Origin of the sequence: Tumidithrix elongata BACA0141 (assembly GCF_036349135.1) — a bacterium.
GTDB classification, from domain to species: domain Bacteria; phylum Cyanobacteriota; class Cyanobacteriia; order Pseudanabaenales; family Pseudanabaenaceae; genus Tumidithrix; species Tumidithrix elongata.
Window position 1 is genome coordinate 1 of sequence record NZ_JAZBJZ010000005.1, and the last position, 57,671, is coordinate 57,671.

Below are 57,671 nucleotides of genomic sequence, written 5' to 3' on the forward strand. Positions count from 1 at the left end.
ACTTGGCTGCTGTTGATGTTGCTCCTGTGGCTCTAACTGCTCCTGCGATCAACGGCTAATTTCACCGACTGAATTCTAAATAGATTCTAAGTAATAAAAAAGTCCCTCTGTTAAGAGGGACTTTTTTATTTGACATTAACAAGAATCCTTGTAAAATCTAGGCAAAACGCTGACCTAGTTCTACAGGATTATGCACAGTGATCCGTTTTTTGGAAATCGAGATTAGCTTTTGCTTGCGTAAATCTCCCAATAGTCTCGTCACCGTAACACGGGTAGAACCGATCGCCTCAGCAATGGCTTGGTGAGATAGTTTCAGATCGATGGTTACCCCCTCAGACGAGGGAAGACCAAAGTCCCGACAGAGAATTAATAAAAAGCTGACAAGCCTCGAACCCATATCTCGGTGTGCCAAGGTCTCAATCATCATCTCAGTCTGTAAAATTCGCGATGATAATCCCCGCAATAAAACCATCGGCAGTTCGGGATCTTCTTTTAAAGCTTTTTCTACCTGCTCAATGGGGACAGATAGTAACTCCACAGGTGTAAAAGCAACAGCATGATAAAAGCGATCGGAACGATTACCTGTGATCAGCGATAACACTCCAAATACACTGTTCTCCCTGAGTAAGGCTACCGTAATTTCTTCGCCTGCCTCGTAAACTCGCGACAATTTAACGGCTCCCTTTACCAAAAAGTAAAATCGTTCCGCAGGATCGCCGGGAAAAAAAATAGTTTTGCCACGCTCAAAGGTTTCCGTCATCGGCGGAAACATGCCACCGTTCATTTCACGGAAAACATCAACGAGAGGACGGTCTTGAATCAATCCCACGCATACCTCCCCATAGAAAATGCCATTAGGCTAGATAGTTTTGAAATTAAACCATAGGGTAAGTTGCTGCGATATATTCCAAGATAACTTGAAGGTTTCAGAATATGAATTCTCAGCTTATGGAAAACCTTGGGTAACTCTATGGATACCTGCAATAAGGGAAGCAAAATTTTGGGTAGCATTACGTAATATTGATATAGTTGCTGATTAATTTCAGCTTTCATACGAATCAGAACCTAGTTTTATATACTGAGGCTTTGAATTTATCGATCTTTATAATGTGAAGCTTTGCTATCAGAATAATGCATGCATTATCAAGCATCTTCACACTTAAACTTACTACATAATTGTAGTTTGTATCAGGTTGTACATTTTATCTAAAATTTTTTGGGAATGCAAAATCTTCAAAAATATAAGATATGCCTTCTGCGATCGCAAAAATATCAGAGATTTGCCTATTCTAAGTTGTAGATAAATTTTTTGCGACGGAAACGAGTAGCTCCCCTACAATAAAGAAGCAGATAAAATAATCAAGATAAGCATTGACATGCATAAACTAAAGCTAAGGGCTAGTCTTTAGTTTGATTACCCTAAAGCCGTGGCAAAAAACATGGTTTGTAAAGGAACGATCCGCATGCTAAAAACGCTGACATTGGCAAGCTCAAAATCATACTCAAAACCATAATTATCGATAATCTTAGAGGTACCCGTGGAGTCACTTCCTGTTCCATCACATATTCACTATGAGCTGCTGCTTCAGTTATTGGAACGTCAGACGCTTAGTGCAATTCACAACGCGAGCAAGCAGCCACACCTAGCTACCACACTTAAAACTTCTAGAGAGCATATTCAATCGGCGATCATCATGTTGCGAAAGGCAATGGTTTTGCAAAAACAGTTTGAGGATGTTTGTGAATATAACGGTATTCCGATCTCCTATCGCTGGTCGCTCAACGAGCCAGAAATTATGACTGAGATCGTCATTTCTCCTGATAAAGAAAGTGCCTAGTTAAAAAGCTGTTGTTAGCTAAGTTATGATTAAGTTTAGGGAGCAAAGGTTTAAACCTTATAGGACAGCGTAATTTTCACTGGACGGGGCTAATCATCAACAATGCAGATGCGGGAAAGAGTTTTAGGAGCCTACCGCTTCGTCATGATTACCTTTGCTATTGATAAAATAAAATACTAAAGAGTTTTTGGTATGGAAAATTTCCCTTCAAAGTTTGTTCGGGCTGTCCGCCGAGTGGCATAGATGGGTTTTTAGGCAATAAGGGCTAGTTAGAGTTCCGCAAAATTGCAATACGAAACAGCATGAAGCACTTCAGTAAACCTTTTTGTCAAGCTATATGATGCAAAAACTACGATTCACTAAACTTAAGCGATCGCCTGTTATCTCAGACACTTCAACTCCTGACAAGCTAGTCACAGACTCACAAGCATCTAACAAGGATGCGGCAGCTAAGCATTGGTCGCAATTTATCCCTTCACTGTGGTTTCTAGCTGAGATTGGGGGACTGATTTTTGTTTTGATAGCTGGTATGAATATTTTGACTTTACCTAGCACAAAAAGTAATCACGCTTCAATTTGTCAGTCAAAATTGACAGGACAATGGCAGACAAATTTGGGGGCTCTTTCCTTTGAAGAGAAGGGTAATTCGGATCTTGTGGGACAGTATGAGTTTTACAATCTAAACAGGGGCAAAGTCAAAGGACAAATATCAGGCAAGCTTGATAATGCAACTTTTAACTTTGATTGGCAGGAAAATGCGGAGAAAGACCAGTCACAACAGCATGGGAAAGGGGCTTTTACCTTCAGTGAAAACTGTCAAGAATTTACTGGCAGCTATGGTACAGGCAGTATTACCAACACGATCAACTGGCAGGGTAAAATCGTACCAGCAGCTTCTAAACCAGCCTCAAATGCCCAACCTACTTCAGGCTCATAGTTTAATTCCAACCGATCAGCTCTAGATCAATACTTAACGCACTAACCCACTTTAGGCATAAGGAAAACACAATAAACTAATCAAAAAGTCCATTCAGAACTAGCTTAAGCGAGGTCTTTGTGATTATGATGCTGTTATTCATTTTCAACCCGTCTGTATTTCATAAGCTTGAAAAGGGCTATATTTGGTTAACCTAAATTTGCTTAATTTCATTTGCCGAATGCAACTCGATTAATTTAGAAAACTCAGCAAAATGGATTACTACAACGGACATGAAGATTTTCTAGATCGGATTGAGAAATTAAATGCGATCGGAATAGCGCTTTCTTCGCAAAGAAACGCCCCTGCTTTACTGGAGATGATTTTGCAGGGTGCAAAGAGCATTTTAAATGCCGACGGTGGAACACTTTACCTTGCTTCAGAAGATAAACAGCATCTTATCTTTGAGATTATTATCAATGACTCTTTAGAGATCATGATGGGTGGCACGACAGGGGTTTCTATTCCTTTCGATCCACTTCCACTCTACGATCGAGAGGGGAAACCCAACAATAATATGGTAGCTGCCTATGCCGCGATCAACCATAAGACCATTAATATCCCAGATGCTTACGTAGCTGAGGGATTTGATTTTTCAGGCACTCGCGCTTTCGATCGCAAGACGGGTTACCGTTCGCAATCTTTTATCACTGTCCCCATGCAAAACCATGAAAGCGAGCTAATCGGGGTTTTGCAGTTAATTAATGCCAAGGATCCGCGTACGGGTGCAATTATTCCATTTTCAGAGCAGTCGCGAAGTTTAGCCGAATCACTTGCCTCTCAGGCCGCGATCGCCCTCAGTAATAACCGCCTGATTCAAGAATTTCGCCAATTGTTTGAGTCATTTATCGAATTGATGGCAGAGGCGATCGACGTTAAATCGCCCTATAACGGTAAGCATTGTCGCCGCGTGCCAGACTTAACTATGATGATTGCAGAGGCAGTCTGCAAAGCTAACTATGGCATCTTTAAAGATTTCTCCATGACCGAAGAGGAACTCTATGAATTAAAGATCGCAGGGTTGCTGCATGACTGTGGCAAGGTGACAACACCTGTCCATGTCATCGACAAAGCCACAAAACTACAAACAATTTTTGACCGCATCCATTTGATCGATACGAGATTTGAAGTGCTCAAACGGGATGCTGAGATCGAATTTCTCAATCAGAAGCTGGCGGCTCTAGAAAGTGGAAACCCGCAGAACGTTCCTAGCTTAGAAGCAAAGTTTCAGCAAAAAATTCAACAATTAAATAGCGATCGCACCTTCTTGCAAAAATGCAACATTGGTGGGGAATTTATGAGAGACGATCTGAAAGAGCGCGTATTGCAGATCGCCAAGTATGAATGGGTTGACACAGAGGGTAAACTTTCCCCTTTCTTAAACGAAAATGAAGTTTATAACTTGAATATCTCTAGGGGGACACTCACCCCAGAAGAACGTCAGATTATCAACGATCATATTGTCGTTACAATCAATATGCTGACAAAACTGCCCTATCCCAAAAATTTACGTCGCGTACCTGAATATGCAGGCGGTCACCACGAACGCATGGATGGCAAAGGCTATCCTAAAGGGCTAACACGCGAGCAAATGTCAGTCCCAGCACGTATGATGGGAATCGCAGATATCTTCGAGGCTTTAAGTTCAGACGATCGCCCCTATAAAGATGCGAAAACATTAACAGAATGCTTGCAAATTTTAGGCAAAATGAAGCAAGAGAACCATATCGACCCCGATCTATTTGATTTATTTGTCAATGAAAAGGTGTATCTGCGCTATGCCGAAAAATATTTGCATGAATACCAAATCGATCAGGTCGATCTTACAAAAATTCCAGGTTACACCCCCCCTGCTGTTTAAAGAGTTGCTATGCGATCGCGACAAGATCCATACTGCCAAACCATTATTTCAATAATTTGTAAATCATGTTTGCCCAATTTCGCACCCAATATCCCCAGGGCAGCATCAAGACCAAGATGTTACCAAAAGTTGATGGACTCCACGTCTTTCGCGCCACAATTCTCCATGGTGAAATTACCCTAGGTACTGCTACAGCAGCGGATACAGATATCGAAGTTGCCGAAGATCGGGCAATAAAACGAGCATTGATGATTGCAGGGATTACCTTTGATGGCAATTATGGTATGAAAGCAACTCTAATCGGTCAATCGACAAACATCAATGCCTTACCTAGTTCATCTATAAATTCTGAATTTGTTAGCTTTGCAGGTAACCAACAGGCTGTAAATACGCTTGCAACTAATCACGCCAATAGTAGCCCTCAGCCCAACTATCCATCTGAGTTTCAAAGTTACCAAAATAACCATCAAGACACGACCTATCCCGATAATGACAGCTACCCATCTAGCTATCAACCCAACTACCCAAACAGCGAACCGACCTACGAAGAACCCAAACCAACAAAAACAGCAGCTATCCCAGAATTTACGGCTGAGCCCGTCGATCTATCAGATGCGATCTCCAAAATCGATGTGGAAATGGAGCGATTGAGTTGGACAAAAAATCAAGGACGAGATTATTTGCTACAGACGTTTAATAAACGTTCTAGACAGCAGTTGACTGCCGCTGAAATGATGCAATTTTTGAGTCATCTCAAGTCTTTACCGACATTACCCCAACACTAATCGTGGGGAATTATTTTTACCCCAAAATTCGATCGCAGAAAAAATCTTTAAAAAGGTACGTGGAGTGTTATGATGAAATCCGTGAAATTTTGGGTCGATGCCCGAGTGGTTAATGGGGGCGGACTGTAAATCCGCTGGCTACGCCTACGCTGGTTCAAATCCAGCTCGGCCCATCTAAAATAAAGTAAAATAATCCTGCTTTGTATAGTGAGAATAGTTAAGGCAGTTTAGGTCTTATTCGAGGCCCACCTTGAATTATGGCTTTAATGTCCCACTACGGACGGATATGCCCCAAATTTACTGTCTACCTGACGATCAAATTGTTGAAGCAACCAAGGGAGACTCTGTTTTATACGCCGTCCTAGCCTTTGGGGTTCCCCATATCTTTGCCTGTGGGGGGAATGCGCGTTGCTCGACCTGTCGCATTCGAATTTTAGAGGGGCTAGAAAACTGCAACCCTAGAAACGCGCTTGAGGAAGAATTAGCAGACAAATTAGGTTTTCCTACCGATGTTCGTCTAGCATGCCAAACAAAAGTCGTTGGGGATATTAAGGTACATCGCCTTGTCCTAGATAGCGAAGATATTGATACGGTTGAAAATCAACTGTCAGTGGGCTCCATTGGTGAAGAAAAGCAAATTGCTGTTCTCTTTGCCGATATTAGAGGCTTTACAAAATTTGCCGAAGCGACCCTACCCTATGATGTGATTTATGTCTTAAATAGCTACTTTAGTCGTATGAATAAAGTAATTCTTCGACATGGTGGCGTGATCAACAGTTATATGGGTGATGGATTAATGGCTTTGTTTGTGTCTGGAGAGCCAGAACTAGCTGCTGAAATGGCAGTTAGAGCAGGACTGGAAATGCTAGAAGCAATGGCATCCCTTAACACGCATATTGATGTCTTAGCCTCTCACCCCTTAAAAATCGGCATTGGGATTAATTTTGGTTGGGTTGTTTTGGGTGAGGTTGGAGCATCCAGTAATAAAGTGATGACGGCGATAGGGGATACTGTAAATCTCGCTAGCCGCATCGAATCAGCAAACAAAAAAGCTGGTACTGAGTTGCTTGTATCTGAATCTGTCTACAATTTGGTGAAAGAGAACGCGATCGCCTGCAGTTCTCATCAAGTAGAAATTGCGGGCAAAAGTGGCAAATATACGCTTTATGAAATTTCTGGAATTACTGGCGAGAGATCTTTTCAGCGACCTAGAAAGCGTACAACCTTATTCTCCAAGATTTTAAATTGGTTTTATAGACTGGGGCGATCGCTCCAAAAGGCTTTTAGAAGACTCTAGCGCGACAACTGCTTAGGTTGGCCATCGCTGAACTTTTTACAAACCCTCTACTTTACTGCGATACTCATCGGCTGACATAGCATCCCCTAAGACACTGGGGTCTGCGAGCTTTACCTTTAAAAGCCACGCTTCTCCATAGGGATCGGCAGCAATTTTCTCAGGTTCATCGACTAAGCCAAAATTTGCTTCAAGCACCTCACCACTAACAGGGGCATAGAGATCTTCAACGGCTTTGACTGATTCGACCGTACCAAAGGGCTCTCCCTTGGTTACGGTTGTTCCGATTTCTGGTAGATCGATAAATACAACATCGCCCAATTGATCGATCGCAAAGGCAGTAACCCCAACTGTGGCAACATCTCCCACCAGTCGGATGTATTCATGGGAGTCTGTGTATTTTAGGTCATTCGGATATTCCAGCATGGTTTACTTGTCCTTTACTTCTTCTTTAAGCGGCAATTCAAGCTTTCGATCTAGCGTATTAGGATCGCTGACATTTTCCAATTCCATATCTAGTTCAGGGGTTCGTTTAGAAAAGCCCCAGATAAATATAGCTGCGATACAGGTTAGCATTAGCCATTCAGGGGGTACATAGCTATCAGCAACGACCTTTAATAACAATCTGATACCAACCAACATCACAATTAGGTATCCCGCTGCCTCAAGGTTGATAAACTCTCCCAGCCATTTGATAAACAGTCCTGCCAAAAAGCGGAGTGCAATAATTCCAGCAACGCCTCCCAGCAAAACCAACCAGGTTTCTTGGGCTACTGCTACTGCGGCGGTCACGCTATCTAGCGAAAAGGCTAAGTCTGTAAAAGACACAAGCAAAACCACCTGCCATAGCTTATCCGCCATGCGAACGGGGTGCTGGGCATCATGCTCTTGGGCATTTGATAGGAAAAATTTACCTGAAAGCCATAGTAAATAGACTGCCCCAGCTAGTTCAAATTGCCAGTACTTGATCACCCAAGTTGCGGTCAAGATCAACACAATTCTAAATACAAATGCCCCAATTAGCCCATACCGTAATGCCCATGCCTCTTGTTTAGGATCGGGAAGGCTGCGAACGAGGGCTGCAAGAGCGATCGCATTATCGGCTGATAAAATTGCCTCTAGTAAAATCAGCACCCCAATAATAGGGATCACTTCGATACGAAGGGATGACGGATTAAAATCGATAAACTGATCGAGCATTCAAAACCAATCAAAAAACTATTTCACGTCCTAATATTATGCGCGATTACTTAACAAATCTCGTGAGGTTTCGATTTGTCAAGGTTGCGATCGCCGAGAAATTTAGATTTAGGACTAGCTAACTCATAAAAGTAAGATATAATTAAGTGCTTATGTCTATGCTGAAAGATTTGCCTACTCAAATTTTTCGATTTATAAAGCTGGATATGAGCCCTGCTGTGATTGCCTTTAAGCTGAGATGCTGATTAGAGCTTAAGAAATCGTAATTCGCTGCTGCTGTTACATTTCCAGGAGGAAAACCAATCTACGGAGAAAAACACTAGGACACACATTAGTATGGTCAATATGGTCAATCGGACAAAAACTGCTACTTCTACTGCTACCAATGCAAATGTCGGATTTACACACGAAGATTTTGCTGCATTACTAGACAAATACGATTATCACTTTAATCCAGGTGATATTGTCGCTGGTACTGTATTTAGTATCGAGCCACGGGGCGCTTTGATAGACATTGGGGCAAAGACGGCAGCCTACATCCCAATTCAGGAGATGTCAATTAACCGAGTTGACCAGCCAGAAGAGGTTTTACAAAATAACGACACGCGCGAGTTTTTTATCCTTGCCGATGAAAATGAAGAGGGTCAACTCACGCTGTCAATTCGCCGCATCGAATATATGCGTGCTTGGGAACGCGTACGCCAACTCCAGCAGGAAGATGCTACCGTTCGCTCTTTGATTTTTGCTACCAATAGAGGTGGCGCACTGGTCAGAATTGAAGGTCTGCGTGGATTTATCCCTGGTTCGCACATCAGTACCAGGAAGCCCAAGGAAGAATTGGTCGGAGAGGAACTGCCTCTGAAATTCTTAGAGGTGGATGAAGATCGCAACCGTCTTGTTTTGAGTCATCGTCGTGCTCTGGTCGAGCGTAAGATGAACAAGCTTGAGGTTGGAGAAGTTGTGATTGGGGTCGTACGCGGTATCAAACCTTACGGTGCATTTATTGACATCGGTGGTGTTAGCGGTCTGCTTCACATCTCTGAGATCTCTCACGATCACATTGATACGCCTCATAACGTGTTTAATGTAAATGATGAAGTCAAGGTCATGATTATTGACCTAGATGCCGAGCGCGGAAGAATCTCATTATCTACCAAGCAACTTGAGTCTGAGCCTGGTGATATGGTGAAGGATCCTCAAATTGTCTATGCGGGTGCCGAAGAAATGGCAGCGAAGTATCGCGAACAGATGAATACACCGCCTGCTAGCATGACAATCCCAATTCCTGATGCGATTGCTGAACCTGTTGAAGTCTAAAGGATCAGTTCGTTTAATCAGATAAAATTTTAGGCAAGGAACGAAGAAGTTCCTTGCCTTCTTTATTTAATATGCTGCTTGGTATGGGACTCAAACCCAAGACTAGCTAATTTAGAAGATCCCCTTAATCAAGTTCTGAATAGCTAGGTAAAGTGGTGTCAATCGCTAGTCCATTCCGAAGCACGATGCGATCACTTTGGGGACGCGAAAACAATTCGTTAAAACTACGTGCCTTGAAGAGAATCAGATCCGCTGAAGCCCCAACTTTGATTTGTCCTGCATCTTTTAGCTTCATAAAACCTGCGGGGGTTTGCGTAACTGTTCTCGACCAATTTCCATAGGGGCGATCGAGGTGACAGATCTGCGTACTCATCGCGAAGATCTGCATGACATCGTGATCGCCAAAGCCGTAAAAGGGATCGCGGCAGTTATCACTGGCGATCGCCACAGGCACACCAGCCTCTCTTAATTCATGGAGTAAGGTCACACCTCGCCATCTAGGCGTGCGCTTAGAAGTTCGGTCTTGCAGATAGAGGTTACACATGGGCAAACTGATAATGCCAATGTCAGCCTGTTTGACAAGATCGATCGTCTTCATGGCAACCTCAGTATCCTGTACCGCTAGACTACAACAATGACCGCAGACAATCTGCCCAGTAAAGTTATTTCTAATTGCGGCTTCAGCAACATGTAAAAGCGTATTCGACTCAGGATCGTCCGTCTCATCCACATGAAAATCTAAATCTAAGCCTCGATCCTTTGCTAAGCGAAACAAGCGATCGAGTTGTGGCTCTAAATCGGGATTGACATAGGCGACACCGCCGAGAATTCCGCCCAGTTCTGCGATCCGATCGGCGACTTGTTCTCCATAGTCTCCCATAAAGAGATCGAGGGAAATCAGAGATACCACCTGTAGATATAAGCGATCGCGCCAAGTATCCCTTAGTTCTTGAAAGGCTTTAAAACTAGCTGCCATCTGTGGTTCGGGACAATCGATATGGGTTCGGATTGCTTTTGTGCCATGGGCATAGCTGCATTTCAAGCCAAATTCCATACGACGATAGACATCTTCATAGGTCCAATACATATCCCGATCGTGCGCGACGGTTCGCAATGCACTTTCAAACGTACCATCGGGGTTAGGCGCACGATCCCAGATATGTCCTTTGTCGAGATGGGTATGGACATCGATAAAGCATGGAAGTGCAATACCATGATGCCAATCGACCTGTAACACTTCCTCTAAAGGGATTTGAGGAGTTGATTGAGAAGTCGATGGAGAATTTAAAATCGTAGCAATTTTTCCATTCCTAACTTCTATGTTCAGCAATGCCAAACCATCTAGATTAGGTTCTATGGCAATCGACTCAGAGATCGAACCAGAGATCAGGCAGGCGGGAACGCGAACATTGTAAAGCCAGTAGCGATCGGGCAAATGTGGAAACATAAATGTAGTAGTAATCTAAAATTTTTTGCCCTTCGTTTAAGTGGGAAGTTTTCCATCTTTAAGAACGTTGATCACAGCCATATGACGCTTCAAATCCAGTTGGACTTGCTGATACAGCTCGCGACTATCACCCTTCAGCCCAATTAGACCATATAAATGAATTTCACCTACCCGACCTTTGAGTTGGTGGTTGCCAAAATCTTCCACTTCCACTTTATCTTTGACAATCTCATACAGCGCTTCTGTAATCAGGATATCTGTACCTAAGTCTTTGGTCATTCCTTCGACACGACTCGCTACGTTGACGGTGTCACCAATGACAGCATATTCCAACCGACTAGGAGAACCAATGTTCCCAACCATAACTTCACCGTAGTTGATGCCAATTCCATTAGAGAAGGGAATCTTACCTTCCTGTTGCCAAGCCAAACGCAGTTCGGATAGTACTTTCCGCATATTTAGGGCAGCATAAATCGCATTCATGGCATCAATCTCTTCGCCACGCGAGACAGGTGAGCCAAATTCTGCCATCACGGCATCTCCAATAAACTTGTCAATAGTGCCTTGATATTCTGTAATCGCATCAACCATGCCGCCTAGATAGACATTCAATTGCGGTACGAGTTTTGGGGCAGGGACGCGGCTAGAGAGGGTAGTAAAGCCTCGAATATCTGAGAATAGAACGGCTGCCTTGATCGTCTTTCCTTCTAAAAAATCGCGGAAGTTTTCGGCATTACTGACGATTTCTTCTACAATTGTTGGTGCGACGTAGCGTTCAAAGGCTTTACGGAGCAAGCGTTTATCTTTTTGCGCCTTAAGGTTCTCTATATAGATCTCGATGCCACCAGTTACCAACAAAGACAATCCACTCAAGCCCAAAGCAATTACAGGAACTGCCGTTGGCAAAATCAGGTTAGCGTAGGTAAAGCAGTAATAGCTTGCTCCCAACCAAGCCCCAGCTACGATCAGCACGATCCCAAATTGTAGAAATGGGCGTTTAATGCGACTGAGGGCTAACCCCAAGATTCCCACCAAGCCAAATATCAGTAATCCCTGACCTTTAGGATCGGGAATTAAATCGGCAAGGCTGCGATCGTTCATCAAGGCTGCGATCGCATTGGCATGGATCTCTACCCCAGGCATTGAGCCAAAGGCTGTATTTTGAATATCTTGCATTGAGGGCGCTGTTGCCCCAATCAAAACGATCTTGTCTTTAAAAAATTTACCTTCACCGATTAACTGGTTTTTCCAGTTTTCAGGATCGACCACATAATAAATAGGGGCTTGTTGACGAGCATTGAGCCATGTATTGCCCGTGCCATAGAAATATATCGAGTTGCCTTTGGGTTTGGCATATTCGATTTTTGCAGCCTTTAAAATTGCGTCGGCAAAAGTTGGGATTACCCTTAGACCCGAACTCGGATCTATTTGCGTGCCAAAATTGTGAACGTTTCCCGTGACATCCCGCGTAAAGGTAACTAACCCTAAAGATGTAGGCTTAAGTTTAAAGATGGCATCGGGGGCAGACAATTGTATCGAAGTTGCCTCAGCAGTTTGAGAAAGTTTGTACTGTGCTGCTAACACGACGCGATCGCCATATTTATCCAGAGTTTTTTGTAATTCGGCATCCACTGCTGGACCATGAACGCTTGGTGTCACAAAGAACACATCAACCCCTACAGCCTTTGCCCCAGCATCCAGTACTTTTGCAATGACTTGAGCGTAGATCGTACGTTTCAAAGGTACAGTTCTGAAAGGGTCTAAATAGGGGCGTTTTTTAGGATCGTAAAATTCACCCTGCCGTAACGAATCCTCATCGATCGCCAAAATCACAATATTATCTGGCGGCGCGACATTTCCGCGCAGGTTAAAAAAGGCAGTTTGGGTTTGCCGTTCTAAGTACCTTACTTGAGACTGATTGGTACCTGTAGCGATCGCACCTGCCAGGGCAAAAGCCCCCACTAGGAAGTAGCCGAAATAACTGGGTTTGAGAATCTGTTTGAGATCGAGCTTCATATGGGTGGCTTTCTAAGATAGCTTTTGTTGCAAATGCTTCAACAAATAAGACCATTGTATTCATGATTCTTAAATATCGGAAACATTGGAACATTAGCCAAAATGCTGAGTCCTAGTCTTAGGGTAACTGCGTTCAATCATGCCCATCAAGTTATTCAAGTACTTGTAGGTGATTTAAGCAGTTAACAAGATTTAACGTACTTCTAAACCCCAAAGTTTTAATAATTGAGCCAATAGAGAACTTATGCAGAGATCTAAAGCCATGTTAATAAGAATATCCCAATCGCTCAAAGGATTCATCCGCTGGAAACGCTTACCCCTGTTTGTATTGGGAATATGCTTTGTCTTGTTGTGTAATGTTTATCGATTCCCAGCCACAGCGCAGTCAACGGATTTAGATGTAACTGAAGCCACGGTTTCAGAAATCGCGCAGGGAAATCAAGTTTTCATTCAAAATAGACAGGCAAATCTTGGCGAAATCGCCAAAACCTCACAACAAGTCCGTACAGGTGAGTCCATTGCCCAACTTCGGTTTAACAACTGGGCAATTGCTCGACTCGGCAAAAACACTGCTTTGACCATAGGTCAGTGCGGTGCATACGTGCAGCAAGGGGATGTCTTACTCAACGGACCAGTCTCAGCTTGTACAGCTCATGTCACGGCAGCGGTGAGCGGAACAACCTATATCATGGAGGTAGACAGTAAAGGTGGCGAAAATGTTGAGGTTCTAGAAGGAGAGGTCGAGGTTACCAGTAACTGGAACGGACAGACAAATAAAGTAATCGTTAAATCTGGAGAGGGGTTTGAGTCGTCCGCAAGCAATCCTCTGGGTACAGTTCAACCATTTAACCGTCAAGAATTTGACGAGTTTCTTACAGGAGATCTTCTGAACAATTATCGTTCGAGTCTACCAAGTTCTAGCGTCGATCGCATTGAGACTACCTACAAAAGACGATTTCCAAACACGAAGTTCCCGTTAAAACGTACCGATCTCAAGCCCCATCGCGGACACTTTAGTTTAGCAATTTTACAAAACCAACCGACTCTATCTCAGGCGATCGCCAGAGTTTCTTTACTGGCAAAGCGCTCGAATGGCTTTTTACCCGAACACTTTGTGGGTGATTTTCTTTATCCGATTAATGGTAGTGCTCAATTTATCCGTGGGTTGAACCCTAGCGATCGTGTCGTTGTTAGACTATTCGATCCCAAAACCTCTCAATTCATTGGCTATAGCGAATTTGAACTACTCGATGACAATGCGGCGGTTAATCTTGTGTTACCCAATCGAGCCCAAGATTTTGGTACGGTTCGCACAGTTATGGGTATTGATGCCGATCGCAATGGCGCGATCGATACCTTTGAGCCAGTTTTTGACTATTTCACAAGAGTTAACTATCCCGACAGCAACGATTTCAGTAAAGCTGAAGTCTATTTCTTAGATAACCCTGACAATATTGATTTCCGCTCTTACAACCCTAAGGGTCTGCCCTATCCCGTTCGTAAGCCTGCTTATACGCGATCGTTTGTGGCAGGAGACTATAAGAGACTAAATCGTTCTTGGTCAGTATTCCCTAACGATCTAGAGGAACTTCTCTTGGCGAACCCTTATCAGAAAGTGCAGCCCGTTGCAATCAACTTAGATGGAAGCTCTTTCTATGATGTCCCTGTAGAGATTCTCAAATATCGGAGACGCTCATAATCGAACTTGATATCCACGTAATTTGACGAAAAATTAAGCCTATAAGAATACAGATATTTTTGATATCTCCATATACTCAAAGATATCTGTATTTCCTCTGTAGGAATTTAAACCTGCTTGTTATGGCAAAGAATTTCTAAAGTGTAGAATTCATCTCGCATAGCTCCGAAACTTAGAGATTAAAACGAGCGTTGACCATGATGCCCGACCTTTTATAGCACTGGTTCCCTTTTTAGGTAATGGCTTCCTTGTCCGACTCTAAGAGTTCTAACAAGCCTACCGTACCGACAAAAAAAGTGTAAATCGCACATTTCAAAGGACTCTTTTGCTTTGAAGTTGCGAAAAAAGCTGCGATGAGTCCTTCTAGAGTATGCGCCGCGATCGCAAATCTTCCAATCCAAATTATGGGGATGAGAGAACTTGGCAATTCACTATGAGTGAAGCTCGCACAAATATTCCATAGTTCCAATCCAATTGCACTTGAGATTAGAATGATAGATATCTTTTTAATAAGATTCGTGATTATAGACTTCATGAGCTTGTGATGTGTGGCGACAACAATAAAAAACATCGATATATTTAACTTTTAAGCAGAATAAAAAATAATTTTACTCACTAAATTATTATGTAGCTATGAAGTCCTTATGTATGAGTTGAAACTATGCCCAAGTTCCTAGCGACAAAGTTTTTTGCATTAGTCTTTACTTCGATTTCAAATTATTTTAAAGAAATTTCCAAAGGGATAGGATTAAAAAATTTACAACCCTTGCGAGCAGTTTCTATAAATGTCTCAAGCATTCTGATAGTAATGGTTAGCGCTGTTTTTACTAGTAGTTCCTTTGCGATCGCTGCGCCAGCCAATAGCAACCTGATCAATCTTGTCAATCAACCTGCGATCGAAGTTAAAGTGAGTTTGAGCAATACTGCAAACGAATTAAAATTTGAGCCCGATCGCATTCCTTTTGAAGTAGGTAAGCGTTATAAACTTTTATTGAGTAACCCTAGCGCCATGAAGCACTATTTTACTAGCAAAGATTTTGCAGATGCAATCTGGACACAAAAAGTCGAAGCAGGTCATGTAGAAATCAAGGGTAATATTCGCGAACTGGAACTTCGTCCGCAAGCAACAGCGGAATGGTTTTTTGTGCCCATTAAACAGGGCAGTTACATCTTGCGCTGTACGATTGCAGGACATAGCGAAGCAGGAATGAAAGGAACAATACTAATTCAATAAGTGCCAAAATTCTTTGAGCGAATGCAATCAAACTTCTAAAGACGGAGAAGCATTTTTCTGCGCCTTTAGAAGCAGTACATAAACAAAATCAGAATGAGGAACTTCCAGATTTGCATTCTGGAAAGACCATGGAAAGACTAACTATTGCAAGTATCAGCCTAAGGGAAAAATCGAGGGAGCATCTCAATTAGGCAATAAGTAGAAATACTTAGCAAAGCAGAGTGGGATAATCGATCAAAGTTAAGCCCTATAAAACAATGAGACCAGAAGACAAAGAAAGACTAGAAGCCTGTACAAGAGAGATCGCTGAAATCTTGTATCGGAATGCGGAAACCAAAGATGCAGAGCAGTTGAAAACGCTAGAAGGGATAGAAATAGCAGTAAGAGAGCAGATGTTGGAAAATGTAAGTCCAAACGTAGGAATTTTTTTATCGAAAAAAGTACAGGGACAAAGGCAGGAAAAGAAAGACAAATAAAAAGCTGCATCGGCAAACTAAGGATCAAAAGCCATCAAGCCAAACGGTTGCAAGTAAAAGCAAGAAGCAGATTAAGTCCGCAACTAGAAAAATGCTGCCTATTGGTAAGTGCTAGTGAATCTTACGCAAGAACAGCCGTAAATGTTGAAGAATTGACAGGAATCCATATTAGTCATAGCAGTCAACAGAGGTTAGTCCAGAAACAAGAATTTCCAGAGATAACAATGACTGAAAGTGTGGAAGAAATAAGTCTAGATGGAGGTAAAGTAAGATTGCGAACCGAGAAAGGGAAAAAAAGTGAGTGGAAAGACTACAAAACCGTAAACGCCCAAGGAACAGTATCTGCCTATTTCCTGAATAATCAAGGTTTAGTTGAGTGGTTACAAAAACAACCATTAGCGCAAATATTTTCTTGTCTCGGCGATGGACATGACGGTATTTGGAACTTATTTAAAGCAATAGCACCATCAGAGCAAAGGTTTGAAATACTAGACTGGTATCACTTGAAAGAACATCTTTACAATGTTGGCGGTTCTTTACGTCGTCTAACCAAGGTTGAAGATATGCTCTGGCAAGGTTCTGTTGATGAGGCGATCGCCTTATTTGAAGGTTGTAAATTCAAACGAGCTATCAATTTTCTCGATTACCTACGCAATCATCGTCATCACATTCCTGAGTATGGTTATTTACAGGAACAGGGGATTACAATAGGCTCAGGCTCGGTTGAATCAACGATTAAACAGATTGGTCGTCGGGTCAAGATTTCTGGTGCTCAATGGAATCGGCACAATGTTGCTCAAGTCTTGAAGCATCGTTGTGCTTACCTCAACGGTTATTTCTATCCCCCTAAGTATATTTACTCAGTGCCTAATTGAGATGCTCCCAAAATCGATGATGTTCTGTCTCATCAATAAACATTTGCTGGCTCTTTTGCTTCAGTAGGGACTGGAAGAGCAACATTGTTTAAAGACTGAGTATCATGCTTGCTGCCAGAAAGGATTTGAGTTGCAAACCAACTCCATACCCTCATAAAATCTCTTGCAGAGGAAATCAAACGTTTTTTCCCAAATTTACTTTGCCCTGAATATCGAGGATACCAAGGAGTAGCGACTTCGGTGACGTTATATCCAAAGCCAGATAACACAGCCAACATATACCTGTGCGTAACAATATCCATCGGCAATGTGGCAACCAAATTTCTAGGGACGAGTTTAATCCAGTTCATGTCATGGATCTTTAGACCAAAGATAAGTTGACATGTTGTGTTTGCTACCTTGGAAGCGAGCTTTTTCCCATCTCCACGATTTTGACGCCATCCAGCAACTGCGTGAGCCCCACTAACACAAGACTCTAATAACAAAGGAAAGTCCACTTCAGGATTAGATTCCATATCCGCTTGCCCCCAAAGGATCCAATCAGTATGAACGTTCGCGATCGCGGTTTTCCATACTCCCGTTACCCCACGTTTTGCAGGATGGGTAATCACGCTTAGATAGTGATATTTATCTTGTAAGTGATCTAAAATCTTTGGACTTTCATCTGTACTTCCATCATCAACCAAAAGTACAGGCAATGTAAACCCGAGTCGCTCAAATGCTTTTTCTATAGATTGGAAGAGTTTCTCAAGATTGCCTTCTTCATTCAAAGCTGGGATAACTATAGTGACAGAACGGCTTTCTAGAGGAGCGTGTTGAGGTAAATGAACCTGAGACAAATGAGATTTTGACATAGATAAACCCTTAAAAGACTGCGATAGTGGAAAGAGAGAATTTGCAGCGCGTCATCTAAAAATCAAGAGTAATGTGAATCTTGTTTCCTTGAAGGAAGTTATACAGATACATGTTTCATTTTTTTAGGACTGCATCAACTTTTGCCAGAGGCTTGATTAATAGATCGTTATTAGATGTATTAGGGTGTGTGATCCAAAATACATCTACTCTCTGTAGTATGATTACAACCCCTAATAAATGGCAAGATCCACAAGTTATACATTAGTTACTTATCTTACGCTAAAAGTTATATAAAAGTTATGTGATTTATAAGATTTGCACAAAAATCACCCATAAGTAGTACAAAAGTTACAAATAGTTAAGGAGCAGTCCTACTTATCGCTTGGCAAATCTTGCTTGTTAATAATCTCAAAAAAGCTTTAAGCGCATTGTTTATAGAGAACTAATCTACTCGTTTATCTAGACTCAGATATGGTTTGTGTGTGTAGATAAGAATGCCAAGGCAGTAGTTCCCAAAATAGTTTTTGAAATGCTATCGTTCGTAGTTATCTAGCGTGGCTAAACTAACTTGTTAGGTTAATCTTCCCTTGACCTATGAAAGCTTAGTTTTTATTTCAAAAATTTTAAGAAGTAATATTCCTGATGACTATTGATCTTCACGGCAAACGCATTCTTGTGATCACTTCTGTTTACCCAACGACTCCTGATGGAAATCATGGTGCGTTTATTCGTGAAACGGTCTTGCAACTCGGCTCTCTCGGAATCCAATTTACTATTTTCGCCCCTGCTTACGAGGGCTCTCAGTCTCACAATCTAGACGATATTCAGGTTTATCGGTTTCGCTACTTCTTTAAACGTTTTGAAAACTTAGTTCGGGATGGTGCACCCACAAAATTACAAAAGCAGCCCCTCTATCTGCTGGTTGCGTTGTTTTATATACTTTTTGGAGCATGGCAGTTGTTTTGGTTGTGCCGAAAGGAAAAACCCGATCTTTTACATGTTAATTGGCCTTTTCCCCACGGTGTAATAGCTTATCCTGCAAGTAAACTACTTGGCATCCCTATGTTTTTTAGCTTTCACGGGGCTGAGCTTCTGTTGGCTAAAAAATTTAGCTTTGTCGAATCGATTTTACGATGGCAAACACCTAAAGCTAAGGGAGTAACAGCAAATTCTTCATTTACGCAATCGTTGATTCAAAAGATATATGATGGAAACGTTACAGTAATTCCCTACGGTTTAACAATTGAGCCTAAGGTTCCATCCCCACCCCAACCTGGAGAAGTAAATAGACTTTTGTTTGTGGGTAGATTAGATGAACGCAAAGGTCTACGCTACCTGCTTGAAGCTTTACCGTTAGTTCTGAGTAAGTATCCAGTACGTTTACGTATTGTTGGCAAAGGTATTTTGGAAGATGAAATCAAGGAGCAATGTCGAGAACTAAAGTTAGACGAAGTCGTTGATTTCTTGGGGTTTGTGACCAAAGAAGAACTCGCGAATGAATATGCGTCTTGCCATATTTTTGTGTTGCCAGCTATTGTGGATAGTAAAGGAGACACTGAAGGTTTAGGAATTGTGATGATCGAAGCCTTAGCTCATGAGAAACCAGTGATTGCAAGTGCTGTTGGAGGTATTGTTGATGTTATCCAATCAGGCGTAACAGGTATACTAGTCTCGGAAAAAGATCCTCAAGCACTTTCTCAAGCAATTATTGAGTTACTCGCCGATCCCGTTCGAGCTAGAGAAATGGGAGAGAGAGGCTTAAAGGATATTCAAGTGCGTTTTGGTTGGTCTCGTCTTGTTTTACTATGGCAAGAATCATTTGCGAAAGCCTTGTCAAAACCCTTGTTAGATGGTTAAACTCCCTAGTTTCTGTAATTAATATGGCAATTCCCCGTCCACTTTCTCGATTCATATTAATTCTCCTAGTTGTTGTTCCACTAGGGGTTATTGGTATTTTAACAGTAACTGTTTTGCTCCCAGCGCTAAAAAACCCTGAATCTCGTAGCTATTCCTCAGATATTGGCTACCCTGCTGCTCAACGTAAAGCAGGCAAGCCGATTAAAGTCGAGACCGTAGCCGTTAGTCAACAATCTATAGAAGAAGCAGTTGCTGCACCAGGAGAGTCAGTTGCATTGCAGGAGGTCGATTTACAGCCACTTGTTCCTGGAGCTGTAGCAAAAGTATACGTCCAGGAAGGCGATCGCGTTACTAAAGGCCAACGACTTGTCGAGCTGAACAAAGAACTTTTTGAAAATGCAGTAGAGGTTGCCCGTAATAATGTTGCCATCTCTGAAGTCGGACTTCAAAGCTTAGAGCAAACGACAAAAGAGCAGTTGGCTTCTTTGGAGGTAAATGTCGATAGCCTTAGAGATCGGGTAGCCGTTTTTGACGATAAACTCAACCGCTCAGAAACATTAGTCAAAGAAGGTGCACTCTCAAGATTTCAGTTAGCAGATACCAAAGACTCATACCTGTTCCGTAAGCGTGACTTATACACCGCAGAGAGAGAACTTGTTCGCACCCGAAACGATCTTGCTCGTCAAGCAGAAAGCCTTGAATTTACTCTAAAAAACAACCAACTTGCTTTACAAAATGCACTTATAAATTTAGAACGTACTGTAATTTATGCACCAAATGACGGACTTGTCAGCCAAATCAATATTCACAGTGGAGAAGTTGCCAACCTCAACACAAAGTTGATGACTTTAACACAAAATATTGTATTTAAGGCATATATTGACCAAGCTCGTTTGAATACAGTTAAAGTTGGCGATCGAGCGACCGTAAGACTCGTTGCTTTCCCTGGCAAGACGTTTACGGCAACTGTGATTCGATTAAATCCCACCGTTGAAACGAATCCTACTGCTCCCGGTAGGGTTGGCGTTAATCGCCAATATACCTACTCCGTTTGGGTCAGAGTCGAAGGATTACAGATGCCACCAGGATTACAAGGTTTCGTCCAATTCGATCAAGGTAGAAAAAGTATGGCGATTCCTGAAAGCGCAGTGACTCACCTGTCTGCGGGAGAAGGTATGGTTATGGTTGCAGAAGGAGGTTTAGCCGTTGTTAAAAAAGTTAAGCTAGGGAGAACTTTCGACAGTCAGCGTGAAGTTCTAAGCGGATTAGCCTTGGGCGATCGCGTTATACTCTCTCCCAGAGCTTTAAATCCTGGTGATAAGGTAGAAGGCTGACAATTTATCTACCTACAGACAGCTACACAGCTGAATTTTTGTTTACATTTAAGTGATTTTAAAGAAGAATGGGTAATAGCTGAGTTTAAAGTCATTAATTTCGCATTCAAGGTTAAGGTGAAGAAATGTTGAAAGTCGTCAGAATGGATGTATGTCAAGAGCCCGATATGTTAGCTCACAAGTTTCAAAATGCAACACCGTTTCCTCATATCGTCATTGATAATTTTTTGCATGAAGACTTAGCGGAGAGATTACTTTCAGACTTTCCTGACATCTCACTCATGCATAAATCTCATCATTACTTATTCACACAAAAGTATGAGCTATCGTTTTGGGCAAAAGCGTCAGATTTATTCTCCCAATTGCATCAAGACTTGCTCTCTGAAGAGTTTCGGCTATTTATTAGCCAAGTCGCAGGTAAAAATGTATTTATGGATTTTGACTTTTGTGGCGAACTTCACCAAGGTCGTGATGGCAGTTATTTAGATATGCATGTGGACTTCAACTTACATCCCAAAAAGGACAATTGGGTACATGAGTTAACGCTTTTGATTTATCTCAATAAAAACTGGCAAGATCAGTATGGTGGTCAATTACTTTTACAGCATCAGGATCAATCAAAAGTGTATGAAATTGCTCCCATATTTAATCGTTGTACAATTATTTGTTCTGATGAAACAACATTTCATGGTTATCGAAAACTAAATCTGCCAGCCAATGTAACCAGAAAATCAATTTTGGTAAATTTTTATCGCGAGGTAGCACCCGATCAAATCCCCCCTCGAAAACCAACGATTTGGGCAACAGAAAAGGTTTCGCCCCTAAAAGCTGGTTTGGCAAAGCTCTATAATCCCATCAGTACTCTTAAACATCAATTATTTGGCTTAACCACTGCTGGCGATCGGGAAGATATAGAAAAAATCAAAGAGCGTAGTAAGAACAAGTCCTAGGGTTTGTTATAACCCAATTCATGTAGACCCATAAAGTTTTTGTAAACTACTAAGTTAGGCTTTAATCACAATAGTTTATTAAGGGTATAAAGAAAATAACTGGCAAATAATTATTTCCAAGAAATCAACCTACTATAGACCAATAATTACTATAGCAATCCTACAATTTTAGGTGCAATAGAATATTTGACAATCCTCACAAAACTCTCTAACTCCTATGTCTCTCAACCGTTTTAACTAACCATTTGCCATGCATAAACTAACTTCTTGGCTCAGTTGGGTTAATCGCCAAAAAATCGTAGTTTTGATTGGAGCGATAGCTTTAGGTCTAGGTGCAGTATTTCCTTGGTATCAATTACCTCCTCAAGGTTTAGAGGCTTTTAGTGTAAATCTATTTTGGATTAATATAGGTAGGTTATTTGCAGCCATACTTGCTTTATTTGGTTTTGCTGCTGTTTTTTACTACGGAATTAGTCGCCTACCTCGCCAACTTTTCTGGATTGGCTTAGTAGCAGTTTTACTCTTTCCTTATTGCGTTACTACTTTGTCGCCCACGGTATCTTTTCTAGCTACAACTTACTCAAGTCAAAATGATAGGGTGTCAGCCCATATAGATCGAAACTTCTCTGAGGTTCAGGCGCAGTGGAAGCAGAGCATAAAACTGAATCCATCCAAACCAACAGAATCAATTTTTGATTTAAGAATTACTGATAGCCGCTTTTTCCAAATGCCCTCATGGGAGCGAGTATGGATGGAGGGATTTGGCTATAACAACAGTTTCTTTTCGTTTATTGGTAGGGGGTGGGGGGTTACAGTGACTGGTCTAGTAATCAGCTTAATGGGAGGGTATTTAGAAACAGAAGAAAGCGAGTTACACAATCTTCTTAAGGATTTAAGCAAACTACTACCCAGTATAGGTATTTTATTAGGGATTATTATTTGCTCTCTAATATGGGCAAATATTGCTAACTATAATTTAAGCGAAAAATTTGCAAAAGGAGAATATCAAGCAGTTATAGCTGGCAGTAGAAGTTTAGCAACATTATATCCACCCTTTAAAGGTGATACGGCATTTATTGAACGCTTGGGAAAAGCAGGTTTATATACTAATCAGACGAATCTGTCTTTGGTTAACTTTATCAGAGGCTTAGAAAGCTATCGCTTAGCTGATTTTGATAAGGCTAGAGACTATTTTCAACTGTCTTTGACAGAAGAACCAAAAAACTTCATAGTACGTGGCTACCTTGCTTCCGCTGTATTCAATAAGGGGATTGATTATTTCAATGGTTCCAATCAGCTAAACAGCCCTAAAGCAGGAGGAGCCATAGATTTATTTGACCAAGTATTGGAGATTTTCCCCAGTCATGTTGAAGCTCTTTATGCATTGATGATTGCAAGAGTTGTTAATGGTCAATTTGACAAATCCGCTCAAATTGCGAAACAGATCATTGAGCAAAATAAGTACTTTCAAATACAAAACAATTCTCTTATAGGACAAGCATATCTTCATATGAGTTGGAATGACTTTGCTAGTGATCGTATACCTGAAGCATGGCATCTTTATCGGCAATCTATCGATGACAGCAACTGGAGAAAATAAGCGGAGGCTAACCCATGAATCGCTTAAATCGTCTGCTCCCAATAGGAATGATTGTCATTTTGGGCTTTCTGCTAGGGAACCTATTCTTTTCTGGCTTTGACAAGCCGCCTTCTGTACTTCAAAAAATCAATTGGAAACCTGAAACACAATGGATGGCTGCTTCCAAACCCAGCTATCAGATTTATGCCCGTCATACTTTCTACCTTCCAAGTTCAATACAAGCTAGTTGGTTAAGAATTAGTGCTGACAATGATTTTACTTTATATGTAAACGGCAAAAAAGTTGTCAGAGAAAGTAGTATTTTCGATAATTCTTTAGGGTTTAAAAATGGTCTAGAGGATGATTCTCAGGCTTTCAATGACAGTAATTATTATAAAGTTAAAATAAATAGATATAGCTTAATGCTTGCCAATTTTAGTAATTGGAAGGTAGCAACTTATGTAGATCTAAATTCCTATCTCGTCTCAGGTAAAAATGTCCTAGCATTGGAGATACAAAAAGGACAGAAAAATCCACGTTTTTTGCTTGAAGGCTATGTCTATACAGTACCTAAATTATCTCCTATTGTTTTAACTACTGGAGTAACTCATTGGAAGGTCTCAACCTTACTAGAAAATCGGCAAGACTTACGCTGGTTTGATCCTGATTTTCAGGATCAAAGCTGGTCTGAGGCAAAAACAGAGGGTTCTGTGAAAGCAGATGTTTTTAGCCGATTAAGTAAAAATTTATATGATCTACCTCTCCAAGGCAGTCAAATTTCTGGAAATGTTATTAGTAATTTAGGAGAAACTTGGTTGCGTGGAGTTTGGCATGTATCACGATCGCAACAACGTTCTTTTATAAGATTTGCAAGCAATAATGAATACGATCTACTGTTGAATGGTCATTTTGTTAACCACTTAAATGCAAACAGCAACCAGCTAAATATGTATGAAGTAACTCATCTGTTACATTCAGGGAATAATTATCTAGCTGTACATTTATCGCGTTCTCTTACTTCAACGAATAAGGAAAAGAAAGATTCACCTGAAACGGTTCAATTCTTCTTGGATGGATGGACTGAGACTAGTCAGGGTGAGATTTTGGAAGTATTCTCCTCAAATGGAAATTGGCAGTCTTTATCAGAACCAATATTGGGTTGGGCAGAAGGAAGAGGGGAATCACTGGTAGTTAATGTAGTAGGCGAACCTAATAGGAACTTAAAACGTATCTTTGGAGGAAATGCTTATTTACTTGACTTTCCAAACTACCTTTTACATGCTTTCTTGTGGAGTGGAATAGGAATAGCATTCAGTATTATTGCTGCATTTGGTTTAGGGATTTGTCTTTGTGGCAACAAGAAGCATAGCAAATGGGATAGCTTAGCTTCTGGAGCAGTTTTGCTTTCACCTGGAACATTTTTTTTAATAGGTTTAGGTTTACTTAAACATCGCTATGCTGAATCTGAAGTGGGTTTGCTATTTGCTCAAACTTATTCTACCCCTCTAATCTTATTGGGATTTGTAAGTGTAGTGTCTGTAACCCTTCTCTGTATGACATTGCAGTCATCTCAGAAAGAGCATATCGAGTGTCAGGATATAGATGAAGATAGGTATTCAATAATGAGTGCTACTCCTGATGCCCCTGTATTATCTCCTCCCAAATCATTTTTGTGGAAATGGAGTATTCTCTTTTTATTAGGAATGATTCTTTTTGTAAGTATTGGAGCATTACTTGAGGGTGATGCTTTAATCATCTGCTTGATATTCAGTGGATTTTTTGGAGGATTAGTAACCGTAGCTTGGAGATGGGCTAATACTACACGGCTGGAAAGAAAATCTTTAACACCTAAAGCCATCTATACATCATTGAGCCAATCATTTCCAGATTGGAATCAGTGGCTTTGGCTAGGATTAATTATCGGCGTAGGTTTCATGTTTAGGTTATACAATCTGGGAGGATTGGATGTAACTTGGGACGAAGGAATTTCTATGGATGCAGCTAGAGGAATTCTGCGGACGGGTGAACCAATAGCTACTTCAGGAGTGTGGTATAGCCGAAGTCCTTTTTATCATTATATGTTAGCTATATGGTTGCGAATTGTTGGGGATGTTGCATTTAATGCTCGACTACTAAACGTTGCATGGGGTTCAGCCATGCTAATTCTAGTTTATATGTTTGCAAAAGATCTCACAGGAAAGATCTGGATTGCTTTATTTATCACTGCAATTTTAGCTATAGATCCTTTCCTGCTTTGGTACTCTCGGTTTATCAGATTTTACCAAGTAGTTCAGGTGATGACCTTATTGACATTCTGGTTTTTTATCAAAGGATTTATTGATAAATCTGGAAAGAAATATCAATATGGCTTCTTTATATCAGCAACTTTAATGCTTTTAAACCAAGAACTAAATGTTACATTTATACCCTGCTTTTTAATTGGATTCCTATACTTTTATCGCCCGTTTCGGCTATTTAAAGAATGGCAAATTATCTTGGGAAGCTTCATGCTTTTGGGTGTCTATAGCTTTAATGCTTTTGTATTTGTCACAAAAACCTTGACCCCACTTGTAGCACAATCTAGTCGAACGGTTTCACAAATCAGACTTCATTTATCCGATGTATCAGGGTTTTTATCAATATTATTTGCTGGCTCTAGCCGAATGTCAGTTATTTATGCGATGTTTTTTATTCTTAGTTTTGCTTACTTTCTAAAGCAGCGCAATGGCAAGCTAGTGTTTTTGTATTCTAGCATACTGATTAATATAGTTCTTTTAACTATCTTGGCTTTTGATATTACACCAAGATACCTCTATAGTAACTACTGGTTATTTGTTACGGTAACTATTTATGGCGCAATATGCATTACAGAAAGCTTAGGAACTAAACTGGACTCAGTTTTAAGAATTATCATTCCATTTAAAAAGCTAGCTCTATTTAGCACTTTAATTCTTTTGCTTTGTAATTTAGAAGTGAGTAGAGTTTTAGAAAGCTATAAAGAGGAAGTTAATGTTCAAAATGATGAAGTATTTGCATATATTAAGAACAATTTACAGCTCGGCGATATCGTCATTTCTAACTATCCTCCTGCAGCTCTAACTAGCTCCGTTAAATTGGATTATAACCTTTCAAAAATCACAGATACTGATTTTGCCGACCTATACTTAGAAAATGGTCTAGTTGTGAATCGTGGTGCTGGAAGTATTGCAATTACCAATCTAGATCAGATGCCAAGAATTTTATCTAATGCCAATCGTGTATGGATACATCAGGAACAATTTTTAGAAGAAAGACTTCCAGCTAGTTTTGTTAATTACTTTCAAACTTTGGGTAAAATCGTTATGCAACCTTTTGGATCTAGGTTACGTCTATGGCAACCACAAGATGGTATTCCTCGAAGTTTACCCAATGAAGGCAAAGACGTAGGGAGCTATTAATTATTTTCGATGTATTCTAGTGAAACTTAAACCTGTAACGGTGATTAAAACACTTGTGAGCTTAGTGCTTCTTGCTCTAGTGTTTACCCGTGTCGATTTTTCTCAGGCTTGGGCTCAATTTCAAAATCTTTCTTTTCCATTTGTCGGCTGTGTGCTGTTTTTCTATACAGGCTTACAAGTCTTAAGCTGTTTACGATGGTTGGTGGTTTTAAAGTCTTCTAACCATTCTGCACCTATGAGTAGCCTTTTAAGTAGCTACTTTGCGGGAATGTTTCTAAATATTTTTCTGCCAGGAGCATTAGGTGGAGATGTTTATCGAATTTATCGAGTGGGTAAATATATTAAAGACTCTGAAGCTGCAATTGTTTCTGTGTTTTTAGAGAGATTCACTGGTCTTGCAGCTTTGTCAGCTTTAGCTGTATTTGGGTTGCCACCTGCATTAGAAGTTCTTGGTCGATGGGATATTCTTCTTCTGTTTTTTGCCTGTGTTGGTTCTTTAGTAGGAGCAGTCTTGTTAATTGTTAGTCCTAAACTACTCAGATGGATAGAACCATTACTTAGATGGTTAAAGATGGAAAGTATTGTCGCTAAATTTGCCAAGATTCAAACTCTTTTGCTCCAGTTTGCTAAAAATCGCCAAGCTTTGGCGAAATCAATGATGTTATCGTTTTTGTTGCAGTTGGGTATAGTCTACTATCACTATCTAATTGCACAACAGCTAAAGATACCCATTTCATTTTTAGAGCTTTTAGTCTTCATTCCAATCATTGTTGTTGTGACATTGCTTCCTATTTCTTTAGGAGGATTAGGTTTGAAAGAAGGACTATGGGTCTATTTGTTTAGTCGTATTGGATTAACATCTGAACAAGCTTTGTTATTGTCTTTAACAGTAACCCTTCTCGGTTGGTTATTAAGCTTACCAGGAGGAATTATATTAATGCTTGACTCAGTGGGATTTAGGCATGTAACTGAAAAATCAAAATCGTTGTGAAAGTTTAAGGCTACTAAATAAATGATGAAAGTTAAATGGTTGCTGGCGATTGCGCTGTTCTTCCTTACCCTAACTCTAGTAATTCAGGGTGGAAAAATGGGAAAAGTAGATTTGTTGGTTCAGAGCACTCAAGCACAAACTGTTACAAAAACAGATTTTCAAAATGAGTCAACACCATTTATGGCTAGTACGCTTTATAGGAATCCAACTACACTTTTTCAACCAGTAGCACCCAGTGGAGCAAAAGGTGTAAATATTAAGTGGGAAAATGGACAGTCTCAGATTTGGTATATTGAAGAACAGAAATATGGTGAGGAATTAATCATTGCAGGGATTATAAATAACAACCCTACAATAATTGAAACTGGTTTCAAAATGTTTGATTGGGGGTTTGCTCGACAAGCTTCTGATGGAAGCTTTCCTGGGACATCTGACGATTTTCACAGCACTTCTTTTTTTGTGCAAGCCGTTGCGCGTTCAATGTTGTTCATTCAGCAATCGCCAGTATCTAGTAAATATAGTGCTCAAGTTGCGAAATACAAACCCTTAGTTCTTCGGGCAGCTCGTTGGATGATTACTCCAGACATTTGGACTATTGGTATAAAGAGGAACTTGCCATATACTCATCGTCGCTATCTAGTGGCGGCAGCTCTGGGGTTGACAGGTAAGCTGACTGGAGATCAAGAGTTAATCACGTATGCTCGTACATCACTCAATGATGGTATCTCATTACAACTTTCTGATGGTGTTAACCCAGAAAAAGGTGGATATGATAGTAGCTATCAAATGGTTGGTTTGGTTTATGCACAAAGATGGGTATCGTATTTCCCCAGTGATTCAATTACACCAAAAGTAATTACTATGATTAATAAGGGGCTAAATTGGGAGAAAGGGCGGATTTTAGCAACTGGTGAAATTAGTGATGTGGGTAATACGCGTACTGGACCAGGCTTAGATGTTAATAGGACTGGGAATTTTAAGCCAGTTGACAATAGGTTTGTTGTACGTGGGTTTGCCTATTGGGCATCTGCAACTGGAAATAACACCTGGCAAAGTATAGCTAGTAGGATTGCAAGTTTTTACTATACATAGCCATTTTCTTCCTAGTTCCATTTAAGCCTTTATAAATAGCTCTATTCAAAGGGATGTGTAGCGAACTTTAGCCTCAATTTTTGTAAATATAGGCTTTCAGCCTTACTTCTGATCCCTAACCTACCAAGTTGTATAATTATTTTCAATACTTCATTCCTTCGATGGTAAGGGCAGGGCAATGCTCAACCCACGATTGTTAAGCAAGGGGTAACAATCGTGGGTTGAGTCAGGGGAAGCAAGGGATATCGAAATGAATCGACATGCATCATCTAGAACTCCTTAGGATCGTGGATTTATTAAGGTGCTGTTCTTTAGAAATTATAGGCATTCTAAATAATGACTCTAAATCATTAGAATTGCAGGTAATTTAGTTCGCGATCCTTAGGGAGATTTTTAAGTTCTCAGTTATCAGAAATGTGCTTGAACTTGATATAAATTAAAATCAAGCAAGCTATATTGGGAGTCTGTATCAAGATGTCGCCTTTGTCCCACCGAACGAAAGTTGTTGCCACGATTGGACCTGCGAGTAATTCTCGTGAGGTAATTCACAATTTGATTCAGGCGGGGATGGTTGTGGCTAGACTCAATTTTTCCCATGGTAGCTACGAAGACCATGCCCGCACCGTCAAGTTACTGCGTGAAGTTTCAGAGGAACTAAACGTTCCTGTCAGCCTTTTGCAAGATTTGCAGGGACCCAAAGTACGCGTGGGACAGTTGCCCGATGGCGCGATCGCTTTACAAGATGGAGATGCTATTTCTTTAGTCCCAATCGCTGACTTTCATCATCAACCCCTAACAATCCCAATTGACTATCCACATTTGGCGGAAGAAGCGCAAGCAGGTACGCGGATTTTGCTGGATGATGGATTGCTGGAGTTTACTGTCACTGAGATTAGCGAATCCGTGGTGAAATGCCTCGTAGTCAGAGGTGGACTGCTCAAAAGTCGGAAAGGAGTGAATCTGCCCAGTCTCAATTTGCGACTGCCTTCGATGACCGAGAAGGATATCCAAGATTTAGATTTTGGTTTAACGCAGGGGGTTGACTGGATATCTCTGAGTTTTGTGCGGCAGGCAGAAGACATTCGCGCACTCAAGGCTTTGCTCAAGCAGAAGGGAGCAGATACACCTGTCATTGCTAAGATTGAAAAACCCCAAGCGATCGAGCATCTCGATGCCATTCTGGATGAGTGTGACGGGGTGATGGTGGCGAGGGGCGATCTGGGGGTAGAGGTTAATCCTGAGAGGGTTCCCTTACTGCAGAAACGGATTATTCGCGCTTGTAATCTGCGCGGTATTCCCGTGATCACGGCGACCCAAATGTTGGATAGCATGATTCAAAACCCACGTCCCACACGCGCTGAGGCCAGTGATGTTGCCAATGCCATCATTGATGGAACTGATGCCGTAATGCTTTCAGGGGAGTCTGCTGTGGGCGCTTTTCCCGTGCAATCCGTCGAGATGCTGGTACGAATTGCGGCTGAAGTGGAACCAACCTTGGATTTCTCGAACCTGCCGCCCTACGAAATTAATGAGACCCATGCCATTAGCGAAGCCCTGAATGCGATCGCCAGAATTCTCACGTTAAAATGTATTGTTGCGCTCACAAATACTAGCTATACTGCCCGACTCGCTGCTGCCGAGCGCCCTCAACAGCCAATTATTGCAATTACCCCCAATCAGAAAACCTATCAAAGGTTAAATTTGATTTGGGGCGTTCAGCCATTGTTACTGCCTGCAACCTATGATTCCATAGAAGCTCAGATCGATCTAGTGGAAGCGTTATTATTGAGTAAGGATCTGGTCAAGCCCGATGACACTATTTTGATTTTGGGTGGTATTCCCCTCAAGCAAACAGGCGGCACAAACTTGCTCAAAATCCATAGAATTAAATCTGAAACTCGATCGCCAGATTTTGTCTAGGTTAGGAATTTAGCAATCCTAAAAAAATTGAGATATATCCTTCAAAAATCCACGAATGATTTCTGACTGCGATCGCGATTGCTTCGCACGAACAGTCCAATCGCAACCAATAACTGACAACTGTCAACTGATAACTGACAACTGTCAACTGATAACTGACAACTGTCAACTGTCAACTGATAACTGACAACTGTCAACTGCTAACCGATCCCTGCCTGCTATATTGGGGAATAGATTTTAGATATACATGATGACAAAGCCATTAAATGTGGAGCTATCGACCGAATTAGCCCAGACCGTCAAAAGCCAAGCAAAAACTTGTTTTGACAATGCCCATCGCGCGGCTTTAGTCACCAAAGGGGCTAAGTATGTTCAAGGCTTTTTGGTCTATGCTGGCTCCCCCTATAAACCGATTGAATATAGTTGGTTAGAATTAGAAGACTGCCTCGTCGATCCCACTTTTCCCCATCTCCATAAAGATGCCGATCGCTTGTTCTATTTCCCAGCTCAACGTCTTACGGTCAAGCAACTCAAAGCTGCCATCGATGAAGCCCAAGAAGATTATCCCGATGATGAGGCTTTGCCCGTATATGGCGATGCGCCCTATGAATTTTATGGCGATCGCATGTTGGGTGGGAAGGAATATGCTTTAGCCTTTAGCGAAGCTGAAGCCAAGTGTAAAGAACTCAACAAACCTTCTAATAAATCCAAAGCAACGAATTCCGACACTGCCGATGCTTTAGAATCACTCCCAGATTCTTCACCAAATTGATCCCAAGATCTCAATGGATAAAACGTCAAGGTTCAGAAGTAAGCTCTATGACTAAGCTCCATGACTAAAACGATTAAAGAACTGGGCGAACGTGGACTTTTACAATTGTTTCGTCCTTACTGTAGCGATCGCATTGGCGATGATGCCGCCCTCATGGGAGCGACGCTACCCGATTGCGAGATGGTTGTGACTACAGATATTTTGATTGATGGCGTACATTTTAGCGAAAAGACAACGAGTCCTGAGGATGCAGGATGGCGTGCCGCCGCCGCCAATCTATCAGATTTAGCCGCAATGGGTGCAGAGCCTTGGGGTGTAGTGATATCTGTGGGATTGCCGCCCGATACACCCGTGGCATGGATTGAGGGTGTCTATCGTGGGTTTACGGACTGCTTACACCTGTTTGGGACAGAACTTGTAGGAGGTGACACGGTGCGATCGCCTGTGCTTACCCTTGCCGTTACTGCTTTTGGACAGGTTCACAAACATCGTATCATCCAACGTCATACTGCAAAAGTTGGAGATGTAATTCTAACGACAGGGCAGCATGGACTGTCAAAGGCTGGCTTAGAACTATTACTCCACCCCGAACTATCAGAGAAATTGCAGAATGGCATCTCTTCTATTTCGATTGAGGATACGATCGCAAAACTACATGCCGCTCACCAACGCCCGATTCCCAAACTGGATGTTCCACCCCTGCTCGGGAAGCTTTTAGAATCCCATCCTCCATTTCATTCCCCATTTCCGATTTCAGGGATGGATAGTAGCGATGGTCTAGCGGATGCGATCGCCCAAATATGTCGCGCCAGTGGTGTCGGTGCAAAGTTAGATTGGCAAGCGATCTCAATTCCAGAATCAATTCATCAATTGGCAGGCGATCGGGCTTTAGATTGGGTGTTGTATGGAGGCGAAGATTTTGAGTTGGTGCTATGCCTTCCTTTAACGCTAGCGCAAGCACTTTTACAGGAATTACCCCATGCGGCAATCGTTGGCGAAATCATCGCTGAAAGGAACCTAGGTGGATTGGATATGCACCATACATTCCAGCACTTTATTTAGCTTTTTCGTTCAAGTATGATATGTATGCCTGCATACAATTAGAAGTACGATGGGTACAATCAAATAACATAAATTGAAATATCTATGAGCGATGAGTGGATGAATCAACTAGAACTAGCGAGATTACACTTATCGCAGGGACAACTAGAAGAGGCGAGCCATCTCTGCGAGCTTTGCCTTGAAGCCAATTCTGATTTTGCCGAAGCATACTGGTTGCTTGGAGATATTCGTAATCGGCAGGGTCGGCAGTCTGAAGTCATGCCATACAAACAAAAAGCCTTGGAGCTAAAGCCAAGCCTTATTCCGCCTGAGACGCACAATCATTTAGGCATTGTGTTTATCAAAGAGAAAAATCTAGATGCCGCGATCGCAAGTTTTAAAAGAGCGATTTTCCTCAAGCCTCAGTATGTAGATGCCCATTACAATCTTGGCAATGCCCTGACAGAACAAGATCTGATCGAACAAGCGATCGGCTGTTACGAAACTGTTCTAGAGATAGAACCAACCTATATAAATGCTCTAGTGAATTTGGGCACTCTGTTGACCAAACAGGGGAAGTTTGATATCGCCATAGAATATTTGCAAAGAACATTAGAATTGCAGCCCGACTGCGCCGAAGTCTATAGTAATCTCGGTTCAATTGCCTATCAAAGGGGGAAAACTATTGAAGCGATCGAACATTATCAAACTTCTCTATCGATCGATCCCACTACTCCTGAGGTTTACTTTAATCTCGGTCTAGCGCTGTTTATGGATGGGCAGGTCGAAGCCGCGATCGCAGTTTGTGAAAAATCAATCGAACTCGACCCTGACTCAAATGCCTATCAGCTTTTCTATCTGGCTTTACCTATTCTCTACGATACCGTAGAACAAATCGATGCTTGGCGACAACGGGCAATCTGGGGTTTGGAACAATTCTCTCAAACAATTCGCATGAAATTAGATACTCCCGTTGCATCAGAGGCTGAGTTCAACAAGAATCGACAATGGTGTCTAAATAGCATTCTCAGTATTACTAATTTCTATCTTGCTTACCAAGCTCAAAATGATGTGGAATTTCAATATCAATATGGGCAGCTTATTCAAGAAATTGTAGCAGCAAGGTATCCTCAGTGGAGTTGGGAAAATCACCGCCCGATGCCCGTACTCAAGGCAGGGGAGAAAATTCGCATTGGTTATCTCTCTGCTTACCTATGCGACCATGCTGCAACGAGGTTGGTTTTGAATTGGTTGCGCTATAGCGATTCCGAACAGTTTGAGATCTATAGCTACTTTATTGGAAAAAAGCCCGATGAAGTCACCAAAGAATTTCAACAAGCGAGTCACTGCTTTCACCACATTCCCGATGATTTTGCCGCGATCGCCGATCGCGTCACTAAGGACAACTTACATATTTTAGTCTTCACAGATATTGGCATGTATCCCTATACCACACCTTTGGCTGCGATGCGTCTTGCGCCTATGCAGTGTACTTGTTGGGCACATCCTGTAACTTCGGGTTTATCTACCATTGATTACTTTCTCTCCAGCGAGCGAATGGAGCCAGAAAATGCTGAAACGCACTATACAGAAGAATTGATTCGATTACCAAATATTGCGATTTCCTATCCAAAGCCAATTTTACCTGAGACACTTAAGCCTCGTTCCCATTTCCATTTGTCGGATGATGCCATTCTCTATTTTTGCAGTCAATCTCTCTACAAATATCTCCCCCAGCATGATTATATCTTTGCTGAGATCGCCAAATTAGTTCCCTCGGCGAATTTTTTGTTCCTCGGTCATAAATCTGCCTATGTAACGCAAAGATTTTGCAATCGCCTTGAGAGAACCTTTGCAGATTATGGTCTCAGCTTTCAAGCGCACTGTGTCTTTTTACCAAGTCTGGTAAAAGCTGAATATCTGAATGTCCACATACTTTCGGATGTGTTTTTGGATAGTTTTGGCTGGTCGGGAGGAAACACGACTCTAGAAGCGATCGCCTGTGATTCACCCGTCGTCACTTGTCCTGGAGACTTTATGCGCGGACGACATGCCTATGGTATTTTACAAATGCTCGGTGTAACCGATACGATTGCATCCACGGAAGCCGAATATGTAGAGATCGCAGTGAGGCTGGGATTAGATCTAGATTGGCGGAACCATATTCTAGAAAAGATGAAAGCCCGTCATCATTCTCTCTACGATGACCGAACCTGTATCGCTGCATTAGAAGATTTCTTTAAGCAGAAAGTAAATTCTAGGAATGGCAAGGGTGTATGAATTCTGTCAATGGTCAAAATCAAGTAGAAATCTGGACAGAATCAGCTAGAGAGAAAGAGGCTCTGGGTGACTATGCCACCGCTTTACAGATTCGCCAAAAAATCTACGCACAGGTCCCCGACGACATCGAAAATCTTGGTGCTTTGGGGAAAATTCACCTACGGCTCAACCAGATGGAAACTGCGATCGCTTGCTTTCAAGATGTCCTCACTCTGCAACCTGACTCAGCCCAAAATCACTGTAATCTTGGCGCACTCTTAGCTTTGCAAAACCTATTAGAAGCCGCGATCGTCCATTATCAATCTGCCCTTGCGATTAATCCAAATCTGGCGGAAGCGAATTACAACCTCGGTGCTGCCCTTTTTAAACTTGAACATTTAGAAGCAGCGATTCCCTATCTAGAACGCGCGATCGCACTTAAACCTAATCTGGCAGAAGCCTATTCTAAACTGGGGGCGATTTTATTTCAGCAAGGAAACATAGAAGCCGCGATCGCAAAACACGAACAAGCGATCGCCGTTAATCCGCACCTCGCTGAGGCATACTACAATTTGGGAATTGCCCTTGCCGCTCAGAGAAAGATCGAATCGGCAATTGCCGCCTATGAGACGGCCATATCGATCAAACCTAATTTTGTTGAAGCCCATCATAACCTCGCACTGGCTTTACTGCTCATAGGAGATTATCAGAGAGGTTTAGTAGAGAATGAGTGGCGTTGGCAAATGCAAGGCAGAACCGCTCCCAACTTTTCGCAACCAGTCTGGGATGGCACATACTTACCGAATACCACCATTCTATTATGGGCTGAGCAGGGTTTTGGCGATGTAATTCAATTCATTCGCTATTTACCTTTAGTACAAAAACGGGTTGGGAAAGTTCTTGTGCAATCTCCGCCTCCCCTGAAACGTTTACTTTCAGAGGCATATCCAGCCATAGAGGTAATCTCTACAGATAGCTTGCTTCCTCCTTTTGATATTCATATTCCCTTAATGAGTCTACCGCTTATTTTTGGAACGAATTTACAAACCATCCCCACTGGAATCCCTTATATCTCAGTTTCTCAAGGGGGCAAAGAAATTCCTCAAATTCCAACCAATAATGCCTCTAACTTAAAAATAGGTATTGTTTGGGCAAGTAGTAATAAAGGTGATCGGGAATATCTGAAATTTCAAAAATATAAATCCTGTCCTCTATCGATGTTTTTACCCATACTAGGACTTCCCCATATCGCTCTTTATAGCCTTCAGGTCGGATGCGATGCGGATGAACTTCAGGAATTTTCGCAGGAATCTCGGCTGTATGATTTAAATCCTCTAATTCGTGATTTTGCCGACACTGCCCGATTCATCGATCGCATGGATATGGTTATTTCTGTAGATACTGCCGTAGCACATCTGGCAGGGGCAATGGGCAAAAAAGGATGGATTTTACTTCCGTTTGTACCCGACTGGCGTTGGCTGCTAGATCGAGAGGATAGTCCTTGGTATCCGAACATGAGATTATTTCGACAATCTCAACCAGGTAAATGGGAGGACGTATTTGAAGAGGTTTTAGCAGCGCTACAAACAGTTTGAATAGGAATTCTTATAAGCTGGACATAACTTCTGGTTTTTCCACTTCCAAGGTGACAATTTCAATAGATGAGCTTGATTCCAATTGTTTTGAGGAAGCGGAACTATCATCAGGGAGCCAACTTAATAGAGGTAGAGGAAGCAACGTGCTGAGATTTGCGATCGCAACCAACAGCCACAGATTATCAAAATTCGTGTCTGTGATTCCCAACCAACGGGTCAGTGCCGCCCCAAACTGATAGGAAAAAAGCGATGATACATTCACCACCGACATCAACAGGGCAAATAGGGTTGCCTCAATGCCCTCGGGGCAGAGTCTAGCTGCTAAAACCAGAACTGGCATAAACGCAATTCTTCCCGCCACCGTGAGAATGAGACTGTCCCCTAGGCTAAACCAGCGATCGTCAATGCCGATCGCACGATTGGCATGAGTCACCAATAGTAGGCTAGTCATGCCTAGTACCGCCGAAATAATTGTTGTCCATAAAAAAATCTGGCGCATGGGCACGGCTTTGAGAAATCTTTGAAATATCCAAACGCCAAAGAGACCTGCCACACTAGTCACCAGACGGACCGTACCCAGAAATTCGGGATTGAACTTGAGCTCGTTGGTAGTAAAGAAAAAGAAAGCTGAATCTGCGGTTGGCGTAGCTTGCCACAAAAACACAAAGGCTGCAGGCAACCAAATTTGCTTGCTCATAAAGGCTTTGCGAAGTTGCTTGAGTTGTTGTCCCACGATCGCAAAGGAAGAGAGTGTCTGTGCTGAATCGTCTGGTAATTCCTGCGCCGATTCTGGGGTCGAGCCTGAAATTGATTCGTTAGCAGATGACGCTAACAGCTTACCAATTGGAATATCGACGATCGCAAAGGCAGCAAACCCCACCAATAAAGGCAAAACTGCTGTGATTTCAAAGACAAACCTAGAACCAAAATGTTCGAGTAGGGAACCGCTTAAATAGGCCGAAGCGATCGCGCCCACGGACATTGCCGCCCAACCAAAGGACTGTAAAGAGCCCGCATCGCCTTCACTTTCTAATCTGGCACGTTGCACCACCAGAGCATCAATAATGGCATCCGAAAAGGCAATAGACAGAGAACCCAGTGCGATCGCGATTAGGGCGGTTAGAGGCGTAGATACGACAAAAGCCATACACAACCAAGCGGATACCCCCATCACGCTTGATAAAATCAAATAGGGGCGGCGTCTGTACCCAAAAATGGGGAAACCATCGGAGATCAGACCATAGAGGGGCTTAACCGTCCAGGGCAGCATGGCAATGCCTACCAAAGACGAAACCTCAGCAGGCCCTAAGCTCAACTCATCTTTAAGAAAAAAGCTGACCGCCAAGTGCGCGATACCTAGAGCACCCTGCACAAAGTACACCAGCGCGATCGCCCCTAGCTCTAGATCGAATTTGCGTCCCCGAAACCAACTTGCCCAGTTTGATTGGATTTGCACGATTTATTAAGAAATATCAACCAATCTATATTTTAATCACATTTGTCCGATGAATACCATAAGCCCTAGGTTATACCAGCAATTCTCATTTTGACTTACTGGTCGCCCAAGGTGCTAAATCTCGGACAGAAACATCAGCCATCAGAGCTAGATAAACCGACAGGTCTGATCGTCTTCATCCTCATTATTGTGTATATGCGTGGCCTTGTTATTCCCTAAAGCATGAATAGAGGTTTTCGATGAAGGATTTTGTCCAGAAAAGCTTCTTTGCTCTTCTAGAGGATGTCGCATGGACAGCTCAGTCAGCTTGGAATATAGCGGTTTTACTGCTCGAACGATGTACCTGATCACTTGTCCATACTGTTCGGGTTCTTCAAGTGAATGGGCAACTTGAATCAGTTTTTTCTCAGCCTCAAACTCTGTAGGGTACGAACAAAAGAGCGCACGCAGAAGATTATCAAGGGTTTGGGTACGAATATCTGACCAGTCATTCTTCCCAATAAAGAATGGGTAATGCAATGTCGAGAACAGCAAAATTTTTGTTCTTAATGGGTTAGCAAAACGTATTAGTTCCAACCGCAAGTCAAATAAATCAGCTAAAAGATCGAGATTGAATTTTTGTTTGTCGTCAAACCCTGCTTGAATCTCGTAATCGGGTGCAAGCATAGGTAATTCAGCAGCAACGAGGTCATTTTTACTATTGACATGTAGGTTTGTCGCTACAACATCTTGATTTAGGGAATAAACTTTTTGTAATTTATCAATAATGATATTGACGATCGCACTATATTCAATCGGTTTCGACAAAGTATTTACAACTTCAAACAGAGATGCTTCTAGTTGTCTTAATGTTGGGGTGAATTCAATAATTTCTGTTAATAGATCAACCAATTCAATCTGATTTAATCGATTGACATCATGCTCCCAAACATCTCTACAAGCATATAAGATCAGCTTTTTGATCCTAAGATGATTGGAGTCAGATTCCAGCTCTTGTGAAACTTGAAAATAAGGACTCTTTAGGCGAGCTTGCGTGTCTAGACTCTTTTGTGAAAAACTTTGGGTTGATTTAGAGGAGGGTCGAAAATCAGGGTTTTCATACAATTTTACCACCGCATTAAAGATTATTTTTGCAATATATAAATACTGTTTCCGCCTGCTAACATTGAGTATTTTTACAGATTCAACCAAGCTGTTTTTTAGTTGCTCTGGTGTCGGGTTTTGATCGTAGATATCTTCTACAAGTTCAGCTAGCGTAAAATTATTTAAACGGTTGATATCGTTTTCTAAAATGCCCGTACAGACAAGGCATAGTAATTTTTTAGCCCGAACCAAATCTTCAAATTTCTCTAACTCTTCGCAAACCTTTTCAGTGGAAATGCTTTGATTGCTTTCTGGAGCAGAGCCTAACCCTAAAACAGTAGCTTCTTTCGGTCGTGTTGGGACACTAGGCTGGCTTGGAAGCGAATCGTTAAGAAATGGCGAGATGGCAGCTTGATTGGTAACTTCGCTGTTTGCAACAATAGGGGCAATTTGCTGCACCGCATGTAATACCTCTAAAGCGGTTTGATAACGTTGCCTCCAATCAAACCGTACCATTTTATCAATGACATCAAGCAAGGCAGGGGAAGCCGTAACATGATCTCGCCAAACAAACTCACTGGTTTTCTGATCTTCAGGGATTTCGGTTGCAGTCAAACCAGTGAGTGCTTGGATGCAAATAACGCCAACTGCGTAAATATCACTGGCAAACTGCGATCGCCCGCCATATTGCTCGTTGGGCATATAGCCGGGCGAACCAATAACCAAGCCAGAATAAGAATGGTTATCGGGATTATCAACTGAAATTGTCTGGGTGCTGACCTCTTTAACCGCCCCGAAATCGATCAACACGATCTTGCCATCTTGTTTTCGTCGAATCAGGTTAGAGGGTTTAATATCCCGATGAATTACTTGTTGCTTATGCACAAAATCAAGCGTAATCATCAGATCGCTTAGTAAGGCAATCACATAGTCTTCGTTAAAACATTGGTGCCGGTGAATTTCTTGACTGAGCACATGGCCTTCCACCATTTCCTGTGCTAGGAAAAATTCTTCATCCTGTTCAAAGTGCGCCAAAAGGCTGGGAATTCTGTCATGTCTGCCCAGACGATACAAAACCTTGGCTTCTTTATCAAATAAATCTCTAGCAATTTTTAACACGCCTTCACGCGCTGAAGCGGGTTTTAGCTGCTTGATAATGCAAGTCGGCTTACCGGGTAAGTGTTGATCTTCAGCAATAAAAGTTTGACTAAAGCCACCACCACCTAGGTGTCGAACAATTTGATAATGACCTGCAAGGGTTGTTCCCAACATAATCTTTGGTAGTGGGGAAGTGTTGGTTAAGTTTCTTTATTACTCCATAGTCTGACATTCTCACCCATACAATCGCAAGGAGTCGCCAAAAGATATGGTTGATTTTCGGAAATTCGGTGCGATCGCCTAAGATTTACTCTTATTTTTGTAACTTAACCTGCCTTTAAAATAAGTGGTGCATAAACAATTCCGGCGAACATCAAAAAAAACTTACGATATTGCCTAGACTGAAGCGATCGCAGAAAATTGCTGCCACATATTAGCACCTCAGCATAATTCAGGAAACCAGAGAAAAGCATACGAATTCTTAGGTTGAGTGTTTGAGCTGCCCTGCGATCGCTAGCGTTTGAGCGCCAAGGTTAAACCATCGGAAATTGCTAGCAAAGATAGCGTGATGCGAGGATCTTGATGCAATTTCTGATTTAGCGCATGAATCGCAAGGGTGTCGGCATCCTGTGTTTGGGGGTGGAGGACTTTGCCGTTCCACAGCACATTATCGATCGCAATCAGTCCCCCTGGGCGCACAAGTTGCAGCGATCGCTCGTAATAACCGTCGTAGTTTTCTTTGTCCGCATCAATAAAAGCAAAATCAAAACTATGAGCTTGACCTTCTGCAAGCAAGCGATCGAGGGTTTGAAGAGCAGGCGCGATATGCAGATCGATTTTATGATTCACTCCAGCTTTTTCCCAATAACGTCGGGCGATCGCTGTGTATTCTTCACTGATATCGCAGGCGATCACTTTTTCGGTCTCTGGTAAAGCTAAGGCAACAGCAAGAGAACTGTAACCAGTAAACACACCAACTTCTAGGGTCTTTTGGGCACCCATCAATTGCACGAGTAAAGCCATAAACTGACCTTGCTCTGGAGCGATTTGCATGTTTACTAGTGCATGGTTTGCTGTTTCATCGCGGAGTTGCTTGAGCAGATCTGGTTCCCGCAAAGATACCGATAAAAGATAGCGGTAAAGTTGCTCGTTTAAGGCAGTAAATTTCATGGGAATAGGGTAGGTTTAAAAATTTTCATACCAGTTTCAAGTGAAATTGCAACAGCTCAAGAGTTGCGTTCGCGGTCTTGTGTTTTGTAAATGAACAATTCACGAATTGCCCCTGCACGCAAATCCATAGGATTTCTATATCCATCCATTTCCATTTTCCATTAAAGAGGGGTTACGTCCTAAGCCCCAAAGCATAAATGCTAGAAACTTTAGTCCATAACCCCTTCTTTAGAATCAATGCGCTTTATGTTTAAAGCTTGAAATCTAGAGCTGATATTCAAGGTATTAATTTATTAAATTTATAGATTTGTGAATCGATGTCGTAAAACCCAACCAATGAAATATCTAGGTTTACGAATCGCTCGATTTAGTTGGTGTGAGTTTTCCAGTTGTGGCTGGTTGCTTCAGAAACAGTTAAACCAACTTCATTTGCAGCACGTCCTAAAACGACTTCTTCGCGGTGCTTGTCTGATTGACGATTACGAGCAGCCATACTGCGAGCTTGATCTTTAAGTGACATATGTTTATCTCCTTTGTTTTGTCATAAGTACAATAACATAGAGTTGTATCTTTTGCTACCGAATTGTATTTAAAAACACAAATAAATTATTACGTTTTATTAAGAGTTGCTGGAACTTTCTCTATCCTGCAAAAAAACATCGCTTTTCATGCGTAGGAGGTACGAATAGGATGCAAAATAAATAAGATGAGATTTAGCGATGTAAGAGCGATATGGGTCGTTTTCTCTATGTCAAGTCAATTTCGTATCGGGGTTATCTCATACTTCCTTTTGTACGAAATCGAATTGATGGTCATGTCATTTTTTCCTACACATTGCTTTCAGAACTTGGTCATAAGGGTAATTGGCACAAAGCCGAAAACCCTGCTGGGCTATATTCCGATCGACTAGAGCAACTGCTAGAGATTGCCAAAGAGCATTTAGATCAGCACTCAGACTGTATGGGAGTAGTCGATTACTTTAAAAGTCGTTATGTCTACCGAGAAAATTTGGTGGTCATTCATCAATCGGCGGGCAAATGTTTTTATGACCACTACCCTCCTAACAGCTTGATTAACATTGCTGCACCCAAAATATTTCGCTCAGAGTTTGATTGCATTAACTGGGTGAAACATGGGCTCGATCGCAATCGTGTCAATACCAATTGAGGCAATCTTGATCGAATTCAAATTAACCTCTAAGATAATTCACTTACATAAGTAAGCTTTGCTGGATTTTTTACTCCTACTCCTATTTGCATGGCTATGCTGAAGAATTCAAAAACATTAGCAGGGTTGTTGGGTTTGAGCGTTGGCGATGCCCTTGGTGTACCCGTAGAGTTCTCCAGCCGTTCTGAGCTTGTCGCGTCACCGATCACCAAAATGACTGGGTATGGTACTTGGCAGCAGCCCTTAGGTACTTGGTCAGACGATAGCTCTCTTAGCTTTTGTCTGGCAGAGTCCATGTGTCAAGGCTTTTCTCTGGATGCGCTCGCCGAGTTTTTTTGCCGTTGGCGCAGTCAAGGATATTGGTCAGCGCATGGCAATGTTTTCGACGTGGGGGCAACAACAGCTCTATCTATTTATCGGCTGCATCAGGGTGTCCCTCCCCTAGAGGCAGGCGAAACCAGTGATGGCACGAATGGCAATGGCTCGATCATGCGCATCTTGCCCTTGGCTTTTTATCACAAAACTTTGAGTTTGAGAGAGTTAATCGAGCGGGTGCATCAAGTCTCTTGTATTACCCACGCTCACCCGCGATCGCAAATTGCCTGTGGCATCTATATTTGCATTGCCGTACAGATCCTTTTGGGACACGATCCGCAAGATGCCTATTTGCTGGGGATCAAAGATGCCAAGCAGCTTTATGTCGAACCTGCCTTGCTCAGTGAGCTTCATCATTTTGAACGGGTATTGAGTGAGGATATTCCTGGGCTAACCCAAGACGAGATTAACTCTAGTGGTTATGTAGTGGATACCCTAGAAGCGGCACTCTGGTGTTTGCTCACCAGTACATCCTATGAAGAAACTGTGCTGAAGGCCGTAAATTTGGGCAACGATACGGATACAACCGCCACGGTTGCTGGCGGCTTGGCAGGGATATATTTCGGCGTAGAGTCAATTCCTGCAGAATGGATCGATCAATTAGCTCGGAAAGACGACATTATCGATCTTGCAAATCGTTTAGAAACAGCGGTGTATAGCTAGGGCTTCAGTTAAGTTAAGCTCGATATTTTTTGACACGCTCCCTTTAACTCCGCTCAGGGAGCAGGTTTGTTTTTCCTGCTTGTGGGCTGAGCGAAGTTGCAGTCTAAACAAATTTCTTAAATACGAGGGTGACATTATGGCCACCAAAGCCAAAGGAATTTGACGTTGCCACATTAATCGTCATCGGACGTGCTTGGTGGGGTACGTAGTCTAGATCGCAATCAGGATCGGGATTTTCAAGATTGATGGTTGGAGGCGCACAATCATTGACGATCGCCAAGACCGTAGCCACAGCTTCAATCCCCCCAGACCCGCCGAGTAGATGCCCTGTCATCGATTTTGTTGAGCTAACGGCTAGCTTGTAGGCATGGTCGCCAAATACCTTCTTGATTGCTTTTGTTTCGGTCGAGTCATTCGCTGAGGTACTCGTACCATGCGCATTGATGTAATCGACTTGATCGGGGGTGACATCCCCATCTTTGAGGGCCAAGGACATTGCCCGCATTGCACCCTCGCCATCAGGAGAAGGGGAGGTAATGTGGTAAGCGTCACAGGTCGCACCATAGCCGACGATCTCAGCGTAGATGGTTGCCCCACGCGCGATCGCATGATCTAAATTTTCTAAAATTAAAATTCCTGCACCCTCACCCATGACAAAGCCGTCGCGATCGCGATCGAAGGGACGCGAAGCATGGGTAGGATCGTCATTGCGACGAGACAAGGCACGACAGGCAGTAAATCCAGCAAAACTGAGCGGCGTCACCGCAGCTTCAGTCCCCCCGCAGATCATGGCTTGGGCGTAACCGCGTTGAATAATACGGAAGGCATCGCCGATCGCATTAGAACCAGCAGCACAGGCTGTTACCGTGCAAGAGTTAGGGCCTTTTGCCCCAGTATGAATTGCAGTTAGTCCCGCTGCCATGTTGCCAATCATCATGGGAATCATGAAAGGGCTACAGCGATCGGGACCTCTGGTTAGTAAAATTTCTTGCTGATCTTCTAAAACTTTAAGTCCACCAATCCCCGAACCAATTAAAACGCCAACTTGAGCGGCGTTAAGAGGGGTGATTTCTAGCTTGGAATGGGCTAAGGCTTGAATACTCGCACATACACCGAACTGAGAGAACCGATCCATGCGCTTGGCTTCTTTGCGCTCTAGATAGGCATGTGGGTCAAAATTCTTCACCTCTCCCCCAAAGCGGCACTCAAATTTTGCCGCATCAAAAAGCGTAACGGGGGCTATGCCGTTTCTAGCTGTTGCCAGACCTTGCCAATATTCTTCAAGGTTATTGCCAATGGGGGTAATTGCACCCAAACCAGTTACGACTACACGAGAGAGAGGTTGAGAATTTTGCATCTTATTAGCATTTTATCTATGTATGAAGGAAATATCTTTCTAAGCCCAAACCTAAGCTATATAGCTGCCTCAATCTATTTTAAACTTACAGCTTAAAAAATACGATCTTAAATTCTTGGATAGATTTAAGAGAGTTAGAGGGTTAAGCAGCCACCTTCTTAACTATTCCTTTTTGCCATCGATGTAATCGACAGCGTTTTGTACTGTAGCGATCCCTTCAGCATCTTCATCAGGAATTTCAATCCCAAATTCTTCCTCTAATGCCATTACTAGCTCGACAGTATCGAGGGAGTCAGCCCCGAGGTCGTTAGCAAAACTAGCTTCGGGCTTAACTTCGGAAACCTCAACACCTAGTTGTGCTGCTACGATATCCTGAACCTTGGAAAGAGTGTCGCTCATCTCTCTATCTCTGCCTTATGATCTAAAAATTTTAGCGTTATTCATTCTATCGGATAAGGGTAGCCAGATTGACAATTTCCTTGCAATTTACTTTAGGCGCAATTTAGAGGAGCAATATTTGATGTCCGCGAATATAAGCCAAGCCCAAGGTCTGGGACAAGGGGCTGAGCAAGAAAATCTTTCAGAATCAGCGCTTCAGCAACACCGATCGCATTATCCCGCCCTAAATCCCCCTGCAAAACGTGCCTATTTTAATTACGGCGGACAAGGGGTTATGTGTGAGGCAGCGTTGAATGCGATCGCACAGGGCTTTCAGCAGATTGAAGCTATAGGCTGCTTTTCGATCGCTGCTTTTCAGTGGATCGAGGCCGAAAAAGTGGCGGTGCGGCAGGCAATCGCGACAGAGTTACAGGTTAGCCCCAATACGATTACGCTTACAGATAGCACCACCACAGGTTGTAATATTGCGCTTTGGAGTGTCGATTGGCAACGAGGCGATCGCCTCTTACTCTCAGACTGCGAACATCCTGGAATTATCGCGATCGCGGCGCAACTTCAGACGCGGTTTGGCATCGAAATCAACTACTTTCCTTTGCAACAAACCTTGAATGATAGGGATGAAGCTGTGCTTGAAGCGATCGAACAAGCCCTACAACCGCGCACTCGCACGATCGCAATCAGCCATATTTGCTGGAATACAGGTCAGGTACTGCCCCTTAAAGAAATTGGTCAACTTTGCCGCGATCGCCAAGTTTTGGTGGTAGTGGATGCGGCGCAATCGGTAGGCGTGCTACCGCTCAATCTTGCTGAATTGGGTATAGATTTTTATGCGTTTACGGGACATAAGTGGTGGTGCGCTCCTTTGGGCTTAGGGGGGTTGTATGTCGCCCCTGAGGCGTTTGCGGCAGCGCAACCAACCTTTATCGGTTGGCGCAGCATTGTCAGCGGTAAGTCTTCGGAAAATCGCAGCTTGCCCAAAAACTATGACTGGCGAGCGGATGGGCAAAAATTTGAGGTGGCAAGTGCTGCCTATCCTCTCTATGCGGGACTAAGAGCTGCGATCGCCCATGCCAACCTCTGGGGAACGCAGCAGCAACGTTACGATCGCATCGGTCAACTCAGCGATCGGCTTTGGCACAAATTGGCTGAAATTCCGCAGATTGACTGTATCAAGCAAGCACCACCCAAAGTGGGTCTGGTTTCCTTTAAAATGCAAGATAAAGCTTCTAATCTGGTAATGAAACAATTAGAGGTAGAGCATCAGATCTTGATTCGCTCGATTCCCGAACCAGATTGTCTGAGAGTTTCGCTGCACTATCTCACGACTGAGACAGAAATTGACCAGCTCGTCTCAGTTTTAGCTAAATTTTAGGACTCTCGAATTTCAGAAAATCTATTTTTCCACCCCGATCGCCATCATTCACGAACCTCAAACATGACCCAAACTCCAAAAACTGAACCCATGACGCGATCGCAGCTTTTAGTGGCGATGGCAGTTACCGCCCTCGTTTTGATGGTAATCGCTAAGGGGTGGTCTTATCTGCTTTCGGTGCAGATTGTGCCATTGCGCTGGCAAGTCGATCACTTTGCGATCGGCATAGGTTTGGGTGTGGGCGTGGCGCTTTTAAGTACCCTAGTCTATGAATATTGGGAAGCTTACCGAGAAGCGGCAAAAGAGTATTTAGAAATGGTTTTGAAACCGCTCAACTTGGTGGATTTAATCTGGCTGGGACTTTTACCCGGCATGAGCGAGGAGTTGCTATTCCGAGGCGTGGCGATTCCGGGCTTAGGCATGAATATGGTGGCGTTGATCGTATCGAGTGTGGTGTTTGGCGCTCTACATATGGCAAGCATCAAGCATATTCCCTACACGATCTGGGCAACTATTGTGGGGCTACTTTTGGGTTCCGTCACCTTAGCAACTGGAAATTTACTGCCTGCGATCGTGGCACATGTATTTACGAATTCACTATCGGGGTTGCTTTGGAAGCTTAGACACCCTCAGCTATCAAGCTGAGTTTTAGGTTGCTAATATTTCTGCTCGGCTTCCAATTCTAGGTGAATGAAACACTTTGAATCGTAGGTGAGATTGGCTTGGTAAATCTTGTTGGTATTCTAAGGAGAAGTTTTGATATTCCGTAATGAGTCGGGAATTCAAGTAGAAGGCTGATATAGTTTAGAGGGTAAAAAGCGAATGCCCCCTTCATCCTCTCGACGGATTAGCACGCCTAATTCTTCCATGGATTTAAGCTTAGGTAATAGCGAAACATAAGTTAGGGCATCAAGTTTAGCTAAATCCTCATCTTTGATATCTTCACTGATTCCTCCTGCTTGGTAGGCAATATAAAGTAAATGACGTAACTGAGGAGAAATAGAACGGGTATAGTCTTGTTGAACTAATTGCCAAACATCCGTAAAAGCTTCTATATCAATCTCGTCATATCCTTTAGATGCCGCTTGACGCAATACTTTTTCACAGATGGTATTCAACTGCCGAGGAAATCCTTGCGCATAGGTAGTTATTAATGACATTACCTCTTCGGTAAAAGGATAGCAATCGTCGCGAGAAGATGTTCTGACACTATTAAGATAGTTGATGACTATATGCCGTAAATCTTCCTGAGTCATAGGCGCAAGGTTAATATCTTCAGAAAAGATGCCCAAAGCTTTTAAGGTTGCCTCTTGGAGATCGGTGAATCCTCGACCTGTGACGATAAATGCTCGATGTTTACTATTACGGAATAAATCTAGGCTGCCTTCTAAGATAGTTTGAACAACAATAGGATCTTTTTTGTCAAAGTCATCGATCGCAAAAACGATGCGATCGTAGTTCTGTTCAGCTTTATCTAGTATTCGAATAAGTAAAGGATAAGGATCGGCATTAGCATTTGGAGTGAGTGGATTAGATGGTGTTTCATCTTTGATACTAAAGGAGAATACCCACAATTGGACTTTACCTTCGGTAGAAGTTTTGGTGCGTTGGATAGAATAACCTAACAGACTATTGACAACATCCTGTGCATCAGTATCCTGATCTTTTAAGCTGTCAGCGATCGACATTAATAATGCTCGATAAAAGTCTACGGGTTTTTCTCCCGGAATACCACTGAGGTAGAGAACTAGCATCTTTTCACCTAATGCCGCCACTTCCTGTTGTAACTGATAAATTAGATTGAGGATCAGGGAAGTTTTGCCAATGCCCCAAGCTCCTCTCACCAAGATATTTCTGCCTTCATAGAGAGTAGGAATGGCATTATCTAATTCTTGATCGCGCCCATAAAATATTTGTGCCAACAGCTCAGGATCGTCAGGTGGAGTAGCCCGAAATGGATTTTCTTTTAGTTCCCATCTTTGGAAAGATGATTTGTGTTTGCCAAGTCGAGATTGTTTTGATGACATAATTAAGCTGCCTCTAGAATTTGTAGTAAATAATTGATTTCCTCAAGGCGTTCAGAGTTGTGTTGCTCTTTATAATAGCTTTCTGCTTCTTTTAGATGGATTTTAGATTGGGAGATTTTGCCGATCTGCATTTCTAAGTTGCCCAATGCCAATGTAACCGCAGCAGTTTTTTCAAGATCTTGTAATCTTCTAAAAAGCCGCAACGAGTCCTTGAAATAGAGCCGTGCTTGCTCTAGTCTGCCTGTAATATGAAATAGCCTCGCTAAATCAAATAAGGTCAAAGCCAAGGCAGGAATGTCACTTAACTCTTGGGAGATTTGTTCGCAGACTTGGAGGTTTTCAATTGCTTCGGTGTAGTTTCCTAACTCAAGTAATGCTTTTCCAATCTGATAAGAAAATCTGAGAAGACGTTTTTGATCGCCTGTTTGCTCAAGGATTTTAATTCCGTCTTTATAAGCCTGAATTACTAGTGGAATACTTTCAATTTTGCCAGAAGATTTAAAATGCTCTTTAACAGTAAGTAATAAAGTCTCCATCCCATCCCATAAAATATCTTCGTCTGGCTTGATTTGTAGGGCTTGGAATAAAGAAACAATCCCTTTTTCGTATCTACCTAAATAAATGAGGATGGAGCCTCGGTCGAACCATGCTTGGTAGTCATCAGGCTTGAGTCCTAAAGCTTTTTCATAGGATGCGATCGCTTCTTCGTATCTGCTTAAACTACTTAGGGCAACGCCTCGGTTATGCCATGCTTCGAATCTGTCAGGATTAATTTCTATCGCTTTATCATAGGAGATGACAGCATCTTCATGTCTGCTTAAATTCCCTAGAGCATTGCCTCGGTTGATCCATGCTTGGTGATTGTCAGGCTTGAGTTCTACAGCCTTGTCATAGGAGATGATCGCTTCTTCGTATCTACCTAAATCTCCTAGGTCAATACCTCGGTTACCCCATGCTTCATATGTGTCAGGATTGATTTCTATAGCCTTATCATAGGAGATAACAGCATCTTCATGTCTGCTTAAATTCCCTAGAGCAACGCCTCGGTTGATCCATGCTTGGTGAGTGTCAGGCTTGAGTTCTACAGCCCTATCATAGGAGGCGATCGCATCTTCGTATCTGCCTAAATCAAATAGGGCATTGCCTCGGTTAATCCATGCATTATGGTCGTCAGGTTTGAATTCCAAAGCTTTGTTATAGGAGGCGATCGCATCTTCTGTAATATTTGTGAAATCCTCGCCACGAACAGTTGAGTTCTCTGACATGATTGCGGATGCTTTTCTAGAGTGATTTAATTTTATCTCAAAAAAATTTAGCTTTCTCGAACAATTTCAAGGATTCATATTAGTTTAATTCCATTGATAACTTATCCCTATTTTAAATTGGCACTGTGGCAATATCCGCCAAGACTTGCAGTGGCCCCGTTTGGATTTGTCCGTTGGTACTGAGTTCGCTATAGCAAAGATAGATTCTCTCTGTGGCGCGATCGCATAGATCGCGCAGCAATCGTTTTAACCGTTCGCGATCGGCTGCCTCCCGATCTTGAATCGTCCATACTTCGCCCGACCAGTCATGCAAAAACAGGGGCGCACCAAACAACGCCGCTGCGCCGCCCTGCGTCCAGAGCGAGGAACCCGCATCCAGCCAAAATTGCCAGCGATGGGAGAGGCGTGCCATGCGATATTGGTAAATTGTGGCAAGCACGACGCTATCGTTCGGTGCATTCGGTGCAAAGGGATTTGCCGTCACCGTTCCCTGTCGGATTAGTTGAATAAATCCTTCTAGAATCTTTCGATCTTGCCATTGCAATCGCAGTCCTATTTCCCAATAGTACTGAGCCGTCTCGATCAATTCCTGTAGCGTAGAGAGGCGATCGTAGCTGAGATTTCTGGGTTGGAGGAACTGTTGAATCGCCCGATCTAAAAGCAGCAAAGGCGCAAGATTATGGGGTTGGCGTTCGATCCATTGGCGGATCTGTTCGTATGCTTGAGTGGCTTCATAGCCAAAGCGATTCCATTCGCTAAAGGTGTCGCTAGGGAGCAGTTGTGGTTGAATGGGGTGCGGCAAAAAACAGCGATCGGCGAGCAGCCCTGCCCTGACGGGATCGATCGCTTCGCTCAAAGACACCAGCATTTCGGCAACTTGATCGCGACCGACTAGATGTCCCAGATTGGGATAGACCAAGGTCATGAGTGCCAACAGCGATCGCACGGCGGCGGAAACCGAGAGGGGTCGCTGATCGTTGAGCGGTAAAATCGAAATCTCTTTTTTACTGAGAATTTCCACTAGGGCATAGTTGGCAATATTATCCAAACCGGGGGCGATAATCGCAATTTCACTGGCTTTGATTTGCTCGGAAGCGATCGCAGTGGCGATCGTATCGGCAACGGAACGGAATAATTTTGCCCGTGAAATCGTATCGATACTATGGAAGCTGTCGATGGATTCACTCAGGCGCATACTTGGCTCTAGAACCAGATCTAAAACCAGTTCGGCATATTCCTTGCCAATGCTTTCGGGAATCCTATCGAGCGTTTCGACTTGGCATTGCGCCGCTAGTGTTAGCCAATATTTCGGGTCGGCTCCCAGCCCCAATCGAATCGAACCTTCAGGATTAAAGGTAAATAGAGATTTTGCACCGCTCTTGACTAAAACCGTACATAAATCGCAAGCGATCGCGGGGAATTCATCGGCATCATCCACAATCAAATAGCGATAGCGTTGCTGGAGTTTCTGGCGATATTGGGGATTGGGTAATAGATATTTGCCAAAGAGTTCCGTAATCGTGCCATAGGTCAGCAGCCCATTGCGCCAGCAAAATTCGCGCCACTCCACCAACGCATCCCCAATATTCTCACAGACATTTTGCCAAGCACTCTCTTGCTGTTTGGGATTCTCATTCGTCGCAGCATTTCTAGAATCTCGCTCGGAGTCTGACTCAAACCCCTCCATGCCTTGACTCAAGATCTGCGGTACTTGCTCGATCGCTTTCCCACTATTCGCAGCTAGTAGGTACAAGTCCAACATCCGCCGCACGACGCGATCGCGACCTACTCCTTCCATACTGAGCAAACCCGAATCGAGTCGGTCTGACCACAATTTGGTAGCGAGTTCCTGCTCGTTTTCTACCCGCAGCAAAATCGGAAACTGGGCTTTCCATTCCAATAACCGCATCAGCAAAGGAAAGAACAGCAGGACTTGATCGCGAAAAAAACTAAGCGGCGTGGCGGCTGTGACAGGATAACGACCGTGGGTAGCAATACTGAGGCGATCGCTTAACTTTTGGCGTTGCTCGGAGTCCACCGATAGCACCAAGACGGACTGCGAGGCAGCTTGCGGATTGGGATGTTTGGCAAAGTCTGTTTCTGCCCAGCCTTGAAATTCCTGGACAATGCGATCGCTTTTGCCACTGCGGCTACCCCCTCGAATCCATAAATTGGTCATTCGTTTTCAGATGCGATCGCTTAGATATAAAGGAAAATAAATTTCATATTCAACGTCAGTTCGGGATAAGAAAACCTGAAACGCTATACATCCCAAGCCCCCCCCAGCCCCCCTTACAAAAGGGGGGAGAATTTTTCTTGTCCCCCTTTTGTAAGGGGGATGCCCGATAGGGCAGGGGGATCGAACTCTTTGGTTCTAACAAGTTGGCTTACTTTGTTCCAAAATTATTATCCCGAATTCATGTTATTCATAATTCTAATGCCTATTTCAATTTAATTTGAACTTGAATTCTGCGCTCGCAAAAAACGATCAAAAAAAAACTGCGATCGCAGTTTTTTGAAATTTGAAATTATTGGAAATTTAATGGAACCGGGCAGAGTCGAACTGCCGTCCGTACTAGCTCATAACGCCCCACTCATTCACAGGTTTATCCATTCTGATCCTCATGGAGGGAGCTACTTGTTATCCTCAGCAGCGGAGATTCTCTCGTATAGTCTTAGGCAAACAACTTACAAGAGGAAGTTTTTTGCAGCGTCCGTTGGGGGTTATCTAATGAGTTTAACGGAGTCACACATCAGATCTCGAAACCGAAATTAATTGGTTCTTAGGCAGCTACAGGAGCGGCTTTACGAGCAAAGGGTACGATGTTGTTCGCATGTACTTGTTTGAGTCATTGATTTGCGAGAGGTAACTCGCTCTCGACCTGCATCACGGGATAATTTCCACTAACACGTCGAAACCGTTGCGGTCCCAAGTCGATCCATTATAGCTCAAAAAATTAGATTGGTGTAATCCTAAAGGATTGGATTTGTTAGATGATTCATCCATACAACAAGATCCCCGACTTTAAGATCCCTGACTTTTTTAAAAAGTCGGGGATCTAAGCCAGTAGATTGCATTATTCAAATAGAGAATTGCTATCAATGATTTTTTGGGTTTCAATCTTTAAAAATCGCGCATCAGATCGAGGCTTTTGTCACAATCTAAGCATATCAATTGTCAATAATAATGCCAGCAAACGCGATCGGGATCGCTCTGAACTCTTTGCGAATGAGGTTGTGCATGAATTTATCCCAGTCAATAAGGATTTTGGTGGGTGCATTAAAAGTTAAATTGGCGATCGCCTAAAAACTAAATTCTTGTAATTATTCTGCAATTAGCTTAGGGATAAATGGTATAAGCAAATTTGTCCTATAATTTCTCGCTTTGTTATTTTTTGTTTGTTACTTGCCCTCAATCAAGTCAACTGAAAGGATCTGAAGTTATCCATAACGAAGTAACTCAGTAACAAATTGCGAATAACCACTGAATCTCATTAACTATGCCAAAAGTTCTCGTTTCCGACCCCATCGATCAAGTTGGTATTGATATCCTGTCTCAGGTTGCTACTGTTGACGTTAAAACAAATCTTAGCCCCGACGAACTGATCAAAGCACTGCCTGAGTACGATGCCATCATGATTCGCTCTGGTACCAAACTTACCAAAGAAGCGATCGAAGCAGGTAAAAATCTAAAAATTATTGGACGGGCTGGCGTTGGTGTTGATAACGTTGATGTTCCCACAGCAACGCGCCAAGGCATTGTTGTTGTTAACTCACCTGAAGGCAACACGATCGCAGCAGCAGAACATGCCCTTGCCATGATGCTCTCGCTATCTCGTTATATCCCTGAAGCCAATGCTTCAATTAAGTCAGGCAAGTGGGATCGCAAAAGCTTTACAGGCGTAGAAGTTTACAAGAAAACCCTCGGTGTGATTGGCTTAGGCAAAATTGGTTCCCATGTGGCAACAGTGGCACGGGCACTGGGCATGAGACTCTTGGCCTACGACCCTTTCCTCACCGCAGAACGGGCAGAGCATTTGGGTGTAAATCTCGTGGAGTTAGAAATCCTATTCCGCGAATCTGACTACATCACCCTGCATTTACCCAAAACCAAAGAGACTTACCACCTGATCAATGCCGAAAGCCTCAAAATCATGAAGCCGAATGTGCGGATCATCAACTGTGCCCGAGGTGGCATCATTGATGAAGCTGCCTTAGCAGAAGCGGTTAAAAATGGCCAAATTGGTGGTGCCGCCCTAGATGTTTTTGAGAATGAGCCCTTAGAAGCGGAGTCAACCCTGAGAGCGGCGGGTTCGCGCTTAATTCTTACCCCTCACCTCGGCGCATCGACCGAAGAGGCGCAGACCAACGTAGCCGTAGATGTTGCAGAGCAAATTCGCGATGTGCTGTTGGGCTTACCCGCACGCGCTGCCGTGAATATTCCTGGGTTGGGGCCCGATGTTTGGCAAAAGCTCAAGCCCTATCTGCAATTGGCAGAAATGCTCGGTAATCTGGTGGGACAACTGGCAGGTGGTCGTGTCGATACCCTCGACGTGCGCTTACAAGGTGAAATTGCCACCAGTGAAAGTCAACCAATTGTCGTAGCCGCGCTGAAGGGATTGCTCTCGCCTGCTTTGCGCGAGCGGGTCAATTTTGTCAATGCTAGCCTTGAGGCAAAAGAGCGTGGAATTCGCGTCACCGAAACCCGCGATGCCACGATCGAAGACTACACGGGTTCCTTACATTTGACTGCCAATGGTACGCACGGGCAACAATCGGTAACTGGTGCATTATTAGGTAAGTCTGAGTTGCGGATTACCAATATTAATGATTTCCCCATTAACGTTGCACCTTCGCACTATATGTTGTTAACTTTGCATAGAGATATGCCTGGGATCATTGGTGGGCTTGGCTCCCTGTTGGGCAACTTTAATGTCAATATTGCCAGTATGCAAGTCGGTCGCCGTATGGTGCGTGGCGAAGCTGTCATGGTCTTAAATATTGACGATCCCCTGCCAGCAAGCTTGCTAGAAGAGATCGTGCGGATTCCGGGTGTTAAAGATGCTTTTGTCGTTAACTTATAGAAACCGATAATGCTGAGCTTTCTAGATTTTTTTGCCGAGTGTTCTGGGCTTTGGAAAACTGAGCGCACTTACCACATGACCGATGCCAACGAGATCGAAAGGTCTTACACGGAATATGTGGTGAAGGCCTTGACCTATCAAGATAAGCAAAACATTATGTCCCCATCGGACTCGATGCCAATCATGTTCGATCTGGATGCATTAATGCTCGACGATCGGGTCATACCAGGGTTTTCCATTGCTTTTGATACGGTGTCTGAAAAGGGTGAAAAGGTATCCATGCAGCTCAAGGCATTATTTGTGCCTGATACCTATGTGCTATCAGTCTCTGAGACCACTGATGACGCTCTGATCCCGATCGCCGCTCAACTTGAAAAATCTAAAGAGATCGTACAAGGCTACTACCTCAGAGATGAGGGTTATTCGGAAGCAGGGGCGATCGCGGGGCGATTTACCTATCAGCCCACTCGGCAAACCCTAGAAATGACCACCTACTATAAGAAATCGATCGCAGTCGATCAGATGCGCTTTCTCAGCAATGAGACGCGCCTGCGCACGATCGTCACCTATCGGCGACCCGACAAACCCGTTGCTCCCACCGAAATCACCCTAGTTGGCTTTGGCGTAGAACATCGCACCAGAGCTTAAGAGGGAGGCTAGCACCTACGTCTAGATACATGTTTCGCCCCCTAAAATCTCCCAGAATTGGGGGATTTTAGGAGGCTTAATCTATGCCCAATCATCGCGCCCATCATTGTGGGTGGCGAATACCTTGGCGGTGGTATGAATCTCGCGGGTCTTAGCATATAGCTGCTCCTCGGTTAAGTGCCACTGTGCTAAAACCTTGAGCAAATCTGCTTGAATGTCTCGCGCTCCCTGAAACCCCCGATAGCGAATGCATAGTCGTGCTAGGTCTGCCAAGTTGCGATCGCTGGGCTGTGTCGTTCCAAGCAAATCTGTGACAATTTGGCGATCGCCCATGTATTGCGGATGTCGTTGATCTTTGAGGTCAGCCATAGGTTTCGTCTGGGAGCGTGGATTCTCTTGAATATTTTAGTTGGATAACGCAAAAAGCTGTTGGCATATAACCAACAGCTTTTTAGTTGATGAAAACGAACTGGAAAACTTACCGTCTCACAATCACCATCTCAGTGCCAGCCACAGGGCTACGAGCCACTAAGTGCATTTCTGAGTCAGCAACAAGCAGTTTTTGGAACTTAAGCGACTGCGATCGCGATAACAGATCGGACATGAGTTGGCTTTGGCGATCGGGATCGAGCTGATACCAAGCATCGGTCAACTCAACAATCAAACGCCCCAATTTAAAATTGGTTTGTACCGACTTAATCAGTCCTTCACCATACTTTTTAGATGCATCGGTTACCTGCACCTGAATATCGTTCACCTTGACCTTGTTAGGAGAGACAGCGCGATCGCCTTTTTCTGGTGCCACTAAGTCACTAAAGGGCTTTTGAATAGGCTGCTTGGTTTGTCTGGATATTTGAGTGGGAGACTGGGTGGGGGCTTTGACCGCATGGCTTAAAGCTCGCGTTGGCTTAAGCAAAATTAATAGAGCAAATACCAGTACCAGAGTTGTCACGGCTGCACGCTTCTCTAGAATGTGCTTGACACTATCTGATAGCTGAATTTGACCGAGGATCGACTGCATCGATCGCAGGGCTGGAGCGATGGCTGTGCTTACTTTTTTCCAAGGATCGCTGGACTCTACTTTTGTCCAAGTATTTGCCACTGTAGGCGTTGCTGTCACCTTTTGCCAAGCTGCACTAATGGGCGGATCGATTTTGTCAACGACTTTAGTGATAAAAGCTAAAACAACAGGCACAAGTTGCTTTTGCACAAAAGTCCAAGCAGTCCCCACTTCCTGCTTAACTTGATCGGGCAATGGCAATGGGTCACCAGGTTGAAGGGGTGCTTTGGGCAAAGCTGGGGCAGTAAGGTCTTGTGCCGTGCCGTCTTGTGCTGACGCGCTGGTTGCTTCTAGCTTGTGTTGCAGACTTTCTAAAGCTTTGATTAGAAATTGTAAAGTTTGCGTACCGATTGATACTAGAATCGCGATCGCTTTTGCTTTAGTGTCCTGTTGGGCAGGAACTTTTTTAGCGCCTCCCTCTTCATTCGAGAGTGAAGATTGGGTTGGAGCCACTTCAGTGAGTTTTTTGTTGAGGCTCTGTAACGCTGGGATTAACCATTGGGTAGACTTTAGCAATAGCGCTTGTAACGATGGAGAAATTTTTGTCCATGTTTGCTTTGCTTGTTGCGTTACCTGATTCACAATATCTGTATTTTTCTCTGACACAATCTCCTCCTCAGTCACAGGGTGACTAAACATCACACAGTTGTGATAGAACATATCACAAAACTTTTGCCATAGGCCAATTACAAAATTTAGATATAGTAACTTTTACTTATCTAAGTACTGGGGTTCCTATATCTTTAG

At 43.0% G+C, this 57,671-nt stretch carries 45 protein-coding genes, 1 tRNA gene and 1 other RNA gene; 28 read left to right on the top strand and 19 right to left on the bottom strand.

The genetic code is table 11. The features are described 5' to 3' along the window. Positions 1–157 precede the first annotated feature (157 nt). Positions 158–823 (bottom strand): global nitrogen regulator NtcA, encoded by a 666-nt coding sequence (gene ntcA / locus V2H45_RS02155; RefSeq protein WP_408648700.1) that lies wholly within the window; start codon positions 821–823, stop codon positions 158–160. Positions 824–1,538: 715 nt separating this feature from the next. On the opposite strand from ntcA, the gene V2H45_RS02160 reads away from it, so the two are divergent. The 6 genes from V2H45_RS02160 to V2H45_RS02185 all read left to right on the top strand — a co-directional run bounded on the left by V2H45_RS02160 (position 1,539) and on the right by V2H45_RS02185 (position 6,757). Next, on the top strand, positions 1,539–1,838 hold the full coding sequence (locus V2H45_RS02160; protein WP_330481966.1) for a DUF5340 family protein: 300 nt from the start codon (positions 1,539–1,541) through the stop codon (positions 1,836–1,838). A 337-nt stretch (positions 1,839–2,175) separates the two neighbouring features. Then, entirely contained in the window at positions 2,176–2,775 is a 600-nt protein-coding gene (locus tag V2H45_RS02165; RefSeq protein WP_330481967.1) for a hypothetical protein, read from the top strand. 253 nt (positions 2,776–3,028) lie between these two features. Continuing rightward, on the top strand, positions 3,029–4,675 hold the full coding sequence (locus V2H45_RS02170) for an HD domain-containing phosphohydrolase (RefSeq protein WP_330481968.1): 1,647 nt from the start codon (positions 3,029–3,031) through the stop codon (positions 4,673–4,675). A gap of 65 nt (positions 4,676–4,740) precedes the next feature. Next, a complete protein-coding gene (locus tag V2H45_RS02175) occupies positions 4,741–5,460 on the top strand; it encodes a hypothetical protein (RefSeq protein ID WP_330481969.1) in 720 nt (239 codons plus the stop codon). A 91-nt stretch (positions 5,461–5,551) separates the two neighbouring features. Further along, a tRNA-Tyr gene (locus V2H45_RS02180) sits at positions 5,552–5,633 on the top strand. A 113-nt stretch (positions 5,634–5,746) separates the two neighbouring features. Next, positions 5,747–6,757: an adenylate/guanylate cyclase domain-containing protein gene (locus V2H45_RS02185; RefSeq protein WP_330481970.1), complete on the top strand. Its 1,011-nt coding sequence runs from the start codon at positions 5,747–5,749 to the stop codon at positions 6,755–6,757. Between the two features lie 36 nt (positions 6,758–6,793). On the opposite strand, the gene gcvH is transcribed toward V2H45_RS02185, so the two are convergent. Both gcvH and V2H45_RS02195 read right to left on the bottom strand, forming a co-directional pair. After that, entirely contained in the window at positions 6,794–7,180 is a 387-nt protein-coding gene (gene gcvH / locus V2H45_RS02190) for a glycine cleavage system protein GcvH (RefSeq protein ID WP_330481971.1), read from the bottom strand. Between the two features lie 3 nt (positions 7,181–7,183). Next, complete coding sequence (locus V2H45_RS02195) at positions 7,184–7,954, bottom strand: TerC family protein (RefSeq protein ID WP_330481972.1); 771 nt, start codon at positions 7,952–7,954, stop codon at positions 7,184–7,186. Between the two features lie 345 nt (positions 7,955–8,299). On the opposite strand from V2H45_RS02195, the gene V2H45_RS02200 reads away from it, so the two are divergent. Beyond that, the gene (locus V2H45_RS02200) at positions 8,300–9,271 is read left to right on the top strand and encodes a 30S ribosomal protein S1 (RefSeq protein ID WP_408648701.1); all 972 of its coding nucleotides are present in this window, start codon (positions 8,300–8,302) and stop codon (positions 9,269–9,271) included. A gap of 124 nt (positions 9,272–9,395) precedes the next feature. Here the strand turns inward: V2H45_RS02200 and V2H45_RS02205 are convergent, their stop codons facing one another. After that, on the bottom strand, positions 9,396–10,718 hold the full coding sequence (locus V2H45_RS02205) for a cytosine deaminase (protein ID WP_330481974.1): 1,323 nt from the start codon (positions 10,716–10,718) through the stop codon (positions 9,396–9,398). Between the two features lie 36 nt (positions 10,719–10,754). Then, positions 10,755–12,734 carry a CHASE2 domain-containing protein gene (locus V2H45_RS02210; protein ID WP_330481975.1) on the bottom strand — a complete coding sequence of 660 codons (1,980 nt, stop codon included), beginning with the start codon at positions 12,732–12,734 and terminating at the stop codon, positions 10,755–10,757. Positions 12,735–12,996: 262 nt separating this feature from the next. Here V2H45_RS02210 and V2H45_RS02215 point away from each other — a divergent pair, with 262 nt between their 5' ends. After that, positions 12,997–14,433 carry a hypothetical protein gene (locus tag V2H45_RS02215; RefSeq protein WP_330481976.1) on the top strand — a complete coding sequence of 479 codons (1,437 nt, stop codon included), beginning with the start codon at positions 12,997–12,999 and terminating at the stop codon, positions 14,431–14,433. 232 nt (positions 14,434–14,665) lie between these two features. Here V2H45_RS02215 and V2H45_RS02220 read toward each other — a convergent pair whose 3' ends face one another. Further along, entirely contained in the window at positions 14,666–14,860 is a 195-nt protein-coding gene (locus tag V2H45_RS02220) for a hypothetical protein (RefSeq protein WP_330481977.1), read from the bottom strand. Positions 14,861–15,241: 381 nt separating this feature from the next. Between V2H45_RS02220 and V2H45_RS02225 the strand changes: the two genes are divergently transcribed. Together V2H45_RS02225 and V2H45_RS02230 are read left to right on the top strand one after the other, a co-directional pair. Next, the gene (locus tag V2H45_RS02225) at positions 15,242–15,667 is read left to right on the top strand and encodes a cupredoxin domain-containing protein (RefSeq protein ID WP_330481978.1); all 426 of its coding nucleotides are present in this window, start codon (positions 15,242–15,244) and stop codon (positions 15,665–15,667) included. A gap of 257 nt (positions 15,668–15,924) precedes the next feature. Beyond that, positions 15,925–17,018, top strand: a protein-coding gene (locus tag V2H45_RS02230; RefSeq protein ID WP_330481979.1) for an ISKra4 family transposase whose coding sequence is annotated in 2 segments (ribosomal slippage) — positions 15,925–16,090 and positions 16,090–17,018 — 1,095 coding nt in all. Because the reading frame shifts where the segments join, the coding sequence is not laid out codon by codon here. A 32-nt stretch (positions 17,019–17,050) separates the two neighbouring features. Here V2H45_RS02230 and V2H45_RS02235 read toward each other — a convergent pair. Continuing rightward, on the bottom strand, positions 17,051–17,872 hold the full coding sequence (locus V2H45_RS02235) for a glycosyltransferase family 2 protein (RefSeq protein WP_330481980.1): 822 nt from the start codon (positions 17,870–17,872) through the stop codon (positions 17,051–17,053). A gap of 643 nt (positions 17,873–18,515) precedes the next feature. Between V2H45_RS02235 and V2H45_RS02240 the strand changes: the two genes are divergently transcribed. The 12 genes from V2H45_RS02240 to V2H45_RS02295 all read left to right on the top strand — a co-directional run bounded on the left by V2H45_RS02240 (position 18,516) and on the right by V2H45_RS02295 (position 36,700). Continuing rightward, on the top strand, positions 18,516–19,730 hold the full coding sequence (locus tag V2H45_RS02240; protein WP_330481981.1) for a glycosyltransferase family 4 protein: 1,215 nt from the start codon (positions 18,516–18,518) through the stop codon (positions 19,728–19,730). Beyond that, positions 19,679–21,064: an efflux RND transporter periplasmic adaptor subunit gene (locus V2H45_RS02245; protein ID WP_330481982.1), complete on the top strand. Its 1,386-nt coding sequence runs from the start codon at positions 19,679–19,681 to the stop codon at positions 21,062–21,064. Before V2H45_RS02240 ends, V2H45_RS02245 begins: the two co-directional genes overlap by 52 nt. Before the next feature lie 125 nt (positions 21,065–21,189). After that, positions 21,190–22,014: a 2OG-Fe(II) oxygenase gene (locus V2H45_RS02250; protein WP_330481983.1), complete on the top strand. Its 825-nt coding sequence runs from the start codon at positions 21,190–21,192 to the stop codon at positions 22,012–22,014. Positions 22,015–22,264: 250 nt separating this feature from the next. After that, complete coding sequence (locus tag V2H45_RS02255; protein WP_330481984.1) at positions 22,265–23,614, top strand: tetratricopeptide repeat protein; 1,350 nt, start codon at positions 22,265–22,267, stop codon at positions 23,612–23,614. A gap of 14 nt (positions 23,615–23,628) precedes the next feature. Beyond that, a complete protein-coding gene (locus tag V2H45_RS02260; protein ID WP_330481985.1) occupies positions 23,629–27,030 on the top strand; it encodes an ArnT family glycosyltransferase in 3,402 nt (1,133 codons plus the stop codon). A 19-nt stretch (positions 27,031–27,049) separates the two neighbouring features. Continuing rightward, entirely contained in the window at positions 27,050–28,021 is a 972-nt protein-coding gene (locus V2H45_RS02265) for a lysylphosphatidylglycerol synthase transmembrane domain-containing protein (protein ID WP_330481986.1), read from the top strand. 21 nt (positions 28,022–28,042) lie between these two features. Continuing rightward, complete coding sequence (locus V2H45_RS02270) at positions 28,043–29,113, top strand: hypothetical protein (protein ID WP_330481987.1); 1,071 nt, start codon at positions 28,043–28,045, stop codon at positions 29,111–29,113. Positions 29,114–29,587: 474 nt separating this feature from the next. After that, positions 29,588–31,033 carry a pyruvate kinase gene (gene pyk / locus V2H45_RS02275; protein ID WP_330481988.1) on the top strand — a complete coding sequence of 482 codons (1,446 nt, stop codon included), beginning with the start codon at positions 29,588–29,590 and terminating at the stop codon, positions 31,031–31,033. Between the two features lie 250 nt (positions 31,034–31,283). Continuing rightward, positions 31,284–31,805 (top strand): hypothetical protein, encoded by a 522-nt coding sequence (locus tag V2H45_RS02280; protein ID WP_330481989.1) that lies wholly within the window; start codon positions 31,284–31,286, stop codon positions 31,803–31,805. Between the two features lie 60 nt (positions 31,806–31,865). Beyond that, positions 31,866–32,867, top strand: a complete 1,002-nt coding sequence (gene thiL, locus V2H45_RS02285) for a thiamine-phosphate kinase (RefSeq protein WP_330481990.1) — start codon at positions 31,866–31,868, stop codon at positions 32,865–32,867. An 84-nt stretch (positions 32,868–32,951) separates the two neighbouring features. Further along, a complete protein-coding gene (locus V2H45_RS02290; RefSeq protein ID WP_330481991.1) occupies positions 32,952–35,126 on the top strand; it encodes a tetratricopeptide repeat protein in 2,175 nt (724 codons plus the stop codon). Beyond that, positions 35,123–36,700 (top strand): tetratricopeptide repeat-containing glycosyltransferase family protein, encoded by a 1,578-nt coding sequence (locus V2H45_RS02295; protein ID WP_330481992.1) that lies wholly within the window; start codon positions 35,123–35,125, stop codon positions 36,698–36,700. The genes V2H45_RS02290 and V2H45_RS02295 overlap by 4 nt, the downstream gene beginning before the upstream one ends. Positions 36,701–36,710: 10 nt before the next feature. On the opposite strand, the gene V2H45_RS02300 is transcribed toward V2H45_RS02295, so the two are convergent. The 4 genes from V2H45_RS02300 to V2H45_RS02315 all read right to left on the bottom strand — a co-directional run bounded on the left by V2H45_RS02300 (position 36,711) and on the right by V2H45_RS02315 (position 42,027). Beyond that, positions 36,711–38,156, bottom strand: coding sequence for a folate/biopterin family MFS transporter (locus tag V2H45_RS02300; protein ID WP_330481993.1), 1,446 nt, complete (start codon positions 38,154–38,156; stop codon positions 36,711–36,713). A gap of 147 nt (positions 38,157–38,303) precedes the next feature. Next, a complete protein-coding gene (locus V2H45_RS02305; RefSeq protein ID WP_330481994.1) occupies positions 38,304–40,511 on the bottom strand; it encodes a serine/threonine-protein kinase in 2,208 nt (735 codons plus the stop codon). Positions 40,512–40,850: 339 nt separating this feature from the next. Continuing rightward, a complete protein-coding gene (locus V2H45_RS02310; protein ID WP_330481995.1) occupies positions 40,851–41,507 on the bottom strand; it encodes a class I SAM-dependent methyltransferase in 657 nt (218 codons plus the stop codon). Positions 41,508–41,874: 367 nt separating this feature from the next. Next, positions 41,875–42,027 (bottom strand): hypothetical protein, encoded by a 153-nt coding sequence (locus V2H45_RS02315; protein WP_330481996.1) that lies wholly within the window; start codon positions 42,025–42,027, stop codon positions 41,875–41,877. A gap of 212 nt (positions 42,028–42,239) precedes the next feature. Here V2H45_RS02315 and V2H45_RS02320 point away from each other — a divergent pair, with 212 nt between their 5' ends. Next, the gene (locus V2H45_RS02320) at positions 42,240–42,674 is read left to right on the top strand and encodes a hypothetical protein (protein ID WP_330481997.1); all 435 of its coding nucleotides are present in this window, start codon (positions 42,240–42,242) and stop codon (positions 42,672–42,674) included. A 96-nt stretch (positions 42,675–42,770) separates the two neighbouring features. Then, the gene (locus tag V2H45_RS02325; RefSeq protein WP_330481998.1) at positions 42,771–43,712 is read left to right on the top strand and encodes an ADP-ribosylglycohydrolase family protein; all 942 of its coding nucleotides are present in this window, start codon (positions 42,771–42,773) and stop codon (positions 43,710–43,712) included. A gap of 103 nt (positions 43,713–43,815) precedes the next feature. On the opposite strand, the gene fabF is transcribed toward V2H45_RS02325, so the two are convergent. After that, the gene (gene fabF / locus V2H45_RS02330; protein ID WP_330481999.1) at positions 43,816–45,069 is read right to left on the bottom strand and encodes a beta-ketoacyl-ACP synthase II; all 1,254 of its coding nucleotides are present in this window, start codon (positions 45,067–45,069) and stop codon (positions 43,816–43,818) included. A 162-nt stretch (positions 45,070–45,231) separates the two neighbouring features. Continuing rightward, the gene (gene acpP / locus V2H45_RS02335) at positions 45,232–45,468 is read right to left on the bottom strand and encodes an acyl carrier protein (protein WP_330482000.1); all 237 of its coding nucleotides are present in this window, start codon (positions 45,466–45,468) and stop codon (positions 45,232–45,234) included. 121 nt (positions 45,469–45,589) lie between these two features. Between acpP and V2H45_RS02340 the strand changes: the two genes are divergently transcribed. Both V2H45_RS02340 and V2H45_RS02345 read left to right on the top strand, forming a co-directional pair. Beyond that, the gene (locus V2H45_RS02340) at positions 45,590–46,840 is read left to right on the top strand and encodes an aminotransferase class V-fold PLP-dependent enzyme (protein WP_330482001.1); all 1,251 of its coding nucleotides are present in this window, start codon (positions 45,590–45,592) and stop codon (positions 46,838–46,840) included. A 63-nt stretch (positions 46,841–46,903) separates the two neighbouring features. Further along, entirely contained in the window at positions 46,904–47,485 is a 582-nt protein-coding gene (locus V2H45_RS02345; RefSeq protein WP_330482002.1) for a CPBP family intramembrane glutamic endopeptidase, read from the top strand. 137 nt (positions 47,486–47,622) lie between these two features. Here the strand turns inward: V2H45_RS02345 and V2H45_RS02350 are convergent, their stop codons facing one another. The 4 genes from V2H45_RS02350 to ssrA all read right to left on the bottom strand — a co-directional run bounded on the left by V2H45_RS02350 (position 47,623) and on the right by ssrA (position 53,063). Beyond that, a complete protein-coding gene (locus V2H45_RS02350; protein WP_330482003.1) occupies positions 47,623–48,867 on the bottom strand; it encodes an ATP-binding protein in 1,245 nt (414 codons plus the stop codon). Between the two features lie 2 nt (positions 48,868–48,869). Then, entirely contained in the window at positions 48,870–50,132 is a 1,263-nt protein-coding gene (locus tag V2H45_RS02355; protein ID WP_330482004.1) for a tetratricopeptide repeat protein, read from the bottom strand. A 112-nt stretch (positions 50,133–50,244) separates the two neighbouring features. After that, the gene (locus V2H45_RS02360; protein ID WP_330482005.1) at positions 50,245–52,311 is read right to left on the bottom strand and encodes a hypothetical protein; all 2,067 of its coding nucleotides are present in this window, start codon (positions 52,309–52,311) and stop codon (positions 50,245–50,247) included. A gap of 361 nt (positions 52,312–52,672) precedes the next feature. Beyond that, positions 52,673–53,063: a transfer-messenger RNA gene (gene ssrA, locus V2H45_RS02365) on the bottom strand. A 569-nt stretch (positions 53,064–53,632) separates the two neighbouring features. On the opposite strand from ssrA, the gene serA reads away from it, so the two are divergent. Next, entirely contained in the window at positions 53,633–55,216 is a 1,584-nt protein-coding gene (gene serA / locus V2H45_RS02370) for a phosphoglycerate dehydrogenase (protein WP_330482006.1), read from the top strand. Positions 55,217–55,225: 9 nt separating this feature from the next. Continuing rightward, positions 55,226–55,864 carry a phycobiliprotein lyase gene (locus tag V2H45_RS02375; RefSeq protein WP_330482007.1) on the top strand — a complete coding sequence of 213 codons (639 nt, stop codon included), beginning with the start codon at positions 55,226–55,228 and terminating at the stop codon, positions 55,862–55,864. A gap of 81 nt (positions 55,865–55,945) precedes the next feature. Here the strand turns inward: V2H45_RS02375 and V2H45_RS02380 are convergent, their stop codons facing one another. Both V2H45_RS02380 and V2H45_RS02385 read right to left on the bottom strand, forming a co-directional pair. Further along, positions 55,946–56,233, bottom strand: a complete 288-nt coding sequence (locus tag V2H45_RS02380; protein ID WP_330482008.1) for a DUF3288 family protein — start codon at positions 56,231–56,233, stop codon at positions 55,946–55,948. Positions 56,234–56,342: 109 nt separating this feature from the next. Next, a complete protein-coding gene (locus V2H45_RS02385; protein WP_330482009.1) occupies positions 56,343–57,563 on the bottom strand; it encodes a hypothetical protein in 1,221 nt (406 codons plus the stop codon). Between the last annotated feature and the right edge of the window lie 108 nt (positions 57,564–57,671).

Excerpts from the sequence above, each read along its gene's own strand:
- V2H45_RS02165 (WP_330481967.1), top strand. The coding sequence starts at position 2,176 with ATGATGCAAAAACTACGATTCACTAAACTTAAGCGATCGCCTGTTATC.
- V2H45_RS02170 (WP_330481968.1), top strand. The coding sequence starts at position 3,029 with ATGGATTACTACAACGGACATGAAGATTTTCTAGATCGGATTGAGAAA.
- V2H45_RS02175 (WP_330481969.1), top strand. The coding sequence starts at position 4,741 with ATGTTTGCCCAATTTCGCACCCAATATCCCCAGGGCAGCATCAAGACC.
- V2H45_RS02185 (WP_330481970.1), top strand. The coding sequence starts at position 5,747 with ATGCCCCAAATTTACTGTCTACCTGACGATCAAATTGTTGAAGCAACC.
- gcvH (WP_330481971.1), bottom strand. The coding sequence starts at position 7,180 with ATGCTGGAATATCCGAATGACCTAAAATACACAGACTCCCATGAATAC.
- V2H45_RS02195 (WP_330481972.1), bottom strand. The coding sequence starts at position 7,954 with ATGCTCGATCAGTTTATCGATTTTAATCCGTCATCCCTTCGTATCGAA.
- V2H45_RS02200 (WP_408648701.1), top strand. The coding sequence starts at position 8,300 with ATGGTCAATCGGACAAAAACTGCTACTTCTACTGCTACCAATGCAAAT.
- V2H45_RS02205 (WP_330481974.1), bottom strand. The coding sequence starts at position 10,718 with ATGTTTCCACATTTGCCCGATCGCTACTGGCTTTACAATGTTCGCGTT.
- V2H45_RS02210 (WP_330481975.1), bottom strand. The coding sequence starts at position 12,734 with ATGAAGCTCGATCTCAAACAGATTCTCAAACCCAGTTATTTCGGCTAC.
- V2H45_RS02215 (WP_330481976.1), top strand. The coding sequence starts at position 12,997 with ATGTTAATAAGAATATCCCAATCGCTCAAAGGATTCATCCGCTGGAAA.
- V2H45_RS02225 (WP_330481978.1), top strand. The coding sequence starts at position 15,242 with ATGGTTAGCGCTGTTTTTACTAGTAGTTCCTTTGCGATCGCTGCGCCA.
- V2H45_RS02235 (WP_330481980.1), bottom strand. The coding sequence starts at position 17,872 with ATGTCAAAATCTCATTTGTCTCAGGTTCATTTACCTCAACACGCTCCT.
- V2H45_RS02240 (WP_330481981.1), top strand. The coding sequence starts at position 18,516 with ATGACTATTGATCTTCACGGCAAACGCATTCTTGTGATCACTTCTGTT.
- V2H45_RS02245 (WP_330481982.1), top strand. The coding sequence starts at position 19,679 with ATGGCAAGAATCATTTGCGAAAGCCTTGTCAAAACCCTTGTTAGATGG.
- V2H45_RS02250 (WP_330481983.1), top strand. The coding sequence starts at position 21,190 with ATGTTGAAAGTCGTCAGAATGGATGTATGTCAAGAGCCCGATATGTTA.
- V2H45_RS02255 (WP_330481984.1), top strand. The coding sequence starts at position 22,265 with ATGCATAAACTAACTTCTTGGCTCAGTTGGGTTAATCGCCAAAAAATC.
- V2H45_RS02260 (WP_330481985.1), top strand. The coding sequence starts at position 23,629 with ATGAATCGCTTAAATCGTCTGCTCCCAATAGGAATGATTGTCATTTTG.
- V2H45_RS02270 (WP_330481987.1), top strand. The coding sequence starts at position 28,043 with ATGATGAAAGTTAAATGGTTGCTGGCGATTGCGCTGTTCTTCCTTACC.
- pyk (WP_330481988.1), top strand. The coding sequence starts at position 29,588 with ATGTCGCCTTTGTCCCACCGAACGAAAGTTGTTGCCACGATTGGACCT.
- V2H45_RS02280 (WP_330481989.1), top strand. The coding sequence starts at position 31,284 with ATGACAAAGCCATTAAATGTGGAGCTATCGACCGAATTAGCCCAGACC.
- thiL (WP_330481990.1), top strand. The coding sequence starts at position 31,866 with ATGACTAAAACGATTAAAGAACTGGGCGAACGTGGACTTTTACAATTG.
- V2H45_RS02290 (WP_330481991.1), top strand. The coding sequence starts at position 32,952 with ATGAGCGATGAGTGGATGAATCAACTAGAACTAGCGAGATTACACTTA.
- V2H45_RS02295 (WP_330481992.1), top strand. The coding sequence starts at position 35,123 with ATGAATTCTGTCAATGGTCAAAATCAAGTAGAAATCTGGACAGAATCA.
- V2H45_RS02305 (WP_330481994.1), bottom strand. The coding sequence starts at position 40,511 with ATGTTGGGAACAACCCTTGCAGGTCATTATCAAATTGTTCGACACCTA.
- V2H45_RS02310 (WP_330481995.1), bottom strand. The coding sequence starts at position 41,507 with ATGAAATTTACTGCCTTAAACGAGCAACTTTACCGCTATCTTTTATCG.
- V2H45_RS02315 (WP_330481996.1), bottom strand. The coding sequence starts at position 42,027 with ATGTCACTTAAAGATCAAGCTCGCAGTATGGCTGCTCGTAATCGTCAA.
- V2H45_RS02320 (WP_330481997.1), top strand. The coding sequence starts at position 42,240 with ATGGGTCGTTTTCTCTATGTCAAGTCAATTTCGTATCGGGGTTATCTC.
- V2H45_RS02325 (WP_330481998.1), top strand. The coding sequence starts at position 42,771 with ATGCTGAAGAATTCAAAAACATTAGCAGGGTTGTTGGGTTTGAGCGTT.
- fabF (WP_330481999.1), bottom strand. The coding sequence starts at position 45,069 with ATGCAAAATTCTCAACCTCTCTCTCGTGTAGTCGTAACTGGTTTGGGT.
- acpP (WP_330482000.1), bottom strand. The coding sequence starts at position 45,468 with ATGAGCGACACTCTTTCCAAGGTTCAGGATATCGTAGCAGCACAACTA.
- V2H45_RS02340 (WP_330482001.1), top strand. The coding sequence starts at position 45,590 with ATGTCCGCGAATATAAGCCAAGCCCAAGGTCTGGGACAAGGGGCTGAG.
- V2H45_RS02345 (WP_330482002.1), top strand. The coding sequence starts at position 46,904 with ATGACCCAAACTCCAAAAACTGAACCCATGACGCGATCGCAGCTTTTA.
- V2H45_RS02350 (WP_330482003.1), bottom strand. The coding sequence starts at position 48,867 with ATGTCATCAAAACAATCTCGACTTGGCAAACACAAATCATCTTTCCAA.
- V2H45_RS02355 (WP_330482004.1), bottom strand. The coding sequence starts at position 50,132 with ATGTCAGAGAACTCAACTGTTCGTGGCGAGGATTTCACAAATATTACA.
- V2H45_RS02360 (WP_330482005.1), bottom strand. The coding sequence starts at position 52,311 with ATGACCAATTTATGGATTCGAGGGGGTAGCCGCAGTGGCAAAAGCGAT.
- serA (WP_330482006.1), top strand. The coding sequence starts at position 53,633 with ATGCCAAAAGTTCTCGTTTCCGACCCCATCGATCAAGTTGGTATTGAT.
- V2H45_RS02375 (WP_330482007.1), top strand. The coding sequence starts at position 55,226 with ATGCTGAGCTTTCTAGATTTTTTTGCCGAGTGTTCTGGGCTTTGGAAA.
- V2H45_RS02380 (WP_330482008.1), bottom strand. The coding sequence starts at position 56,233 with ATGGCTGACCTCAAAGATCAACGACATCCGCAATACATGGGCGATCGC.
- V2H45_RS02385 (WP_330482009.1), bottom strand. The coding sequence starts at position 57,563 with ATGTTTAGTCACCCTGTGACTGAGGAGGAGATTGTGTCAGAGAAAAAT.